The sequence below is a fragment of the Aquamicrobium defluvii genome, from assembly GCF_004363725.1.
In the GTDB taxonomy this organism is placed as follows: domain Bacteria; phylum Pseudomonadota; class Alphaproteobacteria; order Rhizobiales; family Rhizobiaceae; genus Mesorhizobium; species Mesorhizobium defluvii.
The window spans coordinates 112,099-169,633 of sequence record NZ_SNZF01000007.1 but is presented as its reverse complement, the minus strand read 5'-3'; the positions used below and the strand labels follow the sequence as shown (position 1 = coordinate 169,633).

49 protein-coding genes, 1 pseudogene and 1 CRISPR repeat array (2 of these 51 running past the window's edge) are annotated in these 57,535 nt (G+C 66.4%); of the genes and pseudogenes, 14 read left to right on the top strand and 36 right to left on the bottom strand.

Translation table 11 applies throughout. The features are described 5' to 3' along the window. A CRISPR array of direct repeats spans window positions 1-1,440; the repeat unit is 32 nt; unit sequence GTTTCGATCCACGCTCCCGCGAGGGGAGCGAC; it reaches 246 nt to the left of the window's first position. A gap of 190 nt (window positions 1,441-1,630) precedes the next feature. The 20 genes from cas2 to ccoN form a co-directional block, all read right to left on the bottom strand. Then, window positions 1,631-1,921 (bottom strand): CRISPR-associated endonuclease Cas2, encoded by a 291-nt coding sequence (gene cas2 / locus DES43_RS07640; protein ID WP_035026862.1) that lies wholly within the window; start codon window positions 1,919-1,921, stop codon window positions 1,631-1,633. Window positions 1,922-1,929: 8 nt separating this feature from the next. Beyond that, entirely contained in the window at window positions 1,930-2,964 is a 1,035-nt protein-coding gene (gene cas1c / locus DES43_RS07635) for a type I-C CRISPR-associated endonuclease Cas1c (RefSeq protein WP_035026864.1), read from the bottom strand. Further along, window positions 2,961-3,608 (bottom strand): CRISPR-associated protein Cas4, encoded by a 648-nt coding sequence (gene cas4, locus DES43_RS07630; protein ID WP_035026866.1) that lies wholly within the window; start codon window positions 3,606-3,608, stop codon window positions 2,961-2,963. Before cas4 ends, cas1c begins: the two co-directional genes overlap by 4 nt. A gap of 28 nt (window positions 3,609-3,636) precedes the next feature. Continuing rightward, entirely contained in the window at window positions 3,637-4,587 is a 951-nt protein-coding gene (gene cas7c, locus DES43_RS07625; protein ID WP_133674878.1) for a type I-C CRISPR-associated protein Cas7/Csd2, read from the bottom strand. After that, complete coding sequence (gene cas8c, locus DES43_RS07620) at window positions 4,584-6,350, bottom strand: type I-C CRISPR-associated protein Cas8c/Csd1 (RefSeq protein WP_035026870.1); 1,767 nt, start codon at window positions 6,348-6,350, stop codon at window positions 4,584-4,586. The genes cas7c and cas8c overlap by 4 nt, the downstream gene beginning before the upstream one ends. Next, window positions 6,347-7,015, bottom strand: a complete 669-nt coding sequence (gene cas5c / locus DES43_RS07615; protein WP_035026872.1) for a type I-C CRISPR-associated protein Cas5c — start codon at window positions 7,013-7,015, stop codon at window positions 6,347-6,349. Before cas5c ends, cas8c begins: the two co-directional genes overlap by 4 nt. A 277-nt stretch (window positions 7,016-7,292) precedes the next feature. Next, entirely contained in the window at window positions 7,293-9,533 is a 2,241-nt protein-coding gene (locus tag DES43_RS07610) for a CRISPR-associated helicase/endonuclease Cas3 (RefSeq protein WP_035026873.1), read from the bottom strand. A 358-nt stretch (window positions 9,534-9,891) separates the two neighbouring features. Further along, on the bottom strand, window positions 9,892-10,296 hold the full coding sequence (locus tag DES43_RS07605) for a type II toxin-antitoxin system VapC family toxin (RefSeq protein WP_035026875.1): 405 nt from the start codon (window positions 10,294-10,296) through the stop codon (window positions 9,892-9,894). After that, window positions 10,293-10,526, bottom strand: coding sequence for an AbrB/MazE/SpoVT family DNA-binding domain-containing protein (locus DES43_RS07600; protein ID WP_035026876.1), 234 nt, complete (start codon window positions 10,524-10,526; stop codon window positions 10,293-10,295). Before DES43_RS07600 ends, DES43_RS07605 begins: the two co-directional genes overlap by 4 nt. Window positions 10,527-10,750: 224 nt before the next feature. Further along, window positions 10,751-12,055, bottom strand: coding sequence for a plasmid replication protein RepC (gene repC / locus DES43_RS07595; protein ID WP_035026878.1), 1,305 nt, complete (start codon window positions 12,053-12,055; stop codon window positions 10,751-10,753). A gap of 214 nt (window positions 12,056-12,269) precedes the next feature. After that, window positions 12,270-13,364 (bottom strand): plasmid partitioning protein RepB, encoded by a 1,095-nt coding sequence (gene repB, locus DES43_RS07590; protein ID WP_035026879.1) that lies wholly within the window; start codon window positions 13,362-13,364, stop codon window positions 12,270-12,272. 126 nt (window positions 13,365-13,490) lie between these two features. Further along, window positions 13,491-14,726, bottom strand: a complete 1,236-nt coding sequence (gene repA / locus DES43_RS07585) for a plasmid partitioning protein RepA (RefSeq protein WP_051520568.1) — start codon at window positions 14,724-14,726, stop codon at window positions 13,491-13,493. Between the two features lie 804 nt (window positions 14,727-15,530). After that, entirely contained in the window at window positions 15,531-15,689 is a 159-nt protein-coding gene (gene ccoS / locus DES43_RS07580; protein WP_035026881.1) for a cbb3-type cytochrome oxidase assembly protein CcoS, read from the bottom strand. After that, complete coding sequence (locus DES43_RS07575; RefSeq protein ID WP_035026883.1) at window positions 15,686-17,935, bottom strand: cation-translocating P-type ATPase; 2,250 nt, start codon at window positions 17,933-17,935, stop codon at window positions 15,686-15,688. Before DES43_RS07575 ends, ccoS begins: the two co-directional genes overlap by 4 nt. Next, entirely contained in the window at window positions 17,932-18,411 is a 480-nt protein-coding gene (locus tag DES43_RS07570; RefSeq protein ID WP_035026885.1) for a FixH family protein, read from the bottom strand. Before DES43_RS07570 ends, DES43_RS07575 begins: the two co-directional genes overlap by 4 nt. A 5-nt stretch (window positions 18,412-18,416) precedes the next feature. Next, the gene (gene ccoG, locus DES43_RS07565) at window positions 18,417-19,973 is read right to left on the bottom strand and encodes a cytochrome c oxidase accessory protein CcoG (RefSeq protein WP_035026886.1); all 1,557 of its coding nucleotides are present in this window, start codon (window positions 19,971-19,973) and stop codon (window positions 18,417-18,419) included. Between the two features lie 195 nt (window positions 19,974-20,168). Beyond that, window positions 20,169-21,023: a cytochrome-c oxidase, cbb3-type subunit III gene (ccoP, locus tag DES43_RS07560; RefSeq protein ID WP_035026887.1), complete on the bottom strand. Its 855-nt coding sequence runs from the start codon at window positions 21,021-21,023 to the stop codon at window positions 20,169-20,171. Window position 21,024: 1 nt separating this feature from the next. Next, window positions 21,025-21,177: a CcoQ/FixQ family Cbb3-type cytochrome c oxidase assembly chaperone gene (locus DES43_RS07555; RefSeq protein ID WP_035026889.1), complete on the bottom strand. Its 153-nt coding sequence runs from the start codon at window positions 21,175-21,177 to the stop codon at window positions 21,025-21,027. A 9-nt stretch (window positions 21,178-21,186) separates the two neighbouring features. Continuing rightward, on the bottom strand, window positions 21,187-21,918 hold the full coding sequence (gene ccoO / locus DES43_RS07550) for a cytochrome-c oxidase, cbb3-type subunit II (protein ID WP_035026890.1): 732 nt from the start codon (window positions 21,916-21,918) through the stop codon (window positions 21,187-21,189). A gap of 12 nt (window positions 21,919-21,930) precedes the next feature. After that, window positions 21,931-23,553: a cytochrome-c oxidase, cbb3-type subunit I gene (gene ccoN / locus DES43_RS07545; RefSeq protein WP_035026891.1), complete on the bottom strand. Its 1,623-nt coding sequence runs from the start codon at window positions 23,551-23,553 to the stop codon at window positions 21,931-21,933. Between the two features lie 150 nt (window positions 23,554-23,703). Here ccoN and DES43_RS07540 point away from each other — a divergent pair, with 150 nt between their 5' ends. Then, window positions 23,704-24,198 carry a hemerythrin domain-containing protein gene (locus tag DES43_RS07540; RefSeq protein ID WP_084496495.1) on the top strand — a complete coding sequence of 165 codons (495 nt, stop codon included), beginning with the start codon at window positions 23,704-23,706 and terminating at the stop codon, window positions 24,196-24,198. Window positions 24,199-24,201: 3 nt separating this feature from the next. Here the strand turns inward: DES43_RS07540 and DES43_RS07535 are convergent, their stop codons facing one another. Continuing rightward, entirely contained in the window at window positions 24,202-24,924 is a 723-nt protein-coding gene (locus tag DES43_RS07535) for a Crp/Fnr family transcriptional regulator (protein ID WP_342585386.1), read from the bottom strand. Between the two features lie 145 nt (window positions 24,925-25,069). On the opposite strand from DES43_RS07535, the gene hemN reads away from it, so the two are divergent. Then, window positions 25,070-26,416: an oxygen-independent coproporphyrinogen III oxidase gene (gene hemN / locus DES43_RS07530; protein WP_035026894.1), complete on the top strand. Its 1,347-nt coding sequence runs from the start codon at window positions 25,070-25,072 to the stop codon at window positions 26,414-26,416. A gap of 44 nt (window positions 26,417-26,460) precedes the next feature. Continuing rightward, entirely contained in the window at window positions 26,461-27,804 is a 1,344-nt protein-coding gene (locus DES43_RS07525; protein WP_051520569.1) for a glucoamylase family protein, read from the top strand. Here the strand turns inward: DES43_RS07525 and DES43_RS07520 are convergent. From DES43_RS07520 to pdxR, 7 genes are all read right to left on the bottom strand, one after another. After that, entirely contained in the window at window positions 27,792-28,892 is a 1,101-nt protein-coding gene (locus tag DES43_RS07520) for a pyridoxal-phosphate-dependent aminotransferase family protein (protein WP_035026896.1), read from the bottom strand. The two genes, DES43_RS07525 and DES43_RS07520, sit on opposite strands and share 13 nt — an antisense overlap. Continuing rightward, window positions 28,885-29,691: an ATP-binding cassette domain-containing protein gene (locus DES43_RS07515; RefSeq protein WP_035026897.1), complete on the bottom strand. Its 807-nt coding sequence runs from the start codon at window positions 29,689-29,691 to the stop codon at window positions 28,885-28,887. Before DES43_RS07515 ends, DES43_RS07520 begins: the two co-directional genes overlap by 8 nt. Beyond that, window positions 29,688-30,482 carry an ATP-binding cassette domain-containing protein gene (locus DES43_RS07510; protein ID WP_035026899.1) on the bottom strand — a complete coding sequence of 265 codons (795 nt, stop codon included), beginning with the start codon at window positions 30,480-30,482 and terminating at the stop codon, window positions 29,688-29,690. The genes DES43_RS07515 and DES43_RS07510 overlap by 4 nt, the downstream gene beginning before the upstream one ends. Then, a complete protein-coding gene (locus DES43_RS07505; RefSeq protein WP_425352087.1) occupies window positions 30,479-31,333 on the bottom strand; it encodes an ABC transporter permease in 855 nt (284 codons plus the stop codon). The genes DES43_RS07510 and DES43_RS07505 overlap by 4 nt, the downstream gene beginning before the upstream one ends. Then, a complete protein-coding gene (locus DES43_RS07500; protein WP_035026901.1) occupies window positions 31,330-32,319 on the bottom strand; it encodes an ABC transporter permease in 990 nt (329 codons plus the stop codon). Before DES43_RS07500 ends, DES43_RS07505 begins: the two co-directional genes overlap by 4 nt. A gap of 35 nt (window positions 32,320-32,354) precedes the next feature. After that, window positions 32,355-33,953 carry an ABC transporter substrate-binding protein gene (locus tag DES43_RS07495; protein WP_035027073.1) on the bottom strand — a complete coding sequence of 533 codons (1,599 nt, stop codon included), beginning with the start codon at window positions 33,951-33,953 and terminating at the stop codon, window positions 32,355-32,357. 210 nt (window positions 33,954-34,163) lie between these two features. Then, window positions 34,164-35,660, bottom strand: coding sequence for a MocR-like pyridoxine biosynthesis transcription factor PdxR (gene pdxR, locus DES43_RS07490; RefSeq protein ID WP_035026902.1), 1,497 nt, complete (start codon window positions 35,658-35,660; stop codon window positions 34,164-34,166). Window positions 35,661-35,921: 261 nt separating this feature from the next. On the opposite strand from pdxR, the gene DES43_RS07485 reads away from it, so the two are divergent. Genes DES43_RS07485 through pta form a run of 4 tightly spaced genes read left to right on the top strand, consistent with a single transcriptional unit; the run spans window position 35,922 to window position 40,618 of the window. After that, window positions 35,922-36,296, top strand: coding sequence for a nuclear transport factor 2 family protein (locus DES43_RS07485; RefSeq protein ID WP_084496497.1), 375 nt, complete (start codon window positions 35,922-35,924; stop codon window positions 36,294-36,296). A gap of 33 nt (window positions 36,297-36,329) precedes the next feature. Then, entirely contained in the window at window positions 36,330-37,730 is a 1,401-nt protein-coding gene (locus DES43_RS07480) for an NAD(P)/FAD-dependent oxidoreductase (RefSeq protein WP_035026906.1), read from the top strand. Between the two features lie 49 nt (window positions 37,731-37,779). Beyond that, the gene (xsc, locus tag DES43_RS07475) at window positions 37,780-39,555 is read left to right on the top strand and encodes a sulfoacetaldehyde acetyltransferase (protein WP_035026907.1); all 1,776 of its coding nucleotides are present in this window, start codon (window positions 37,780-37,782) and stop codon (window positions 39,553-39,555) included. A gap of 19 nt (window positions 39,556-39,574) precedes the next feature. Beyond that, window positions 39,575-40,618, top strand: a complete 1,044-nt coding sequence (pta, locus tag DES43_RS07470; RefSeq protein WP_035026909.1) for a phosphate acetyltransferase — start codon at window positions 39,575-39,577, stop codon at window positions 40,616-40,618. 125 nt (window positions 40,619-40,743) lie between these two features. Here pta and DES43_RS07465 read toward each other — a convergent pair whose 3' ends face one another. The 4 genes from DES43_RS07465 to DES43_RS07450 all read right to left on the bottom strand — a co-directional run bounded on the left by DES43_RS07465 (window position 40,744) and on the right by DES43_RS07450 (window position 46,021). After that, window positions 40,744-42,129 carry a formimidoylglutamate deiminase gene (locus tag DES43_RS07465; protein ID WP_035026911.1) on the bottom strand — a complete coding sequence of 462 codons (1,386 nt, stop codon included), beginning with the start codon at window positions 42,127-42,129 and terminating at the stop codon, window positions 40,744-40,746. Further along, entirely contained in the window at window positions 42,126-42,947 is an 822-nt protein-coding gene (gene hutG, locus DES43_RS07460; protein WP_035026912.1) for an N-formylglutamate deformylase, read from the bottom strand. Before hutG ends, DES43_RS07465 begins: the two co-directional genes overlap by 4 nt. Next, complete coding sequence (hutI, locus tag DES43_RS07455; RefSeq protein WP_035026914.1) at window positions 42,944-44,194, bottom strand: imidazolonepropionase; 1,251 nt, start codon at window positions 44,192-44,194, stop codon at window positions 42,944-42,946. The genes hutG and hutI overlap by 4 nt, the downstream gene beginning before the upstream one ends. Window positions 44,195-44,320: 126 nt before the next feature. Further along, entirely contained in the window at window positions 44,321-46,021 is a 1,701-nt protein-coding gene (locus DES43_RS07450) for a urocanate hydratase (protein WP_035026916.1), read from the bottom strand. 173 nt (window positions 46,022-46,194) lie between these two features. Between DES43_RS07450 and hutC the strand changes: the two genes are divergently transcribed. The 7 genes from hutC to DES43_RS07415 all read left to right on the top strand — a co-directional run bounded on the left by hutC (window position 46,195) and on the right by DES43_RS07415 (window position 54,263). Continuing rightward, window positions 46,195-46,956, top strand: coding sequence for a histidine utilization transcriptional repressor HutC (gene hutC / locus DES43_RS07445; RefSeq protein WP_051520570.1), 762 nt, complete (start codon window positions 46,195-46,197; stop codon window positions 46,954-46,956). A 236-nt stretch (window positions 46,957-47,192) separates the two neighbouring features. Continuing rightward, the gene (locus DES43_RS07440; protein ID WP_245514537.1) at window positions 47,193-48,185 is read left to right on the top strand and encodes a TRAP transporter substrate-binding protein; all 993 of its coding nucleotides are present in this window, start codon (window positions 47,193-47,195) and stop codon (window positions 48,183-48,185) included. Between the two features lie 13 nt (window positions 48,186-48,198). Continuing rightward, complete coding sequence (locus DES43_RS07435; protein WP_035026918.1) at window positions 48,199-48,741, top strand: TRAP transporter small permease subunit; 543 nt, start codon at window positions 48,199-48,201, stop codon at window positions 48,739-48,741. A 1-nt stretch (window position 48,742) separates the two neighbouring features. Continuing rightward, a complete protein-coding gene (locus tag DES43_RS07430; RefSeq protein ID WP_035026919.1) occupies window positions 48,743-50,323 on the top strand; it encodes a TRAP transporter large permease in 1,581 nt (526 codons plus the stop codon). A gap of 9 nt (window positions 50,324-50,332) precedes the next feature. After that, window positions 50,333-51,433 carry a pyridoxal phosphate-dependent aminotransferase gene (locus DES43_RS07425; RefSeq protein ID WP_051520571.1) on the top strand — a complete coding sequence of 367 codons (1,101 nt, stop codon included), beginning with the start codon at window positions 50,333-50,335 and terminating at the stop codon, window positions 51,431-51,433. Between the two features lie 2 nt (window positions 51,434-51,435). Beyond that, a complete protein-coding gene (locus tag DES43_RS07420; protein ID WP_035026921.1) occupies window positions 51,436-53,085 on the top strand; it encodes an HAL/PAL/TAL family ammonia-lyase in 1,650 nt (549 codons plus the stop codon). Continuing rightward, complete coding sequence (locus DES43_RS07415; RefSeq protein ID WP_245264708.1) at window positions 53,082-54,263, top strand: alpha-hydroxy acid oxidase; 1,182 nt, start codon at window positions 53,082-53,084, stop codon at window positions 54,261-54,263. The genes DES43_RS07420 and DES43_RS07415 overlap by 4 nt, the downstream gene beginning before the upstream one ends. Window positions 54,264-54,269: 6 nt before the next feature. Here the strand turns inward: DES43_RS07415 and DES43_RS07410 are convergent. The 4 genes and pseudogenes from DES43_RS07410 to DES43_RS07395 all read right to left on the bottom strand — a co-directional run. Beyond that, window positions 54,270-54,413: pseudogene (locus DES43_RS07410) on the bottom strand (IS481 family transposase); the annotation flags it as partial. Window positions 54,414-54,500: 87 nt separating this feature from the next. After that, window positions 54,501-55,619: an alcohol dehydrogenase family protein gene (locus tag DES43_RS07405; protein ID WP_035026922.1), complete on the bottom strand. Its 1,119-nt coding sequence runs from the start codon at window positions 55,617-55,619 to the stop codon at window positions 54,501-54,503. 38 nt (window positions 55,620-55,657) lie between these two features. Further along, window positions 55,658-57,031, bottom strand: a complete 1,374-nt coding sequence (locus tag DES43_RS07400; protein ID WP_035027077.1) for an aspartate aminotransferase family protein — start codon at window positions 57,029-57,031, stop codon at window positions 55,658-55,660. A 32-nt stretch (window positions 57,032-57,063) separates the two neighbouring features. Then, window positions 57,064-57,535, bottom strand: partial view of an NAD-dependent succinate-semialdehyde dehydrogenase gene (locus tag DES43_RS07395; protein ID WP_035026923.1) — the 3' portion only. It continues 1,022 nt past the right edge of the window; 472 of the gene's 1,494 nt are visible here — the last part of the coding sequence; its start codon lies off the right edge, out of view; it ends in the stop codon at window positions 57,064-57,066.

Genomic DNA, 57,535 nt, shown 5'->3' with positions numbered 1-57,535 from the left:
ACCACGACCGGGTCACGTCGTTTCGATCCACGCTCCCGCGAGGGGAGCGACGGCCCCACGATGGGGTCGCCCGGCCCTGCGGTTGTTTCGATCCACGCTCCCGCGAGGGGAGCGACCGTGTATATTGACCGCCAGCGTCATGAAAGCGTGTTTCGATCCACGCTCCCGCGAGGGGAGCGACTGTTCCGTATACGGGCGAGCTTCCGATATGGGCACGTTTCGATCCACGCTCCCGCGAGGGGAGCGACGGCAGCTCGAAGAGGTGTTTTCATGACCACAGGCGTTTCGATCCACGCTCCCGCGAGGGGAGCGACGATGGCAACGGCTTCGAGCCGTTCAACCGAGATAGTTTCGATCCACGCTCCCGCGAGGGGAGCGACCGCCACGCCATGGGGAAAGCGAGCGCTGTTTGCCGGTTTCGATCCACGCTCCCGCGAGGGGAGCGACGATAGCCGAGGCTGCATGACCGGGATGATGGAGGTTTCGATCCACGCTCCCGCGAGGGGAGCGACACAAGCGGCACCGCTTTTTCCGTTTCGTGAAACAGTTTCGATCCACGCTCCCGCGAGGGGAGCGACTGCGATCACGACCGTCACCGGGCTCGACCATCTGGTTTCGATCCACGCTCCCGCGAGGGGAGCGACGGCTTTGGAGGGGTCGCGCAAAGCGCTCCTGCGGGTTTCGATCCACGCTCCCGCGAGGGGAGCGACCTCACGATAGTGTTAAAACCGCTGGTGCCAAAAGGTTTCGATCCACGCTCCCGCGAGGGGAGCGACCATCAGACGCACAGCGCCTTGTGCAATCGATAGAGTTTCGATCCACGCTCCCGCGAGGGGAGCGACTCACGGCCCTGCAAAATAGCAGGCAACCACGAGTGTTTCGATCCACGCTCCCGCGAGGGGAGCGACGCCCGCATTGGCATGTTCTGTTTCACGAAACGGAAGTTTCGATCCACGCTCCCGCGAGGGGAGCGACATTGGGCCCAGCTTTGCCTTGAGCATGTCACGGCGGTTTCGATCCACGCTCCCGCGAGGGGAGCGACTTCTATAAGAGCCTCGCGAATACGAACGGCCGCGCGTTTCGATCCACGCTCCCGCGAGGGGAGCGACGCGAGTATATTGACCACCAGCGTCATGGAAGCGTGTTTCGATCCACGCTCCCGCGAGGGGAGCGACAGCATGTGACTGCCGAATACTTCCGCGATGAGGGGGTTTCGATCCACGCTCCCGCGAGGGGAGCGACCCACCGTATACGGTGTTCGTTCCGGTACGGTGCGGTTTCGATCCACGCTCCCGCGAGGGGAGCGACTCTCTGACCGGGATTGGCCCGGCAGAAAAGGAAAGGTTTCGATCCACGCTCCCGCGAGGGGAGCGACTGACGGCACGCTCTACATGGATGAGTTGCAAGAGTTTCGATCCACGCTCCCGCGAGGGGAGCGACGGGGTTCTTGTAAGACATGAATAATGAACAGATAACCCGGCGGACTGTGCGAACCGGGTAGCAGAGCTGCAAATTTCCGGAGCGAGGCAAAATGCGACGCTTGTTTTGATCAACGATTTCAAAGAGCGGGGTCCGGTGCGAACTTGCCGGGTTTTCGGCGCACGCTTGAGGTTCGCGCGCGGAAGGGAATTCAGACGATGAGCGGTCCATTCAGGTCGGCCGCAGGCTTTGCCCCGACATGTTCCACGCGCCGCTGCCAGTTTGCACCAAGATGATAGAAGCGCAAGCTGTCGGTTTCGGGATCGATCAGGCTTTCCAGCCTCGCCTTCAGGCGCGTCCACTGGGCCGGGTCGACCTCGATCTCGAAGACCGAAAACTGCACCCTCTGCCCGAAATCGCGGCAGGCTTTCGCGACCCTCCGCAGCCGCGCGGGACCGTTGCCCTGTGTGATGCTGACATCGTATGTCACCAGAACCAGCATGCGGTCTCCTATTTCCAGAACCAGGGCGGATAGGCATCGATGTCGCCGCGCAGATGGCGCGAGAGCATCTGGGCCTGCAAATAGGGCACCAGCCCCAGCGGCGCCTTTTCGCCCAGAAACGGGTGCGTGCGCTCCTCGCGTTTGCGCTCCTGCCATGTTGTCAGCACCAGGCGCCGCGCCTCGTCGTGCAGGATCACCGCACCGCCGTCCATCGCCTGAAAATCGCCGGCCCGCAACTGGCGGCGATTGATGAGCGACAGCGCCAGGCGGTCGGCAATGACCGGCCGCAATTCCTCCATCAGATCCAGCGCAAGACTGGGCCGTCCGGGCCTGTCGCGGTGAAGAAAGCCGGCGGCGGGGTCCAGCCCCACCGTCTCCAGCGCCGAGCGGCAGTCATGGACCAGCAGCGTATAGAGAAATGAAAGCAGCGCATTGACCGGGTCGAGCGGTGGCCGCCGCGAGCGCCCAAGCCAGCGCAGTTCGGCATCCGGCGAGCGGATGAGGTGATCGAAGACGGAAAAATAGAGATTGGCGGCCTCGCCTTCGCAACCGCGCAACCGCTCCAGGGGCTCGTCGGCCAGTTCCACCCGCCGCATGATCTGCGCAAGACGCCGGGTGACTGCCTCGATCGACTGGCGCACCGCGGCATCGTAGTCCTCGCCATAATCGCGCAATGCCCGCATCAGCACCGCACGCTGATTGGCCATCTTGCCGACCAGAAAGGAGCGCACGATGTCTTCCGGCGCCTCGCAGGCCCGGTACTGGGCGCGGCGCAGCAGCACATTGCCGGTGGTCGGCCCATCGACACGCGCCTGAAAGCGGCCGTTGCGGTCGAGGAGGGTAAGGGTGATTCCCGCGCCCGCAAGAGCGGCTATCAGCGCCGGCGAGACGAGAATGGCCCCAAACGCCACCACGCCGGAAAGCATGTGCAGCGGCACGCGGTTGCGCTCCACCCCCTCCACTTCGGCCACCAGATTTTCGCCATCCTTGCGCAGGGCCGCCCCTTCGGTGGTGACGTAAACGGTATTGAGCAGCTTTTTCATGGCGTCCGCTCCTCCCCGCAGCTTGCCTCCACCATGCGGCGGCGCCATGCCCGCACGGGCCTTGCAACCGTGTCCGGCCGGCACAGGGAGAGAAGCGAACAGGCACGGCATCTGCTGCGATGCGGGGTCGGCGGCAGGGTTTCACCGCCTGCGAACACGCTTGCCAGAGCGGCGACGGTGTCCCGTGTCAGCCGCCGCAATTCCTCATCGAAAGGCACGATCACCCGCCGGCGCGTTTCACCATAGAACAGCGCACCTTCCGGCACGCTCATGCCGGTCATTTCCTCCAGGCACAGCGCCTGCGCGCAGAGTTGCACCTCGTCCGCGCGATGCAGCTTCGGCTTGCCGCGCTTGTACTCGACAGGAAACGGAACCTCGCCAGCTGAAGACGGGATGAACTCAACCACATCCGCGACCCCGCTTATATTCAGATGGCGCGAGGCCAGCGGAAGCGACATGACACGGCGCGTGCCCCGCACCTTCCGGCCTCCGCCCTTGTCCGCCACGGCATGCATGACATGCCCTTCGGCGGTGAAGCGGTTGTCGGCCCACATGCGCTCGATGTGGATCAGCGCCGCCTGCCGCAAACAGTAAACGGCGTGCTGGAGAGCGGAGAGTGGCAGCGGCTCCGTTTCCGATGTCATCGCGCCGCCCTCCCCGCCCGATGCCCGGCTACAGCAGTTCGATGATTTCGACGCCGGCTGGAAGGTTGTCACGGTCGATCTCGACCACATAGTCGGCGAAGGATCGCGCCGGCGGCTGGTTGTCGAGACGGCTGTCGATCTCGCGGAACTCGCCGTCAATATTGCGCCCGATGCGCACGCGTTCGAACAGCGTGTGCGCCGGCGCGTTGCCCAGTTCATTCTCATGTTTGAACACAACCAGCTTGCGCGTCGCCATTTCACCGCGCGCCGCTGAACGGTCATGCTCGAACATGGTGGTCAGCGCTTCGAACAGCAGGTCGAGGTCGCTTTGAGAAAAGCCGGTGCGTTGCGCGAACTTGGCCGAAATGAAGCCATGGGCGACATAGAGCCCGTAGGGCACGATGTGCTTGCGGCCCATGGTGCGGTTGTCGCTGCGTCCGTCGCCATCATCGCCTTCGGCGCTCTTCTTCTTTTCCGCTTCGTTGGTGGCGGCCATGCGGGTGATGGAGATTTCCAGCGGCCAGATCGGCTCCACCGAGCGGGCGAAACCGAGTTGCACCGGGCCCTTTACCTGTCCCGCATTGATGCCGGTGGACATCACCGCGCCAAAGGTGCGCACGTCGAAGAAGTTCCGGCACATGAATGCTGTGAGCTCCTTCGCCTCGGCATCGTCGCGCGGGTTCAGCTTCGGATCCTTTGCCGCTTTCGCGTCGTCCGGACGCAGCGCCTTGTAAGCCTCTCGGTGCTTTTCGTTGAGGATCGCGCCTTCCTGCACATAGATGTGGAACCCGTCGACGCCCTCGCGCGCCAGCTCGACATAGTTCCTGATCTTGCGTTTCAGGCTGACATCGGTGACCAGCCCGTTGTTGGTCTCGGGATCGAGACGCGGCAGATTGCCGGCATCGGGGTCGCCGTTCGGATTGCCGTTCACCACCTCGAACACAAGGGCAAAGTCATAACGATTGGCAATTGCGGTCATGCATCTTCTCCGGAAGCGACGGCAGCATCCGTCCTGTTGAAAAATTCATTGCGCTGGTGGTAGTAGCCGAGCCCGAAGAGCGCCTGCTCATCGGCGCCAAGCGTGGTGGGGAAAGGATCGGAGCCGGGCGACATCAGGGCCATGATGGCCGCGACCTGCTTTTCCAGATTGACGCGTTGGCCGGGGCGCTGCTTGCCGATCTTGGAAAGATGATTGACCGCCCCGCTATCGAGCAGCGCGAACACCTTGCGCGGCTGCGCCGAGGCGGAGCCGTAATATTTGTCCCTGATGCCTGCGTTCAGGTTCCGGCCAAGCGCGGCGACCTGAATCTGCTCATAGACTGCGAACAGCCGTCCGAGCAGATAGCCCTTGTTTTCGTTCGCCGGGTCGAATGCCACCGGTACCTCCCTGTTGAAATTGCGAATGAGCAGGCCGCGAAGCATCGACGCCCGCAGCGCGTCGATGCGCCCGTCGGCGCGAATACGTGTCAGAACGGCTGAAAGCAGCGTGAGCGGAAAGCGGTTCCCGGAAAGAATGGCCCGCATCCACTCGCCGGCCAGATTGGGCGGAACGTTCTCCCGCTTGCCCAGAACCGCAGTCTCCTGAAGGTAGCGCCAGATCGCCGGATACCCCTCACGGGGAGGCGGCTCGATGCGCATGTCTTCGATGAACCTCTGGTAATTCGTCACCAGCGCACCGAAACTGTCGGCATAAAAGAAGCGCACCGAAATGCGCGCCGCATTGGGCGCCAGCCCCAATATGTAGAAGCGCACATCCTTCGTCAGGGCAGGATCGACCTGCGAAAGCGGCAGGCCCTGGCGGATGCGGGCCAGTTGCACGCTCACGCGCTCGCGAACCGCTTTTTCCTCATCTTCCTTCGCCGCCGTGTCGTTGCCGTCATAAAAACTGGCGAACAAGGCTTCCGAAAGCCGGGCTGCATCGAGGTCGGCCGCATCCGCCCAGAACACGGTCGAGGCATCGCCGATCTGCATACGATGCCCGCTGTCTTTTTCCAGAAAACGGTTGAGGGCCGTGGTGTAGGCAAAGGCTGCTGCGGTCGAGACTGGCGCGTTGTCGCCCTGTTCGTGGCCGTAGGAGGTGAACGCATCGAGGTTGAAGGACACCAGCGCCGCACCGGAGGATTGCGCCCCCCAGACCCCTTTGATCGAGGGATGCAGGCGCGCCATCGCGCTGTCATCGCCGCTGACGAGGCAGATCTCGCCACGCGCATCGCCGCCTGCCTCCGCCAGCCGCGCCCACAGCGCGCGCGCGGCCGAGCGATCATGCAGATATGTGCCGCTGCGGCGTTCGCTCTCCAGCGCGAAGACCACGTTCTGGTCCTTCATTTCTTCGGGCCAGAAGGGTGCGATGAAACTGTCCGGCTGCCAGCTTTCCAGAAATGCGCGCAGCGCGCGCAACCCGGCATCCTCGGTATCGCCAATTGCCTCCAGATGCCTCTCGACAAAGGCCCGGTGTTCTTCGGCGGTGCGCTTCCCCTCGCCCGCAGTCACGCCCAGAACATAGGATGTCTTGTCCCACAGGAAGTTTGGAGAGATTCCCGCCGTGCGCTTCACCGCCTGCGGCACGGCCATCAGCCTTGGCCGGGCCTTCCTGCCCTCGCCCTCGCGCCAGTCGATGACATTGGCAACTGTGCCATCCTCATTCAGCGAGATGATGAAGCCGATCTTCTCCGAGGAGAACCCGTAAGGCGGCGCATCCGGCAGCCGCTCATAGGCGCGGGCCAGCGAGGAAAGGATGGTCATCGGCGCACCTCCGCCGAGGCCGGATGCGGCACCCTCACCACGCCGTTCTCCATCCTTGCCCTGAAGAACATGGAGGGGCTGCCCCTGGCGCCGTGGTCGATGTCGAACAGCATGAAGCCGAGATCGCGGCTGTCTTCGATGGCAGCCGGCAGCGGCGATGCGGGATCGAGCAGTTCGAAGCGGGCTGCGAATTCCCGCGTTCCGAGACAAGGCTGATGAAAGCATTGCCCGCGCGCCGCGCGGCGGTTGAAAATGTCGAGATGCTTGCCCTCATTGTCGTCCGGCCCGGCCTTGCCGGTCATCTCGAAATGCGCCTCGATCACATAGGCCGGATTGACCAGAACGGTGGAAGCGCGCTGCTGCCGGTCCTCGTCCACCAGCTGGCCGAGGCCCGCCAGATCGCCGCGCTTCATCGCGGATCTGATCTTGCCGGCCGGCGCCTTGTGGCCCACTTCGTTGCGGCGGATCGACTGAAAGCGGATTGGCTCCAGCACATGGATGGCGTCGACGATCCAGCGAATCGCGGGCTTCCAGTGGATCGCCTCCAAGATGCCTCGCGCCGCCGAGGGCGTGATCACATCGTAGGTGACGCGCTCCACCTTCATTTCCGGCCTGGTGAACAGGCCGTAATCGCCGGAAACCTTCAGACGAATTCCATAGCTCAATTCTTCTGCCCCCTCACACGCATTCAATATGAGATGCGCGCCCCCGGCGTTCCGAACGCCGGAAACCTGTTGTAACCAATGTCCGGATCGTTCGCCCGCAGCGCCCGGATCCAGCATGTTTCTTCCCGCCTCATGTCGGCAGCGGTCGCGGTTTCGGATTCCCATACAATCGCCCGCGCGATCGTCTTGTGCCGTCGCTGCGGGCGACCGGGAAAATCCCGGCCGACCGTGGCCCGCGCAGGCTTCGAAGGATAATCGAAATATGCGATGCCGCCCGTCACAGGATCGATCCTTCCAGCGACAGATACTCCGCATCCTCCCAGATCAGGCCGACATCCGGGTGGTAAAGGCTGTCATTCATCAGAACGGCAAACTGGTCGCCGCGCCGCTCCGGCTCCACAAACGCGACGTGGCCATTGCGAATGAGAAGGTCGCGCGCCTTTGGCGGCACCAGAACCACGTGGGATTGCAGATCACGCGCCAGCCTGCCTGAAGAAATGTCTTCAACGCCAAGCTTCTCGACCGCCGCTCTGGCATCGTCGTCGATGGCGACGATCACCGGTTCCAGCCCGCTCTCGATCATGCGGAAATCGCGGGCGACACTGCGGTAGCGGAAATCCGTGCCATGAGCGTTGAAACCGAGCCGCTCCAGTATGCCTTTTTCATCCAGCCCCTTGTCGCCGACACGCCAGTAAACCTCACCGAAATAATCTTCGACCGCAGCCGGCGCGGTCAGATCGTCATGCGTGGCGATGATGCGCTTCATGTCGCCGATCAGCCCGGCGATCTCGTGCGGCGGCGTGTAATCGGGCGCACGGAACACGGTGACGATGCTGTCTTCCCGCGCGCGCCTGCCCTCGCGGTTGACGCGCCCCGACGCCTGGATGATCTGATCGAGCCCCGCTTCGGCGCGAAATCCGACAGGAAAATCCACATCGACACCGGCTTCGATCAGGCTGGTGGCAATGAGCCGGCATGGTTGCCCGCTGGCCAGACGCCTGCGCACATCGGCCAGAATGCGGCGACGGTGCGCTGCATATTGCCGTGTGGTGAGGTGAACCGGACCGTCGAGCCCGGCCGATTGTGCCTGCCGGAACAGGTCGAGCGCATGGCGGCGGCTGTTGACGATGACCAGCGCCTGCGGGTGAGGTTCGAGTGCTTGCACGAGCGCGTCATTGTCCATGTCGCCGGCATGGCGGATGTGGGTGCGCGCCAGCTTTGCCGCCAGCCCCGCCGGGTCCGGCGCCAGCTCGCGCCCTTCCAGCGGCAGTCCGTCCCTGAAATCGGGGCGCTTTGCAAGCGCAGGCTGGGTGGCCGTGCACAGCACGATCGTGCAACCGTAATTGCGCGCCAGCTCATCCAGAACCCGCATCACGGCCTTCAGGTAATGCCGGGGCAGCGTCTGCGCCTCGTCCAGAATGAGGATCGAGTTGGCGATGTTGTGGAGCTTGCGGGCCCGCGACGGCCGCGCGGCAAACAGGCTTTCGAACAGTTGCACATTGGTCGTCACGACGACGGGCGCGGCCCAGTCTTCCATCGCCAGCTTGAGCTTGTCGCGCTGCTGCCAGCGTTCGCCTTTCGCCTCCGGATCGATGGAGGAATGGTGCTCCAGAACATGCTCCGCCCCCAGCACGTCGCGCAGAACCTGCGCCGTCTGCTCGATGATGGAGGTGAAGGGAATTGCCAGTATGATGCGCCGATGGCCGTATCGTCTCGCGTGGTCGAGCGCGAAGCCGAGCGACGCCAGCGTCTTGCCGCCTCCGGTCGGCACCGTCAGCGTGAACAGGCCGGGCTTGCCGGACGCGCCTTGCCGCACATGGGAGAGCACGCGGGCACGCACCTGTCCAAGCTCACCCGAAGGAGGCCCGAATCCGGCCATATGCGCGTCGAAGCGGGCGAGAAATCCGTCGATCAGGTCCTGAAGCGCAGGCCACTCCCGATCAGCCTGCCGTTCCCCAAGCGAGATATAAAACTGCTCCGTATCGCGAAAATCGGCGTCGACCAGGCAGGAAAAGACCATGCGTCCCATGAACGACATGGCGAAGGCGCGTTCCACGCGGTCGGCCGGCAGCGTGCGCATCATCTGCGGCATCAGGTCCGGCAGTTCCGCCGAAATCTCCCGCCGCCATTCGTCCTCGATGGTCAGCGGCGCCTGCATGCGCAGATCGAGCGTGCCATCGCCATCTCCCTGCCGGTCCGGCAGACCGGCGTGATGGCCAAGAATCGCGTAGGCTAGAAAATCGGCCATGACGGCGTTATCGCCCCTGGCGATGGATTTCAGGACCTGCGCGCCGGCGGTCGAGTGTTCAACCGCGATGCCGGAACCTTCCAGCCTCTTCTGGAAGGCCGCGGAATATTTTCCGAGATCGTGAAAAAGTCCGGCAGTATAAGCCGCATTTTCCAGCCCGAACGGCTGGGCCATGCCAGCGGCCAGCTTCGCCACCCCCTCAAGATGCAATTTCAGGCTCTGCCAGTCCCCTTTATCAGGCTGGCTGCCGCTATGCCCGTACCAGTCCATTTCCACCCGCCTGGTGCAAATATAGGTAGATCGTCAGGCAAATTGCAACCGTTCACCACCGCGTCGGCCCTGCAACCATGATCTCTGCGCATTCTATACATTTTTTCGATATAAACCGCACAAGCCGAAGACTCGGCATCACGCCCGATAATGTTGCCTTATCGGTCGTTTGGAGGGTCGGTGCCAAAGGTGCTGCCGCACCGGTCAAAAACCCGAAACAAAGCGTTCTGTACTTCTTGGCGGCTGTGAGGAACAGTTGAAGGATCGCAACATGCGCGGAAACAAGGCGGAAGCGCCGGGGCAAAGGCTGAAAGGATTGTGCAGCCAAGGCTACCACGCCATGAGAAGCAAACTGCGGTCATCCGTCCGGCGCGATCAGGGTCAGCCCCGAAAAGTAGCTGCGATATCGGCCGACGTCGCGCGTCAGAAGCGGCAGGCCGGATATGGCCGCATGGGCGCCGATGAAGAAATCGGGCAAAACCCCGGTTCGCGTTCCGCCCGAGCGACGGTAGCGGGCAAACACCTTGCCGGCCAGGAACAGCGCGGCGCGCGGCATCGGGAGCAGCTCCAGCCCCGCGGCCTCCACGAAGTCCTCCAGATCCTCGATGCGCTCATAGCGAACCGAAAGCTCGGAATAGACGACATCGTTGATCAGGAGCGGCCCGCGCAGGCTCGCGGCCTCAAGCTGCGCGATCGACCAGTCCGCCCAGCGCCTGTCGTCCGTGACCAGATCGAGCAGCACATTGGTGTCGACCAGCGTCACTTTTCACCGCGCGTCAACGCCATGATCGCGTCGGTGTCGAGGCCGGCGCCGGCATGCCCGCGCAGACGGGCAAAGCGGTTTTTCGGCGGCTTGCCATCGGCGCGCGCGATCACCACGCTGCCATCGGCGGCCCGGCGAAAATCGACCTTGCTGCCCGGCTCGATGCCGAGAAGATCGCGAACCGGCTTGGGGATCGTGACCTGTCCCTTGGAGGTGACCGTGGTTGCCATGATAAGCGCCCTTTCAGGTAATGACTGTTTTCCGAAAGGTATTACTTCGACGCGGGAATTTCAACCGAAAGCCTCCGACGACAGTTTTCGGGCAAGCGTTCTCCCGAAACAGGCTGGCTGGCGTGGCCCCATTTCTGGCGGCACGCACCCTCCCCTCGGCAAGAGGGCAGTTTCACGAATGGACATGCACAACCGTCCAGCGAAGGCCCGTCTCATTGCCCCCATCATTGCCTGTCGCTCCCCTCCCCTGCCCTTTCGAGGGCCGAAAGCATGGGCAGCAGCGAGAACCTGCCTTGCTCCGCGCGCCCGGTCAGCGCCCGCAGATAACCGCCCGGCGCCCGGATCGCTTCGGACCGTTCGAGAATTGCCGCGATCACCACGCTGGCTGCCAGTTTGCCCATCGTCTCGCAAGCCCTGGCCCAGGCATCCGGCGAAATGCCCAGCATAGAGCGCACAAGCTGTGCGGTTTGCAGCACATCGGCCCAGTCCGCGATGCCTGAGCGCGAATAGCTGGCGAGCGTCGGGCAAACACGCAACAGATAGGCTAGCGGCACCGGCTGGCTCTTGGTTTCGGGGGCTCTTCCCATGGGCAGCCCGTCATCGCCCTCGTCGAGCTCATCCGGCGTTTCATCGAAGCTGCCGTCTTCCCTCGTCTTCAGGGGCTCCCCAGCGGCCTTCAGCTCTTTTTCTGAGCTATTATCAAATGATGGTTCTGTTTTTGTATTCTGATATTGCCGCTCGGAATCGAGGTCATTGCCGCTCATTTCTGTATCGGAAAGACATTCGAGATAGGCGTTTTCCACCTGTGCCCGAAGACGCAGAAGCGCATCGCGTCTCTGTTCGAGGAGATCACGCGTGGTCGTACGCGCCAGGCGGCGGCTCAGAGGCATCAGGGCCATGGCAAAGCCTTCCCAGTCGCCCTTGCGCTTCTCTTCCCTGCCAGCCTCGACGATCTTGGCGATGTCGCGCTGGTGAATGGTGATCTCGCCGCGCAGGCGCCGGCGCAGCCGTTCCTCGGCCCGGGCCGCTTCCGCAGCCTCGTGGATCGCTCCGGCGGCCAGCGCCAGAGGCGCGAGATCGAAGCCGAACGCGCTCTCCACCTCCCCCCGCTCGTCGCGGCGGCAGTATCGCTTGCCGTTGGCGCTGTCGCGCCGCAGGATCAGCCCCGCTTCCACCAGCGCCGCCAGATGCCGGCGCAGCGTCGCATCGGCCATGCCGCGGCTGCGCAGGGAAAGCTCCGCATTGGAAGGGAACACGATGATCGGCTGCGATCCGTCCAGCTCGCGCTCGGGATGGAAGCTCAAAAGCGCATCGAGCACGGCGATGGTCCGGTCGGAGAGACCGAAAGCGGCGCGCGCTTCGGTAAGCGCCCGCAGGAGCTGCCATTTCCCGGCGCGCCCGGTGTCGTTGCCGGCCTGGCTGCCCTCATTCAGTTCCGCCTGCCGCCGGTATATCGCCTCCCGGTGCCGGATTTGGGCAACACCAGTTCGCCCGCCGCCGAAAGGCGTCGTCGCAAAACGCTCCGTCATAAGAATCACCTCAATTCGAGGCACAAAAATGCCGGACCAGCACGCGCCAGCGTCTTGACAATACACTGCGGAAGTGATTCTTTCAGATTGCTGCATCGAAAGGGGCTTCCGGGATGGCGACGTTCTGGAGGCCTTTTTTCTTGCCTGCTTCTCCGCTCGTGGTTTCCGTTCTTCGCTCACATGCCGGACAGGATGCGACCCTGCCGGCAGGTCCTCATGTTTCGTCCTGCACGTTGTTGCCCTGTCCGGCCCGGAAGGCGGCATGCAGGCGCGGCAGCTCGGCCGCCACATAGTCGGCGAAGCCAGTGCCGGCACTGTCCGGGATCGTCAGCCGCGTGGCCTTGCCAGCAGCCGCCAGTTCGCCAAGCACCCTGCCCTCGCCATCGGCGATCCGGCGCGCCTGACGGCCAGCCTTCGCCGCCTCCTGCCCGCGCTTGTGTGCGGCCGCCTGAAGCCGGTCGAACAGGTGCTGGAACCGCGTGTCGCTGTCGGCGTCGCGGAAGTGGCGCATGCCGATCTCGTGGCGCGCCACGCCACGGTCGGCTGAAAGCAGTTCGCCAAGCTCCATCCAGCGCGGCCGGCCGGCCTTCGGCGCGGGGCCGATCGCCTGCACGATGTCGAGCGGCACCTTCTCGGTCACCTGCAACAGGCGCGACATTTCGGATTTGTGGACGGCAAGGGCGGCCTGGGCGGTGGCGCGGTCGAAGCCGTGGTCGAGCAGCGCCTTGGCGAAGAAGGCCCGCTCGATGAAGGAGAGCGCTCGTCTCTCCGCATTTTCCTTGCCCTGCGCCATAGCCAGCCCGGCATCGTCGAGCGTCCGCACCACGGCGCGCACCGGGCGGCCAAGCTCGCGCGCGGCCTGGGCGCGGCGGTGGCCATAGGCGATCTGGTAGATTCCCCGCGCGGCCCTTTCCGGATCGGGATGAGGGCGCACGAGAACCGGCACCTGCTGCCCGTGTTCGGCCATGCTGGCCTTCAGCGTCTCGAAATCCTCGTCGTTGCGTGCGCCGTCGCTCAGCCGGTCGAGGAAAGGCGAGCGCTCCAGAAGGTTCGGATCGAGCTCCACCACATGCTCGCCGGCCGCCAGAAGCTCGCGCAGCTTGCCGGCTTCCTCCGCCTCCTGCGACAGCGAGCCCAGCGTCAGCCCCATGGCCTTGACCGCGGCCGAGGTGGCGCGTCTCGGCGAAGGCGCGGCAATGGAGGCGGCGGGCGCCCCCTCCGGCGACGACGGTGCAGAAGCCTGCCCGCCGGGCTCCGGCGGCGTTGCGCCGGATAGAAACGAACGAAGCCTGTCCTTGCGTGTGCTCATCTCACATCACCTCCTGCCACGCATCATGCGGGTGATTCGGCATGTGGGGATAAATTGCGGCGCGGGCCTGCACCCTGCCCGACCCGATTCGGGGTCCGTGCATGAAGTTGACAGCTGTCAACCGCCTCATGGCTTGCGTCCCCACGATTGCAGCAGCAGCGCCTCGATTTCGGCGTTCACCGCGTTCAGCGCCTCGAAGGCGCGGTCATAGGTGGCGCGGTGAAAGTTCTCCCGGCCGACCTCGTAGAGCGTCTGCTTGGAAAGCCCCGCATCGGAAATGGCGGTCGACTTCACCATCGGCGCGGTCAGGACACGGTCCCCGAACTGCGTGCGCAGGAAACCCGCAATCTGGGCCTGCGGTCCGTCATTGGGTTCATAGCGGGTGACGAGATAGCGCAGGAAATCGAAGTTGAGCTCGCCCCCCGCCTCGCGCACCACCGCCAGCAGGTCGGAGGTCATGAACAGGAACTGGCTCATCGACGCCACGTCCAGCATCTGCGGATGCACGGTGACGATGACGGATGTGGCGGCGCAAAGCGCGCTCAGCGTCAGGTAGCCGAGTTGCGGCGGGCAGTCGATGACCACCACGTCGTATCTGTCCTCGACCGTTGCGATGGCCTGCTGCACGCGGGCGAAGAACAGGTCGCCGGGCTGCCCCTGCCCGCGCATGGCCAGATGCTGCGGCGTGGTGTGCTCGAACTCCTGAAGCTCGAGGTTGCCCGGCACCAGGTCGAGCCCGTCGAAATAGGTGGGGCGGATGACGCTGGCCAGCTCGACGCGTTCGTCGTCGTAGCGGATCGCGCCATAGAGCGTGTCGTTGCCGGTCAGGTCGAGCTCGGGCTGATAGCCGAACAGGGCCGAGAGCGAGGCCTGCGGATCGAGGTCGATGGCCAGCGTGCGGTAGCCTTGCAGGGCAAGATACTGCGCCAGATGGGCCGATGTCGTGGTCTTGCCGGAGCCGCCCTTGAAATTGGTGATCGCCACCACCTGCAGGTGCTCGCCGCCCTGACGATGACGCAGATAGTGACGCGCCCTGGCGCCACCCTGACCGGCAAGATGCGCGCGCAATGCGTTGACGTCGGCCAGCGTATAGAGACGGCGTCCGCCGGCGCCGACCTCGGGCGAGGGGCCCTCGCCGGAAATGGAGAGCTGCCGCAGATAGCCGTCGGTGACGCCGATGAGGCGCGCGGCCTCGCCGCTGGTGAAGGGGCGCAGCGTCTTCATCGCGCTTGGCGGAAACAGGCGCCCGCGCAGGCTGGCGAGCTCCGCCGACAGGCGTTCGGCATCCGCCGCGATCTGGCGGTCGGCCGGCTCCCGCATGTGTGTTTCCATCTGCCCCATGGCCTCGGCCTGGACTGTCATCGTCAAACCCGCCTGCACAAAATCAAAGCCGATCCCTGCCGGAAACGGCACGCTCCGACTCACCCGGCACGGGTGAAGTCTACGCAATTACGTCAGAGTTTACAGCGGCCAGCGCGAGTTACGGAAAAACACAATATTTACCCGGTGGCGGCGTAGATACGCTCGGGGAAATAACGATTCCTGTCAAGGAAAAGAGAGTTAACGGAAATTAACCTTTCTGCAACCGAATCAGGCGCTTGCGGTTGCCAGCTGTCAACCGGCCAGCCACGGGCGGCTTCCTGCAAAAGACCCGTGGATTCAAGGGATTGGCTGACTTCAACGATGGAACTGCATACCCGCACGCCCTTTCCGGCAATGCCAGGCCGGCACGAGCGGACCCGCCTGAAGCTGTCCGTGACGCACCCTTTCCGTAGCGGAGGCAGAAGAATCGCCCCTTCCGGCTTCGGCCGATGGGTCGGGCTTTCTCCGCCGCTTCCCTCAGCCAACCCCGGCGGCAACCGGGAAACCGCTCCCATGCCTGCCGACAGAAAGGGAGAGGAGGGGGGAAGAACAGGGGAGCGCCTCGCCATCCGGGCAGGAATGCCCGCCGCAGCATTGACCCGTGGGCACCGTCAAAATTGACGGGCGGCATCGACCGCGTCTTCACGTGTGACCGGGATGAGCTGCCGGGCACCGGAACCGGCGATGCTGGCGGTCGCCGCGATTCAAGGCAGGCGGCAAATCCATTCGCAGGGCATCGCGTGAGAAGCCTATCCCGACGGCGTGGTCGACACCGCAGGGACGCACCCGCGAATGCAGGCGCGCTCAATCGCGCGGATCGCCCTTGTCGTCGTCCAGCAGGATGCGCTGGGCCGCGCCGTCGAGGTCATCATACTGGCCGCTGCGCAGCGCCCACAGGAAGGCGATCAGGCTGATGGCGCCGAGGAACAGCGCCACCGGGATGAGATAGACGAGGATGCTCATGCCGCCACCGGCTCGGTTGCCGGCAGCGCCTTGGCTGCCGCCGCGCTGCGGCTCGCGCGCATCAGGCGCAGCGCATTGGTGATGACGAGGAGCGACGAGCCCGACATGGCGATGGCCGCGATCAGCGGCGTGACATAGCCCAGAATGGCGATCGGCACGGCGATGACGTTATAGACGATGGCGATGCCGATGTTCTGGCGGATGAGCTGCCCGGCGCGCTCCGCCACCTCGATCGCCGTGGTGACGGCGGACAGGCTTTCGCGCAGGAACACGAAATCGGCGGCGTTGCGGCCGATTTCGGCGGCCGTCGCGGGGGCCATGGAGACATGGGCGGCGCCGAGCGCCGGCGCGTCGTTCAGCCCGTCGCCCACCATCAGCACCTTGCGGCCTTCCTGCGCCAGTTCCTCTATGCGCGCCACCTTCTGCGCCGGCAGAAGCGCCGCGCGCCATGTGTCGATGCCGAGCTCCGCGGCGACGCGGCGGCAGGCGGCTTCCGTATCGCCGGACAGCATCTCGACGGGGCCGACATTCGCCGTGAGCGCGGCGATGGTGGCGCGGGCGCCGGCGCGGGTCTCGTCCTCGAACGCGAAGCGGGCGACGATCCCGCCATTGCGGGAAAGCACCGTGCCGCTCTCCTGCGAGGCATGCGCCGCCCAGTTCGCGCGGCCGAGCCGCCAGAGCGTGTCGCCCGCCCTCGCCTCCATGCCGAAGCCCGGCAGTTCCTTCACCTCGTCGAAGCCGGAGAGGAGGGCAGGGGAGGGGGCCGCGCCGGCCTGTGCGGCAATGGCCAGGGACAGCGGATGGCACGAATGGGCGGCAAGTGCCGATGCCACGCCCAGCAGGCGCGGTGCGATCTCATGCACATTGGTGAGGCGCGGATGGCCGAGCGTCAGCGTGCCGGTCTTGTCGAACACGACGGCATCGGCCTGCGCGAGACGCTCCATGGCGGCCCCGTCCCTGACCATGATGCCGTTCTCGAACAGCCGGCGCGCCGCCACCACCTGCACGATGGGAACGGCGAGGCCGAGCGCGCAGGGACAGGTGATGATGAGCACGGCGATGGCGATGGTGATCGCCTGATGCCAGTCCGCCCCGGCCAGCATCCAGCCGATGAAGGTGACGAGGGCGGTCAGGTGCACCACCGGCGCATACATGGCCGAGACGCGGTCGGCGATGCGGCGGTAACGGGCGCGGCCGCCTTCGGCGGCTTCCATGAGGCGCATCATTTCGGCAAGGAAGGAGGAGGAGGCGGGCCGCGTGGCTTCCAGCGTCAGCGGGCCGGTGAGGTTGAGCGTGCCGGCCTGGATTTCCGCGCCCGCGGCCACGGGCTGCGGCGCGCTCTCGCCATTGACCAGCGAGCAGTCGAGGTCGGACGCGCCCTGCACGACCTTCGCATCGACCGGGATGCGCTCGCCGGCGGCCACCAGCAGCCGCATGCCGGGCTCCACCTCGCCGATGGGGCGATAGTCGCGCGTGCCGTCGCCGAACAGCACCAGCGCCCCGCGCGGGCTGAGGCGGGCGAGGCCGGCCACGGCGGCGCGCGCCTTGTTGCGCATGACATGGTCGAGCGTGCGGCCGATGAGCAGGAAGAACAGCAGCGTCACCGAAGCGTCGAAATAGGCGTGGCTGCCCGAATGCCAGGTGTCGTAGATGCTCAGGGCGTAGGCCATGGTGATGCCGATGGCGATCGGCACGTCCATGTTCATGCGTCCGTGGCGCAGCGCGCCCCAGGCCGAGCGGTAGTAGATGCCGCCGGCCACCGCCAGCGCGGGCAGCGCGATCAGCGCCGAGACCCAGTGGAACAGGTCGCGCGTGGCGCCTTCAGCGCCCGACCATACCGAGACCGAGAGCAGCATGATGTTGCCGGCGGCGAAACCCGAAACGGCCAGCGCCCGCAGCAGTTCGGAAAGCACGGGGTCCTTGCCCTCCTGCGCATCGTCGAACAGGTGCGGCGTATAGCCGAGGCCGTCGAGCGTCTGCACGATGGGCGGCAGCGTGTTGCCGCGCCAGCGCACGCTGACGCGTTTCGTGGACAGGTTGACGCGCGCCCGCTCGACCGTATCGAGCTTTCCAAGCGCGGTCTCGACCGCATGGATGCAGGCGGCGCAATGCACGCCCGGCACCGAAAGCTCCACCTGCCGCGTGCCGTCGCCCATGTCGCGGGCGGCGAAGGCGACTTCCTCGTCCGAGGGCAGCGCGCCGAGCGCCGCGGCAAGGTCCTCGGTTCCGGGCGCGCAGCAGCTCATTCGATGGCCCCGCCCTTGACGACGATGCGATGGATCTCGTGCCAGGGCACGTCGCGCCCGGCATCCGCCTCGATCTCCACGATCCACGCGCCATCGCCGATGGCGAAGGGTGCGTCGAGCGCGCCGCCGGAGGCGGGTGCGAGGGCCAGCGTGGTGTCCTGCGCGTCGCTCACCGGGCGGCGGAAGGTGGCGGTGCCGGCCTTCAGGTCCACCGGCCTGCCTTCGGCATCGGCGAGCGCGAAGCGGAAGGAGCCGCCGGCACCGGTCAGGGTGGTGCTCCAGCCGAGCGCCACCTGCTCGCGGTGCTCGCGCGACTTCCTGTTGAAGTCGAGCCCGGCGACATAGGAGTTGCGCACCACGAAGCCGGTCCAGCTCGTATTGGCATAGACCGCCATGGTGAGGTTGGCGGCGACGATGACGCCGAAGAAGGCCACCATGATCAGGAGGAAGTGGCGACCGGTGAATTGCTGGCTCATCCCTGTCACTCCGGGGTTTCGAAGCTGGTCACGTAATCGGCGGAGTCGAGGCTCGACTTGTCCTCGACATGGAAGACCAGCCGCTGCGCCTTGCCCGGGCTCTTCGCGTCCTCGCGCGGCTGGCGCACATAGACCTTGAGCGAGCGTGCCCGGTCCGGCTCCAGCGTCACGGTGATGGCGCTGCCTTCCTCATGGTCGAGGCCCACGACATTCATGGTCGCACCAGGCAGCTCGCCGAGGCTGACGGTGACCGTGCGCTCCTCGGGAATCTTGTTGAGCAGCTTGACCGTATAGCCGTTGCGGATCGAACCGTCCGAAAGCACAACATATTGAGGATTTCGATCGTGCAGCACGTTCATCTCCAGCCGGTCGCGGGAAACCAGCCCGTAGATCAGCAGCAGGCCGACCAGCGCCCAGCCGCCAAAATAGATGAAGGTGCGGGGTCTGAACAGCTTCCTGAGGTGGAAGTGCGACACCGCGTCCGACATGCGCCCCGCAGCGTCGCGCACCAGCGAAGGGCGTATTTCGTGGGCGCCGTCGCCGGTCGCCAGCGCCATGTTGCTGTTGTAGTCGGCCAGCGTCGTATAGGAGATCAGGCCGCGCTCGCGGCCGAGCTTGTCCATCACGCCGTTGCACGCGTCGATGCACAGCGCGCAGGTGATGCACTCCAGCTGCTGGCCGTCGCGGATGTCGATGCCCATGGGGCAGACGACGACGCAGGCATTGCAATCGACGCAGTCGCCGGCGGCGACACCGGCGGCGGCCGCCTTCTTGGCGCCGCGCGTGCGCGGCTCCCCGCGCCAGTCGTTATAGGTGACGGTCAGCGAATGCTCGTCCAGCATCGCAGCCTGGATGCGGGGCCAGGGGCACATATAGGTGCAGACCTGCTCGCGCATCAGGCCGCCGAACACGTAGGTCGTGGCGGTCAGCACGGCAACGGTCATGTAGGCGACAGGCGCGGCCTGCCCGGTGACGAAATCCATCACCAGATAGGGCGCGTCGGAGAAATAGAAGATCCATGCGCCGCCGGTCGCCACCGCAATGGCGATCCAGATCGCATGCTTTGCGGTGCGCAGCGCAATCTTGCGCGCCGTCCACGGCGCCTGATCGAGGCGGATTCGGGCGTTGCGGTCGCCCTCTATGGCGCGCTCGACGACGAGGAAGAGATCGACCCACACGGTTTGCGGGCAGGTGTAGCCGCACCATGCGCGCCCGACCGTGGAGGTGATGAGGAACAGGCCGAGCCCGGCCATCACCAGAAGGCCGGCGACCAGAAAAAACTCCTGCGGCCAGATCTCGATGAAGAAGAAGTAGAAGCGGCGGTTGGCGATATCGACCAGAACCGCCTGATCCGGCGCATGCGGCCCGCGGTCCCAGCGAATCCACGGCGTCAGATAGTAGATGCCGAGGGTGATGGCCATGACCAGCCACTTGAAGTTGCGAAATGAGCCGTTGGCGCGCTTGGGAAATATCTTCTTGCGCGCGGCATAGAGCGGCTGACGCAGCTTCGCTGAGTTGACCGCCTCCGCATCGTGGCGCTCGAACTCGACTGTGCCGGACATGCTGTTCTCCTGACCGCGTGGTACCACGGACGAAAACATGCCTCCTATAACCCCGAAGCGGCTTGATTTAGGTCAAGCCCGGGGTGCGGCACAGTGACCGCGCCGTCCGCGGCCAGAAGGCCCGGCATCGCTGCCGGGCCCTCCGGCCCCCCGGCTATTCGCCCGGCCCTTCTCAGGTGGGGCCGATGGTTGGGGTCAGCGGCCCCCGCCGAGCGAATGGACGTAAACGGTCAGTTCCTTCACGGTGGTCTCGCCCAGCCGCGCCTGCCAGGCCGGCATCACGCCGTGACGCGGCTGGCGCACCTGCGCGGTAATCTCGGCGGGGCTCGAACCGTAGAGCCAGATTGCATCGGTCAGGTCCGGCGCCCCGAACTCGGCGCCGCCCTTGCCGGCCTCGCCATGGCAGGCCGCGCAGTTGTTGGCGAAGACCTCGGCGCCCGGCCCGGTGAGATCGCCGCCGCTCGACAGGGCCACGACGTGCTTCACGACGTCGCCGGTCTCCTCGCGGCTGAGAATGTCGCCATAGGCGGGCATTTCGGAAATGCGCGTGTCCTCGTCGCCGGCGAAGCGGATGCCGTGGGCGATGGTGGTGCGGATGTCCTCGGGCGCGCCGCCCCACAGCCATTCGTCGTCGTTGAGGTTGGGATAGCCGGGCGAGCCCGCGGCGCCGGAGCCGTGGCACTGCACGCAGTTCACCTTGAAGGCAGCCGAGCCGGCCGAAATGGCGAACTGGCGCAGGGTGTCGTCGGCCAGGATCTCTTCGACCGAAGCCTTTTCGATGGCGGCCACGTAATCGCCCTTGGCAGCTTCCGCAGCGGTCAGTTCAGTGCGCAGGTCGGCGCGGCTCGACCAGCCGAGCATGCCGGAGGTGGCGGAACTGACCAGCGGCCAGGCCGGGTAGGCGATGGTGTAGACGAGCGCCCACACGATGGTGGCGTAGAAGGTCCACAGCCACCAGCGCGGCATGGGATTGTCGAGTTCCCTGATGCCGTCCCATTCATGGCCGGTCGTGGCGACGCCACTGATTTCGTCGATTTCCTTGTGGCTCATGTCAGTCGTCCTTGAGCGGGATGCGGGCGGCTTCGTCGGCCTGTTCGCGGCTGCCGGGGCGGAAGGCGAAGATCACGACGCCGATGAAGAACAGCGTCATGAACAGCAGCCCCCACGAATCGGCGAACTGGCGCAGCCAGGTGTAGGTTTCCATCGAAGCCTCCTAGCGCGAGCCGTCAGGCTCGTCGTAGGTCGTGAAATCGACCAGCGTGCCGAGCATCTGGAGATAGGCGACCAGCGCATCCATTTCGGTCAGGCGGTTGGGATTGCCGTCGAAATCGCCGAGCTTGGCCTTGGGGTAGCGGGCCTCGACGCCGGAAGTGTCGGCGTTGGGGTCGGCCTGCGCCTCGATGTCGGCCACGGCGTTCCCGATCATCTCGTCGGTGTAGGGCACGCCGACGCGCCGGTTGGCGACCAGATGCGTCTCGAAATTGCGGATGTCGAGATCCTTGTCCTTCAGGAAGGCATAGCTCGGCATCACCGATTCCGGCACCACCGAGCGCGGCTCGATCAGGTGCTGCACGTGCCATTCGTTGGAATAGCGGTCGCCGACGCGGGCAAGGTCCGGCCCGGTGCGCTTCGACCCCCACTGGAAGGGATGGTCGTACATCGATTCCGCCGCCAGGCTGTAATGGCCGTAGCGCTCGACCTCGTCGCGGAACGGGCGGATCATCTGCGAGTGGCAGACATAGCAGCCCTCGCGGACATAGATGTTGCGCCCGGCCAGCTCCAGCGGCGAATAGGGCCGCATGCCGTCCACCTTCTCGATGGTGTTCTCGAGGTAGAACAGCGGCGCGATCTCGACGATGCCGCCGATGGAGACCACGAAAAGCGAGCCGACCAGCAGAAGGGTGGCGTTCTTTTCGATGGTCCTGTGCTTGTCCAGAAGTGCCATTCGGTCAAACTCCTATTCGGCCGGCACGGCGGCGGGGCGGGGAGCGGCGGACTTGCCGCCGATCGGCTCTTCCTCGCGCTCATGGCCCAGAATGGTCATGGTGAGGTTGTAGGCCATGATGATCGCGCCGGCGAGGTAGAGGGCGCCGCCGAGTGCGCGCATCAGGTAGTAGGGGAACATGGCCTGCACGGTTTCCGCGAAGGAATAGACCAGGAAGCCCTGCTCGTCGTATTCGCGCCACATCAGGCCCTGCATGATGCCCGACACCCACATCACGGCCGCGTAGACCACGATGCCGATCATGGCGAGCCAGAAGTGCCACACCACGAGGCGCTCGGAGTAGAGCCGCGCGCGGCCCCACAGCCTCGGCACCATGAAGTAGAGGGCGGCGAAGGTGATCAGCCCGTTCCAGCCGAGTGCGCCGGAGTGGACGTGCCCGATGGTCCAGTCGGTGTAGTGCGACAGCGAGTTGACCGCCTTGATCGACATCATCGGACCCTCGAAGGTGGCCATGCCGTAGAAGGCGATGGCCGCGACCATCATGCGGATGACGGGGTCGGTGCGGATCTTGTCCCAGGCGCCCGAGAGCGTCATCAGGCCGTTGATCATGCCGCCCCAGGAGGGCATCCACAGCATGATGGAGAACACCATGCCCAGCGTCTGCGCCCAGTCGGGCAGGGCGGTGTAGTGCAGGTGGTGGGGACCTGCCCAGATGTAGAGGAAGATCAGCGCCCAGAAGTGGATGATCGACAGCCGGTAGGAATAGACCGGGCGGCCGGCCTGCTTCGGCACGAAGTAGTACATCATGCCGAGGAACCCGGCGGTGAGGAAGAAGCCGACCGCGTTATGGCCGTACCACCACTGCGTCAGCGCATCCTGCACGCCGGCGAACAGCGAATAGGAGCGCGAGCCCACGAAGGATGCCGGCACCGCCAGATTGTTGACGATGTGCAGCATGGCGATGGTGACGATGAAGGCGAGGTAGAACCAGTTGGCGACGTAGATGTGCGGTTCCTTGCGCTTCAGGATGGTGCCGAGGAACACCAGCAGGTAAGCGACCCACACGATGGTCAGCCAGATGTCGACATACCACTCGGGCTCTGCGTATTCGCGGCTCTGGGTGATGCCCAGCAGGTAGCCGGTGGCGGCCATGACGATGAAGAGCTGGTAGCCCCAGAACACGAACCAGGCGAGGTCGCCGCCGAACATGCGCGCGCGCGAGGTGCGCTGGACGACATAGAAGGACGTCGCGATCAGCGCGTTGCCGCCGAAGGCGAAGATCACGGCCGAGGTGTGCAGCGGCCGCATCCGGCCGAAATTGAACCAGGGCTCGATGTTGAGATCGGGGAAGGCGAGTTGCAGGGCGGCGACGACGCCGACGGTCAGGCCGATCACGCCCCAGAAGATGGTGGCGATGGCCCCGTAGCGGATCGGTCCGTCCATATAGGCGTCCGGATCGGGCGCCTGCACGGGCGCGAACTGCGCGCGGCGTATCAGCACGAAGGTCGCGCCGACGAGTACGAAGAACAGCACCCACATGTGCTGGGCGAAGAGCTGATCTGCCGCGAAGCCCGCCCCCATGAGGGCGACGAACGCGAACAGGCCCAGGCCGACGATATATGATCCGTTGGTCATCCAGAGTCCCCGATCCTTGCCCGGCCGGGCTCATGACACCCGCCGGCGTACCTCTCATTGAGTGGTTCGGGTGCACTGCGCATTGATCCATGTCAACGCCGTGACGCGTCGTCGCATCCATTGTTGGCGCGGTCGATCGGGTCATGAAAAATGAAAACCATACAGATAACGGCCCTTCCGGGAGATGAGACGTCGCGCCAGCGCTGCCAGACGAGCGTGCTGGCCATCGTGGAACTGGCCCATGCCCAGATGCTGCGGCTTTGCGCCCTGCTGGAAGAGGTGGCCGATTCGCTTCCCGCCAGCATCGACCGCCGCAAATGCATGATGATCGCCTGCGAGCTGGAACCGCTGGTGCGGGGCATCCACCGATTCGAGGAGGAAACGCTGCTGCCGGCCTATGAGCGCGTTCTGGAGCAGCGGGGAAGGGGGCGCGGCTCGGTGGAGAGGCTGCGCGCCGAACATATCGAGGACGAATGCTTCGCCGGCGAGCTGACGGAAGCGCTGCTGGTGCTCGGGCGCGACGGGTCGGTCGACAATCCGGAAGCGCTGGGCTTCATGCTGCGCGGCTTCTTCGAGGCGCAGCGCCGCCATGTCGCCTTCGAGCGCGAGCATGTGCTGCCGGAAATCGGCTGCGTCGAAGCCTGAGGGTCAGTTGCCCGCCCGCGCTTCCAGGCGGCTGAGGCTGGGGACGACGATATGGCGGTTGTTCTCGATGCTGATGACCTTGTCGGCACGCAGGCGGGTGAGCTGCCGGCTCACCGTCTCGATGGTCAGCCCGAGGAAATCGGCGATGTCGGCGCGCGTCAGGGGCAGGTCGAAGGCCGCCGCATCCCCGTCCGGATTGTCCGTCGGATCGATATGGCGCGCGATCATCAGCAGGAAGGAGGCGATCTTCTCGGCTGCCGTCTTGCGCCCCAGCGTCACCATCCAGTCGCGCGCCTCGTCCAGCTCGTCCAGCGCCTGGCGGTACAGCCGGCGCTCCAGTTCAGGCGACGCCTGCATCATGCGCTCGACGGCTGCCTTGGGGAAGGCGCACAGCGACACGTCGGTCGCCGCTTCCGCGTTGAGATCGCTCTCGGTCTTGAACGGGCGGCCGAGGAAATCCGGTGCGAATTGCAGGCCGACGATCTGCTGGCGCCCGTCCGAAAGGGTCTTGGTCAGCTTCACGACGCCCGACAGCACATTGGCATAGGTGTCGATCCGCTCGGCATCGCCCAGAAGCTCGGTGCCGCTTTGCGCCTGCTGCTTGTGCGAGCTTTTGGCCAGCGAAACGAGCTGTTCCGGCTCGAGCGCCCCGCAAACGCCCCTGTGGCGCGCCTCGCAGGACACGCACAGCACGGGTATACCGTCGGTATGAATGTCCTTGCGCACGATTCAGCCACCTTTCGGTTCTCCGATAGCACCTTAGCGCAATTGACGCGCCGCGTCAGTTTGTCTTGCTCTCATGACGTTTGATCGAGGTCAACGCGGCCTTGCCCGCAAAACGGCAGAGCTTTTGCGCAAACAAGGAGGCATCATGTCCGCGCAGGCAGCTTTCAGGTTCGCCGACACCGCTCCGCGCTATACGAGCTACCCCACGGCCCCGCATTTCCACGAGGGCGTGAAAGACGCCACCGTGCGCGGCTGGATGGCGGCCGTGAAGGACGGCGAGGCCGTATCGCTCTACATCCACATCCCGTTCTGCGACCGGCTGTGCTGGTTCTGCGCCTGCCATACGCGCCACACGCTGCGTTACGAGCCGGTGGCGGCCTATCTGGAAACGCTGTATCGCGAGATCGCGCTGGCGGCGGCCTCCCTGCCGGATTCGGTGCAGGTGGGCGCGGTGCATCTCGGCGGCGGCTCGCCCACGCTGCTCACGCCGCAGGATTTCCGGCACCTGATGGATACGCTGCGGGCAACCTTCCGCTTCACGGCCAATGCCTCCGTCAGCGTCGAGATCGACCCGACCGACATGGACGAGGCGCGCCTCGACGCCATCGCCGCCGCCGGCGTCACCCGAGCCAGCCTCGGCGTGCAGGATTTCCGCATCGAGGTGCAGAAGGCCATCAACCGCGAACAGAGCTTCGAAGACACGAAGGCCGTCGTGGAGGGCCTGCGGGCGCGTGGCGTTTCGGCCATCAATCTCGACCTCGTCTACGGCCTGCCGCACCAGAGCGTCGCCTCCATCGCCGATACGGTCGCCCTGTCGCTGTCGCTCAGGCCGAGCCGTCTGGCGCTGTTCGGCTACGCCCATGTGCCGTGGTTCAAGAAGCACCAGAAGCTGATCGACGAGGCCGCCCTTCCGGACCGCGAGGCGCGCATGGCCCAGTCGGCGCGGGCCGCCGCCCTCATCCGCGAAGCCGGCTACGAGGCGATCGGCCTCGACCACTTCGCCCTGCCGGACGACAGCCTGGCGCTGGCAGCACGGCGCGGCGCGCTGCGCCGCAATTTCCAGGGCTACACCGACGACGGATGCGAAACGCTGATCGGCCTCGGCCCGTCCTCGATCAGCGGTTTTCGCGAAGGCTATGCCCAGAACGCGCCGGCCATGGGCATCTACCGGCGCGCCATCGAGAAGGGCATGCTGCCGGTGGCGCGCGGCTTCGAGCTGTCGGGCGAGGATCGCGTTCGCGCCTGGGTGATCGAGCGGCTGATGTGCGATTTCGGCTTCTCCGCGGACGAGGCGTCGGGACGTTTCGGGGAAGATGCCGAGGCCGTCGTCGACGAGGCGCGCCAGATGTGCGACCGCTTCCCCGACGTCCTGTCGCGGCAGGGCGACAGCTTCACGGTCCAGCCGCAGGCGCGCGCCCATGTGCGGTCCGTGGCGGCCGGCTTCGACAGCTACATCGGGCGCGGCACCGCCCGCCACTCCATAGCGGTCTGAGGAACGGGCTGTTCCCGGCCTCGTGAGCGTCTATATGCATCGTCATGGACGCACTTCCGGTGGCCAGCCTGGCCCGCAACATCCCCGATGAAACGCTGCTGGACGACATCCAGCGGCGGTCGTCCGGTTTTTTCCTGAATGCGGTGAACCGGGCCAACGGCCTTGTCGCGGACAGCACGCGGCCGGGCGCGCCATGCTCCATCGCGGCGCTGGGGCTGGCGCTCAGCCTGTGGCCGGCGGGCGTGGAGCGCGGCTGGATGAGCCGCGGGGAGGCACAGGCGCTGACGCTTGCGGCGCTGCGCTGCCTGTGGCGCGCGCCGCAGGGGCCGCAGCCGGATGCGGCCGGCCACAAGGGCTTCTTCTATCATTTCCTCGACATGCATACGGGCCGCCGCGCGTGGAAAAGCGAGCTTTCCACCATCGACACGGCCCTGCTGATGGCGGGCGTGCTGGCCGCCGCCCAATATTTCGCCCATGACGATGCGGCGGAGGCCGAAATCCGCAGTCTTGCCCATGCGCTCTACACCCGCGTCGACTGGCGCTGGGCGCTGAACGGCGGGGCGACCTTCAGCCATGGCTGGCGGTCGGGGCGCGGCTTCCTGCGCTTTCGCTGGGAAGGCTACAACGAGGCGCTGATCCTCTATATTCTGGGCCTCGGCTCGCCGAGCTTCCCGGTCCCGCCGGAAAGCTATAAGGCGTGGCTTTCCACCCTGCGCTGGCGGCGGGTCTACGGGCGCGAGATGCTCCATGCCGGCCCGCTGTTCGTGCATCAGCTTTCGCACATCTGGATCGATTTCCGCGACATACGCGACGGTTTCATGCGCGCAAGGGGCTTCGACTATTTCGGCAACAGCCGTGCCGCCACCCGGCTCCAGCGCGACTACGCCATCCGCAACCCGAAGGGATTGCGGGCCTATGGCGAAAACTGCTGGGGCTTTTCCGCAGGCGACGGGCCGGGACCGGCACGCCGGACCATCGGCGGCGTCGAGCGCCGTTTCCATGGCTATGCCGCGCGCGGCGTGCCCCACGGCCCCGACGACGGCACGCTGTCGCCATGGGCGGCGATGGCCTCGCTGCCCTTCGCACCGGAGATCGTGATGCCGCTGGCGCGCCATGTCCACCGCGCGGGGGCGGGTGCGGGGGCAGGGGCGGACGAAGGAGCCCGCTGCCGCTTCACCGCCAGCTATAACCCGACATGGGCCGGGACCGACGATCTGGACGGCGGCTGGGTGTCGCCCGCCCTCATCGGCATCAATCAGGGGCCGGTGGTGCTGATGATCGAGAACCACCGCAGCGGTTTTCTGTGGCGCCTGATGCGCGACTGCGCGCCAATCGTCACCGGCCTGCGCCGCGCCGGCTTCAGCGGCGGCTGGCTTCAGGGTCCATAGACGCCGGCGACGGCTTCTTCGGCGGCGCGTTCGTCCGTGGCAAATCCGGCACGGTTCAGAATGTGCCCGACGGCGCGCACTCCTTGCAGAACCGTCTCGCGGCCGGCGCGGGGGCCGGTGTGATCGAGGCGCAGCAGCTTCGAGGCCACAGCGCCGACGCCGGCCGTCAGGCCCGCCGCAATCGCCGCCTCATCCTGCGCGAGCCGGTGCGCGTCGAGCCCTTCCGGTAGCAGGATGGTGGTGACGAGGCGCGAAGCCTCGCGTTCGTCGCCGATCCACAGGCGCGCACCGAGCGCTTCCAGTCCGGCGCGGGTGGCGCGCTGCGCGCGGACATGACGGGCGATGGTGCCGGCCATCCCTTCGGCCTCCACCCGGTCGAGCGCGGCTTCCAGCGCGTGGAACTCCAGCGCCGAAGGCATGCCGGAAAGCGCGCCGCGCCCGGCATCCAGCCAGTTGCGCTTTATGTCGATGAGCGACAGCACCGAACGCTGCGGCGCGTCCGGCCGGTCGATGGCCTGCCATGCCCGCTGGCTGACGCAGAGCGCGGAAATGCCGGCCGGACCGCCCAGCCCCTTCTGCGGGCCGATGACGGCGATGTCGATGCCAAGCGCATCCACGTCCAGTTCGTGCCCGCCGGCCGACGCCACCGCATCGACCAGCAGCAATGCACCCTTTTCGCGCGCCAGCCTGGCGATTGCGGGCAGCGGGTTGAGGATGCCGGACGCCGATTCCGCATGGACCAGCGCCACCAGATCAACACCGCCCGCGCCGGCCAGCGCCTGCGCCACGGCTTCGACGGTGACCGGCAGGCCGGGTTCGGCCCTGAGTTCGACGACGTCCACGCCGGCACGCGTCAGCCATCCGCCGAACAATTCGCCATAGGGGCTGGTGACGATGTTGAGCGCGCGCATGCCCGCCGTGCCGAGGCTTGTGGCTGCCGCCTCCAGCGCCACGACCGCTTCCGCCTGCACGAACACCACATCGTTGCCGGTAGCGATGAGGGTGGCGATGCGGTCGGCAAGCCTTGCGTAGCCCGCTGCCGGGTAGGGCGGCAGGTCGAGCAGCGAATGGCGGGCGAAATCAGGCATTTTGGGATGCTTCCCGGTTAAGGTGGGAAATATGAAGGCGGGGAATGGCCGCGACCAGCGCGCGCCCGGTTTCCGATTGGGGATCGGCGACGACCGTGCCCGCCGGCCCCGTCTCGACGATGCGGCCGCGATCCATGATGGCGATGCGGTGCGAGACGGCGCGCACCACCGCCAGATCGTGCGAGACGAACAGATAGGCAAGGCCGCGCTCGCGTTGCAGGCGAACAAGCAGGTCGAGGACCTGGCCGCGCACGGTGACGTCGAGCGCCGACACCGCCTCGTCCAGCACGATCAGCTCCGGCTCGGTGGCCAGCGCGCGGGCAATGGCCACGCGCTGGCGCTGGCCGCCGGAAACGGCATGGACGGGCCGCGCGGCGAGATTTGCGGAAAGGCCGACGCTGTCCAGCAATTGCGCGATCCGGCGGGGACGTTCTGCGGGGGAGGCCAGCCCGTGGATGCGTAGCGGATCGGCCAGCACATCGGCCACCGTGGCGCGCGGGTTGAAGGCGGCGGAGGGGTCCTGGAACACCATCTGGATGCGCTTGCGGACGGTGCGCAGCGCCTTGCCGTTCAGCGCGCCGAGATTCTCGCCTCCAAAGGCTATGGTGCCGGCATCCGGCTCGATCAGCCGCATCACCACCCGCGCCAGCGTGGACTTGCCGCTGCCCGAAGGCCCGACGAGGCCGATGGTTTCGCCGGCTGCCACCGACAGCGACACGTCATCGAGCCCCTTCACCTCGCGGCCGCCCGAACGGTAGGTCTTGGTGAGGCCCTGAACCGCCAGCAGCGGCGCCCTCATGGCTGCTCCTCCGCGATCAGCGGCGGGGTGTCGAGCCCGATATGGCTGGCAAGCAGCCTTGCCGTATAGGCTTGCCCGGGCGCGCCGAGCAGTTCGGCGGCCGGGCGGGCCTCCACCAGCCGTGCATCGTGCAGCACGGCGATGCGGTCGGCGAAGCCGGAGGCAAGCGCAATGTCGTGGGTGATGAAGATGAGCGTCATGCCTTCGGCGTGAACCAGCTCATCGAGCAGCGCCACAATTTCCGCCTGAACGATGGTGTCGAGGGCGCTTGTCGCCTCGTCGGCGATCAGCAGCGACGGCTCGCCCGCGATGGCCGCCGCAATCGCCACACGCTGGCGCTGGCCGCCGGAAAGCTGGTGCGGATAGGCGGCAAGCGCGCTGTCCGGGTCGGGAATGCGCACCCTTGCAAGCAGAGCGCGGGCGCGGTCACGCGCCTCGGGGCGCGACAGGCCAAGATGCAGGCGCGCGACTTCCGCGATCTGCCTGCCGACGGGGATGACCGGATTGAGGCTTGCGCCCGCATCCTGAAACACGAAGCCGATGTCGCGGCCCGCGCGCGGCGGCGCGGCAAAGCCGGGCCAGTCGATGCGGCCATCGATGCGCGCTTCCGGGGGCAGCAGCCCGCCCAGCGCCAGCGCCAGCGTCGACTTGCCCGAGCCGCTTTCGCCGATGACGGCCAGCCGCTCGCCTTTGAGAATGTCGAGGTCGAGGCCCTGAAGGGCCATATGCGCGGCTTCTCCGCTGCCATAGGTGACGGTCAGGCCGCGCAGGCTGGTCAGAACACCACTCATGGCCGCGCCTTTCTGCTCGCCAGCGCATCGGAAAGCCCTTCGGCCAGCAGATAGACGCCGAGCACGGTGACGACGAGGCCGATGCCCGGCACGATGGACAGGAACGGCGCCGAGCGCAGCACGTTGCGCCCTTCGGCGATCATCGAGCCCCATGTGACGATGTTGGGGTCGCCGAGGCCGAGGAAGGAAAGCGCGGATTCGATCAGCACCGCATTGCCGACGATCACCGCCGCCAGCGCCAGCACCGGCGGCAGCGCATTGGGCAGCACTTCGCGCAGCGCGATTTCGGCCGGATGCATGCCGATGACGCGCGCCGCCGCCACATAGTCGCGCTCGCGGATCGACAGCACCTCGGCGCGCGCCAGCCGCGCCGGGCCGGTCCATGCGCCGAGCGCGATGGCGAGGATGACGACCGGCAGCGATGCGCCCGCGACGCTGACGAAAGCCAGCGCCAGAAGGAAACCGGGCACGGTCTGGAAGGCGTCCACCACGCGCATCAGCGCCTCGTCGGCCAGCCCGCCGGCGAAGCCGGCTATGGTGCCGACCAGCGCGCCGGCGACGATGGAAACCGCCGCCGCCGCCAGCCCCACCGCAAGCGACGCCTGCGCGCCATGGAACAGGCCGGCCAGCACGTTGCGGCCGAGCCGGTCGGTGCCGAGCGGAAAGGCGGGATCGGTGAAGGGCGGCGTCAGCGGCGCGCCGGCAATGGCCAGCGGGTCGCCGGGAAACAGCAAGGGCGCGCTGAGCGCGGCCAGCGCCAGCAGGGCCAGCAGCGCCAGACCTGCAACGCCGGCGGGCGAGCGCAGCAGCCGCCCCAAGATATTTATGGGGGCATTTATGGGGGCATTCATGCCGCAACCTCGTTCGCGCCGACGCGCGGGTCGAGCAGCGCATAGGCCATGTCGACGGCGAGATTGACGAGGATGACCAGCACGGCGCTGACCAGGATGATGCCGGTGAGCAGCGGCGCGTCGCGCCCCGCCACGGCCTCTTGCGCCAGCCGCCCGAAGCCGGGAATGGCGAACACGCTTTCGATGACGACGCTGCCGCCCAGCATGGAGGCGGCCTGAAGGCCGAGCATGGTGACGAGCGGCAACAGCGCGTTGCGGGCAATGTGGAACACCGCGATGCGGCGGTGGCCGAGCCCGCGCGCGCGGGCCGCAAGCGCATAGTCCTGCCGCCATGCCTCGGCCATGCCGGTGCGCATCATGCGCAGGAACAGCGCCAGATAGATGAGGCCCAGTGCCGCCACCGGCAGGGCCAGATGCCAGGCGATGTCGCGCGCCCGCGCCAGACCGTGCCTGCCCGAGGCGATGGTTTCGATGCCGGCGGTGGGGAACCAGCGCAACTGCACCGAGAAGACGACGATCAGCACCAGCCCGAGCCAGAAGCTCGGCACCGCATAGAGCGCCAGCGAGCCGGTGGAGAGCATCCGGTCGCGCCAGCTTCCCGGTTTCGAGCCGGCGACGATGCCGAGCGCCGACCCCACGGTGAAGGAAAGCGCGACGGCGCTGCCCATCAGCCACAGCGTGTTGGGCAGGCGCTCAAGGATGAGGCCGGAAATCGGCCGGTTGAAGATGACGGACCAGCCGAGATCGAGCCGGACAAGCGACGTCAGGTAGAGCCACAGCCGCGACAGGGCGGAGCCTTCGAGGCCGTAGCTCTGGCGCAGCGCCTGCACCAGCGCCGGATCGCCGCCGCCGATGGAAAGCAGATAGGCGTCCGCCGCGTCGCCGGGGGCCAGCTCCAGCAGGAAGAACGACCCGACGATGACGATCAGCAGCACCGGAATGCTGCTGACCAGCCTGCGCCGGAGAAGGCGAAGCGCACGGTTCATGCCTGAAACTCTGCTGTGGCGCCCGCCTCAGTCTCTCACGATTCCAGTTCGGTGTCGGCCCAGTTCGAAACCGCCCAGCGCGGATTGTTGGAAACGTTCTTCACCTGCGAGCTGGCCACGGTGATGAAGCCCCAGTCGGCCACGTTGATGATCGGCAGGTCCTGCGCCACCAGCACCTGAAGCTGCTTGTAGAGTTCCGTGCGCTGTTTGGTGTCCACCGTCTCGCCGGCCTTGTCGATCAGCGCGTCGATGTCCTTGTTCTCATAGCCGCCCTGATTGGAGAAGGGCACGCCGGCCGGCGTGCCGGAGCGCACGAGGATGGTGGTGGAGATGGCCGGGTCGCCGCGGAACACGGTGGGCGCGACGGCGAGGTCGAACTCGTGATCGGTGTAGACCGCCTTCTGGTGCGCGGCGGCATCGTTGTTCACCACCGTGGCGTCGATGCCGACGGCGGCCAGCGCCTGCCGCAGATAGTCGCCGAACTGGCGCGTCTCGGTGAAGTAGGGCGCGGGCAGCAGCCGCAGCCTGAAACGGGTGCCGCCGTCCTGCCTCGGATAGCCGGCCTCGTCGAGCAGCGCGTTGGCCTTGTCCACGTCGAAGGGATAGGCCGGAACGTCGCCATTGTAGAACTCGGGCGCGTTCTTCGGCACGATGCCGGTGGCCGTTTCCGCATAGCCGAGGAAGATGGTGCGCACCACGAAATCGCGGTCGATGGCGTGCGCGATGGCCTGCCGCACCTTGACGTTGGCCAGCTCCGCGCGGCGGTGGTTGATCTCGACCGCGAGCTGGTAGGTCAGCGCCTCGTAGCCCTTCGAATAGACCTCGATGCCCGGCACCTTCGAGATGCGGTCGAGGTCGGTGAGCGGCACCTGGCTGAAGGCGGCAAGCTGGATCTCGCCGGCTTCCAGCGCACCCGCCGCCGCCGCGCGGTCTGGCAGCACGCGGAAGATGATCTCGTCGAGCTTCGGCTCGCCTTCGCCCCAATAGTCCGGGTTGCGTTCCAGCCGGTAATATTCGCCCGGACGGTGCTCGGCGAAGCGGAACGGGCCGGTGCCGACCAGATTCGCCGTGCTTGCCGCAATGTCGGCCTCGCCCTCGTAGATGTGCTTCGCCACCACGCTCGACACCACCGGCAGCGCGTTGCGGACAAGCTGGAACGGCGTCGGTCTGGCGAAGCGGAACACGGCGGTGTGGTCGTCGGGCGTGTCGACGGCTTCGAGATTGGCGAACACCAGCCGGCCGAGATTTTGCAGCGGCTTCCACACCTGAAGGGCCGAGAAGGCGACGTCTGCCGAGGTGAAGGGCTGGCCGTCGTGCCATTTCACGCCCTCGCGCAGTTTGAAGGTGGCCGAAAGCCCGTCGTCCGAGCCTTCCCATGCGATGGCGAGGCGGGGCGCCAGCCCGCCCTCTCCGTCGAACGAGGCTTCCGCCAGAGGCTCGATCACCTTGGAGGCGATGAAGAAGACGCCGTTCGAGGCGACGATGGCCGGGTTGAGGTTGCGCGGTTCGGAATCGGCGGCGACGACGAGGCGGCCGCCGCTCTGGCCAAACGCAACCGGCGGCAGGGCCGTAGAGGCCAGCAGAAGCGCCGAGCCCCTGATGAGGGTGCGCCGGGAAAGGGATATGGTGTTCATCTTCTGCTCCGCCAGACTTGCGTGGAAGGGTGGATCGAATGTCCGGATTCTTCCGGAATTGGCGGCATTCTCCTGCAAGGCCAATGGCGCTTACAGGGATGGATTCCTGCCGGTCGCCCGAAGATTAGAATTATCTCTTCGATATCCCGCGTCAACGGGAACAACATGCTCTGGCCCCAGAGGAAATGCCTTGTGGCCTTCTGTAAGCGTTCAGCCGGCCGGGGACAGCGTCTGCACGATCCGGTCGATGCGCGCGGCCGTGCGCGCCACGCCTTCCTCGATGCGCGAGGCGGGGATCGACGAATAGCCCATGCGGAAGAAGCGGCACGGCCCGTCCAGGTCGGGGAAAAAGGGCGAGCCGGTCTCGATCAGCACGCCGTCCTGCCGCAGCTCGCCCATCAGCCGGTCGGCGTCGAGCCCTTCCGGCCCCTCGATCCAGAACGCGGTGCCGCCAAAGTCGGATGCGCCGGCGATCTTCAGGCCGTTTCGCTCCAGCGCCGCCGCCATCACCTCATGGCGCTTGCGGTATTCCAGGCGCATGCGGCGGATCACCGCGTCATAATGGCCGAGCGCGAGGAAATAGGAGACGGTGCGTTGCAGATGGCCGGGCGGATGCCGCAGCATGAGGGCGCGCAGGGCGCGCGCCTCGCGGATGACAGGGGCCGGGGCGGCGAGGTAGCCGAGTCGCAGGCCGGGAAACAGCGACTTGGAGAAGGAGCCGACATAGAGCACGCGCCCATTGCGGTCGAGCGACTTGAGCGCCGGCGAAGGCGGCTTCAGGAAGCTCATCTCGAACTCGTAGTCGTCTTCCACGATGATGAAGTCGCGCTTCTCCGCCTCGGCCAGAAGGTCGAGGCGGCGCTCCATCGGCATGGTGGCGGCGGTCGGCGAATGGTGGCTCGGGGTGACGAACACCACGTCCGGCTTTGCCGGCAAAAGGTCCAGCCGCAACCCGCCCTCATCGACATCGACGGCGGTGACCTCCGCCCCGCTCAGATGCAGCGAGGCGCTGAGATCGGGATGGCAGGGGTTTTCGCACACCGCGCTCGCGCCCTGCCTGAGCATGAGCTGGATGATCAGCCACAGCGCATTCTGCGCCCCCACCGTCACCAGAATCTCGTCGGGGCTGGCCTTGATGCCACGGCTGGGCAGGGACCTGCTGCATATGTAGTTGACGAGCTGCACATCGTCGGCCGCGGCGAAATCGCCCGCCATCAGCTCGAAATCCTCGCGCGCCAGCGCACGCCGCGCGCAGTCGCGCCAGGCCGAGAGATCGAACAGGGTCGGGTCCATCTGGCCGTAGAGGAAGGGAAAGGGAAAGCGGTGCCAGTCCAGCGGCTTGCGGATGGGCTTGGCGATGGAGAAGCTCGCCCTGATCTTGCTCTGCCAGTTCACCGTGCCGCAGCCGGCAGGGGCGGCGTCCGCCGAAAGCCCCGCCTGCGGCTGGCTGTCGGAGACGAAATAGGCGCTGCGCCCCCGCGCCTCCAGATAGCCCTGCGAGGCGAGCTCCTGATAGGCCAGCGTCACCGTGATGCGCGAGATGTTGAGGTAATCGGCCAGCTTGCGCGTCGATGGAAGCCGCGCGCCCGGCACCAGACGCCCCGACAGTATGGCCGAGACCAGCGTCTCGCGAAGCTGGTTCTGCAAGCCCGTCCGGCTGTCGCGGTCGATGAAGAAGATGGTCTCCGAAACGGTATGCTGGCTCACGCGTCCCGCCTTGTCAAAACTGGACTCATTGAAGTTCCCATTTGGATATAAGGCAAGAGCCCTTCCTCCCATAGCATCGCCTCATTCGCAAAAGTGAACATCGGAAGCTGGCGCGACGGCTCCCGCCCTGGCGGGACGCATCCGGCAACTTCCGCCGACATGAGCGACGGACGCGCTGCGTCCGGCCGATGACGCACGACTTCAAGGCAGGCCGCCGGCCCGCCGGCCTGAACGGGAGGACATGGCATGACGACGGGGCAAATGACCGCGGAGGATCTGGCGGCGCTGTTCGACGCCTTCAACCGGCATGACATCGAAGGGATCATGGCCTGGTTCGCGCCCGACTGCGTGTTCGACACCGTCGGCGGCGCGCAGGCATGGGGTACGCGCATCGAGGGCGCGCCGGCCATCGCGGCGGCGTTTTCGGGCGTATGGGCGGCGATGAAGGATGCGCGCTGGGACCATCACAGCCACTTCGTCCATGGCGACCGCGCCGTTTCGGAATGGACCTTCACCGGCACCAGCGAAGATGGCAGCCGGGTCGAGGCCGAGGGCTGCGACCTGTTCACGCTGCGCGGCGGCAGGATCGTGAAGAAACAGGCATTCCGCAAGCAGCGGCCGCTTATCGCCGCGTGAAAGCAAGCCCGTCCGGGCGCAGGATTTCCAGCCATGCAGCATCAGGCAATCGAAAGCGGGCAAGCCCGCAAGCCCTACGATCCCACTTACGATCCGGTGGTGGCGCCCGATCCCGGCCACGGCCGCGACTATGCACCGACCTACTGGATCGGCACGGCAGGCGGGCCGCCGGCCGACGACGGGCCGGTGCGGGCCGACATCGATGCCGATGTGGTGGTGGTGGGCTCTGGCTATACGGGGCTTTCCTGCGCCATTCATCTGGCCCGCGAGCACGGCATCAAGGCCGCCGTTCTGGAGGCGAACGGCGTGGCCTGGGGCTGTTCCACCCGCAATGGCGGGCAGGCGCAGATTTCGGCCGGCCGCCTCAAGCGCTCGCAATGGATCGAGCGCTGGGGCGTCGAGGTCGCGAAGAAGCTGCACCGGGAGATCGCCGAGGGTTTCGACCTGTTCCGCGCGCTGATCGCCGAGCCGGAGATCGACTGCCAGCCGCAGGATGGCGGCCATCTCTACATCGCCCATCGCGACAAGATGATGCCGGGGCTGGAGAAGGAATCGAGGCTGCTCAACGAAGTGTTCGGCTATCCCACCCGCATTCTCGGCCGCGACGAGATCCACCGCGATTTCGTGCGCGACGCGGAAGCGCGGGGCGCGATGTACGAGCCGGACGGCATGGGTGTCCATGCCGGCAGGCTCGCCTTCGGCTACCTGAAGCTGGCGCGCAGGCTGGGCGCGAAAGTCCACACCGACAGCCCGGTGATCGGCTACAGCCGGCGGGATGGCTTCCATTATCTGGCGACGCCCGGCGGCACGGTGCGCGCCCGCGCCGTTGCCTTCGCCACAGCCGGCTACACCTCGCCCGGCCTGCATCCGCTGACGAGGCACCGGCTGATGCCGGTCCTGTCCAACTCCATCGTCACAAGGCCGCTGAGCGAGCAGCAAGTCGCCGCGCTGAACTTCCGCACGAAGATCCCGCTCACCGACACGCGCACGCTGCGCCATTATTACCGGCTGATGCCCGACAACCGCTTCCAGATCGGCTCGCGCAGCGCCATCACCGGGGCGGATGCGACCAACCAAAAACACCTCGACCTGCTGCTGGCCGGCATGGCGCGAAAATTCCCGTCGCTGAAGGGCATCGAGGTCGATTATTCGTGGTGGGGCTGGGTCGACGTCAGCCACGACATGATGCCGCGCATCGCGCAGCCCGACCCGGCGCAAAGCCTGTTCTACGCCATGGGCTATGGCGGCAACGGCGTGATGTATTCCGCGCAGGCCGGCCGCCGGCTCGCGCAGATGGTCGCCGGCAAGGGGAAGGGGCTGGACCTGCCGATCTTCACCTCGGCGCTGCCCCATCACGGGCTGCTGACGCCGTTCCGGCGCATCGGCCAGCGCGCCCTCTACCGCTGGTATCACCTCCGCGACGAATTGCTGTGAGTGCGGGATTTCAACCCGCGTCACCAATGACATGAAAGGGAACACGACAATGAAGATGACGACCGAGGAAGCCTTCGTGAAGGTTTTGCAGATGCATGGGATCGAACATGCGTTCGGCATCATCGGCTCCGCCATGATGCCTGTATCGGACCTGTTTCCGAAGGCCGGCATCAGCTTCTGGGACTGCGCGCACGAGACCAATGCGGGCCTGATCGCGGACGGCTATGCGCGCGCCACCGGCAGGATGGCGATGGCCATCGCCCAGAACGGGCCGGGCGTGACCGGCTTCGTCACGGCGGTCAAGACGGCTTACTGGAACCACACGCCCATGCTTCTGGTGACGCCGCAGGCGGCCAACCGCACCATGGGCCAGGGCGGCTTTCAGGAAGTGCCGCAGATGGCGCTGTTCGAGGACATGGTGTGCTACCAGGAGGAGGTGCGCGATCCCGCCCGCATCCCCGAAGTGCTCAACCGGGTGATCGAGAAGGCGTGGCGCGGCTCCGCGCCGGCCCAGATCAACATCCCGCGCGACTACTGGACCCATGTCATCGACGTGGAGCTGCCGCAGATCGTGCGGCTGGAGCGCCCGGCCGGCGGCCGGGAGGCGATCGCGGCTGCGGCGAAGCTTCTGTCGGAAGCGAAGTTCCCGGTCATCCTCAACGGGGCCGGCGTGGTCATCGGCGGGGCGATCGGGGAGTCGGTGGCGCTGGCCGAGCGGCTCGACGCGCCGGTGTGCTGCGGCTACCAGCACAACGACGCCTTCCCCGGCGACCATCGCCTCGCCGTCGGCCCGCTCGGCTACAACGGCTCCAAGGCGGCGATGGAGCTGATCTCGAAGGCCGATGTGGTGCTGGCGCTCGGCACCCGCCTCAACCCGTTCTCGACGCTGCCCGGCTACGGCATCGACTACTGGCCGAAGGATGCGCAGATCATCCAGGTCGACATCAACCCCGACCGCATCGGCCTGACCAGGAAGATCGGCGTCGGCATCTGCGGCGATGCCAGACAGGTGGCGCGCCAGATCCTCGAACAGCTTTCGGCCACGGCCGGCGACGAGGGCCGCGAGGCGCGCAAGGCGGCCATCCACCAGACCCGCTCGGCCTGGCTCCAGCTGCTGTCGTCCATGGACCATGAGGACGACGATCCGGGCACCAGCTGGAACGAGGAAGCGCGGGCGCGCGATGCGGGGCTGATGTCGCCGCGCCAGGCATGGCGGGCCATTCAGGCGGGCATGCCGAAGAACGCGATCATGTCCACCGACATCGGCAACAACTGCGCCATCGGCAATGCCTATCCCTCCTTCGGGGAGGGGCGCAAATATCTGGCGCCGGGCATGTTCGGCCCGTGCGGCTACGCCTTCCCGTCGATCATCGGGGCCAAGATCGGCTGTCCGGACGTGCCGGTGGTGGGCTTTGCCGGCGACGGCGCCTTCGGCATCTCCATGAACGAGATGACCTCCATCGGGCGCGAGGAATGGCCGGCCATCACCATGGTGGTGTTCCGCAACTACCAGTGGGGCGCGGAGAAGCGCAACACCACGCTGTGGTACGACAACAATTTCGTCGGCACCGAGCTGAACCGCAACTTCAGCTACGCGAAGGTGGCGGAAGCCTGCGGCTTCAGGGGCGTGGTGGCCGATACGCCGCAGAAGCTGACCGACGCCATCCGCGCCGCCTGCGCGGCGCAGGCGCAGGGCGCGACCACCTTCATCGAAGTGGTGCTCAACCAGGAGCTGGGCGAACCCTTCCGCCGCGACGCCATGAAGAAGCCGGCGCCTGTCGCCGGCGTCGACAAGGCCGACATGCAGCGCCAGAACCCGCTCTGAGGGGCGGGGAGCCGGGACGATGAAGCCGCTCGAACGCATCATCGAGGCCGCGAAGCGGGCGCGCAGGCGCATCGTGCTGTCCGAGGGCGAGGACCCGCGCATCGCCGAGGCCGCCGTCCGTGCCGCGAATGACGGCATCGCCGACATCGTGCTCGTCGGCAACCGCGCGGCGGTGGAGGCGCAGCTCGCCGCCTGCGGGGCCGATCCCGCCCGCCTGCGCATCGAGGACCCGCTCACCTCGGCGCTCACGCCGCGCCTTGCCGCCGGCTGGCATGAATTGCGCAGGGACAAGGGCGTCGACGCGCAGGCGGCGATGCAGGCGCTGCGCTCGCCGCTGCTGTTCGCCGCCATGATGGTGCGCGAGGGCGAGGCCGACGGCACGGTGGGCGGGGCGGTGGCCACCACCGCCGACACGGTGCGCGCCGCCTTGCAGGCCATCGGCCGCGCGCCGGGCGTCGCCATCGTCTCCTCGTTCTTCCTGATGATGCTGTGCCAGCCGCACCATCAGAAGAAGGGCGCCTTCGTGTTCGCCGATTGCGGGCTGGTCGTCGATCCGGATGCCGCAGCACTCGCCGGCATCGCGCTGGCGTCCGCCCGTTCCTGCGCGGCGCTGACCGGCGAGGAGGCGCGCGTGGCCATGCTGTCCTTCTCCACCGGTGGCAGTGCAGCGCATGAGCGGGTGTCGAAGGTGGTGGAGGCCACAAGGCTGGCCCGCGCCGCCGCGCCCGATCTGCTCATCGACGGCGAATTGCAGTTCGATGCCGCCTTCGTGGAAGCGGTCAGCGCCGCCAAGGCGCCCCACTCCGCCCTGCACGGGCAGGCCAACGTCTTCGTCTTCCCCAATCTGGACGCCGCCAATATCGGCTACAAGATCGCCCAGCGCATCGGCGGCGCCGAGGCCATCGGCCCCATCCTCCAGGGGCTGGCCAAGCCCGCCAACGACCTCTCGCGGGGATGCAGCGCGACCGACGCCTATCACATGATCGCCATCACGGCGTTGCAGGCGGCGCACGGGGAAGCGGGGCAGGCCGCGGCTCACTCCCCGTCAGGGCTGGCGCGGTAGCAGTTCTTGCCGATGACCGCCGCCGAACGGCCCTGCGACCGGCATCGGGGTGCGGCACGAACTGTCCGCTGCCTTGCCGCTCTGCCTGCCAGGGGGCAGACGGGAATGGCGGCGAGCGGCAGCTCCTACAGCTTCGCCATCACCCTGCGATAGTCGGCCATGATCTTCTCCTCGCCGGCATGGCGGCCTTCACGGATGACCCATTGCCCGGCGACCATGACGTCGCGCACCGGATTGCGGGTGCCGCCCAGTATCCATGCATCGAGCGCGGTGCGCGGGCCATGGCCGAGCAGGACCGGGCTGTCGGCGTCCAGCATGACCAGATCGGCGCGGCGGCCGGCCAGCAGCGCGCCGCCGCCCTGCGCCGAGCACTGCTCGCCGCCGGCCAGCGCCGTGTCGAACAGCAGGCGGCCGGTGTGGACCTCGCCGCCGTCTTCCCGGGGCCGGGCGATCACATTGCGCCGGCGCAGCTCCAGACGCTTTCCGCATTCGAGGATCCGCAGCTCCTCCGCCGTCGAGGTGGAGTAGTGGCTGTCCGTGCCGATGCCCCAGGCGCCGCCGGCCTCGTGCCACTCGACCAGCGGAAAGAAGCCGTCGCCCATGGTCGCCTCGGTCAGCGGGCAGATGCCGGCCACCGCCCCGCTGGCGGCCGCGCCGGCAATCTCGGCGGCGTCGAGATGCGTCGCATGGACAAGGCACCACTGCGGCCCGAGGCCGACATTGTCCAGCAGCCACTGCACCGGCCGCGCGCCGAGCCCGGCCTCCACTTCCCGCACTTCATGTGTGGTCTCGGAGACATGGATGTGAAGCCGCGCCTGCGGGTCGATGGCGCGCATGCCCGCCAGCGCGGCCTTCGCTTCATCGGGCGTGACCGCGCGCAGGGAATGGAGGGCGAGGCCGACCTCCAGATTGCGATGCGCGCCGCGCCGGCTGCGCAGGGTTTCGATCAGCGACAAATAATCGTCGACGGAATGGACGAAGCGCTTCTGCGTTTCCTCCACCGGCTTGCCGATGCCGCCATGGGCGTAGAGCACCGGCAGCAGGGTCAGGCCGAGCCCCGTCGCCGAAGCCGCGGCGATGAGCCTGTCCGACATTTCGGCGGGATTGGCATAGGGCCGGCCTCCCGGCTGGTGGTGGACATAGTGGAACTCGCACACCGCCGTCATGCCGAAATGCAGCATTTCCAGATAGACCAGCGCCGCGATGGCCTCATAGTCTTCCGGCGTCAGCCGGTCGACCATGCGATACATTTCCTTGCGCCAGGTCCACAAATTGTCCTCGGCGCGCGCGCCGGTCACGAACTCTGTGCGGCCCGCCAGCGCCCGCTGGAAGGTGTGCGAATGCAGGTTGGACAGGCCCGGCACCCCATATCCCGCAAGGCGCTCGACCTCTCCTTCCGGCCGGTCGGCGGATATGGACAGGATGATGCCGTCGTCACCGACCTCGACGTAGCCGGGGGAGAGCCAGCCATCGGGCCGATGCAGGTGCTCGACTTCATAGATCGTCGTCATTGCGGGTTCCTCCGGTCGGCGAGCACGCCCGAACGGGCAATGCGGTCCAGTTCGACAAGAATGGGTTGAAGCGCGTTGCGCAGCCGCCCGGCGCGGCCGGCGTCATATGTCCACGGTGCGGCCTCGGCGGCGAGATAGGCGCGCTGGGCAAGTTCCATCTGGATTGCGTGGACGCCTTCCCCGGGGCGGCCATAGTGACGCGTCGTCCAGCCGCCGCGAAAACGGCCGTTGAGGACGGTGTCGAAGCCGGGCGCGCGCAGGCAGGCATCGTGCGCGGCGCCCTCGATTGCAGGAGAGCACGAGGCGCCGCCGTTGGTGCCGATGGAGAAAACCGGCAGGGTTCCCGGAAACAGGAACGGAATCCGCGAACGGATCGAATGGCAGTCATAGAGGATGGCGACGCCGTGGCGGGCGCGCACGCGATCGATTTCGGCAGCCAGCGTCTCGTGGTAGGGACGGTGGAACGCTCCGCAGCGCGCGGCCACCTCATCCTGCGACGGTTCCTGACCGGGGTTCCAGATCGCCTCGCCGTCGAAGTCGGTCAGCGGGCACAGGTCCGTGGTGTTCTGCCCCGGATAGAGGGAGGTTCCTTCCGGGCTGCGATTGGCGTCGATGACATAGCGGTGGAAGGTGGCGCGCACCACCGTCGCCCCGGGCAGGAGCCCGTCATAGAGCTGTCCGATATGCCAGTCGGTGTCGGCGAGCGCGCGGCCCGTGGAGTTCAGCCGCCCAAGAAGGGCGTCCGGCACATGGGTGCCGCCATGCGGCTGGCCGAGGATGACCGGGCTGTCGCCCGAAAGGACCTCGACGGGGCTCATGCGGTTTCCCGGTCGTCGGCGAACACGATCCGCCCGGCCTTGAGCACCGTGCGCGCCCGGCCGCGCCCGAGACGGTAGGCCATGTCCTCGTAGCGCTCATAGGGGAAGATGGCGATGTCGGCCTGCTTGCCGGCTTCGAGCGAGCCGATGCGGTCGGCGCGATCGAGCGCCCTTGCCGCATGCAGCGTTCCCGCCCGGATCGCCTCCGCCGGACCGAAGCGATAGAGCCGGCAGGCGAGCTGAACCACGAAAGGCATGGATTCCAGCCAGCAGCCCGGACACATGTCGGTCGCCAGCGCGAGCGTCAGGCCCGCATCCATCATGGCGCGCGCATCGAAGGGGCGCGAATGCCCGACCGCGAAGTCGAGCGCGGGCATGACCACGCACACCACGCCGGCCTTGCGCAGCGCCTCATATTCCTCCGGCGCGGTGTAGTTCATGTGGTCGGCGGAAACTGCCTGGAGGTCGGCCGCAAGGGTCGAGCCGCCGATATGGGAATAGGCGTCGGTGTGGATCTTCACCTTGAGCCCGTATTCGAGACCGCGTTCGAGGATCGCGCGGGATTCGGCGACCGTATAATAGCCGTCGTCGCAATAGACGTCGTTGAACTCGGCCAGTCCGCGCCGGGCGACCTCGGGTATCATCTCGTCGAGAATCTCGGCGATGTACGCCTCGCGGCTGCGGTCCTCGGGAAATTCATGGGCGCCGAGGAAGGTGGAAACGACCTCGATCGGCTGGCGCATGTTCAGCGCACGGTTGACCTCGAGCATCTTGATCTCGGTCGCGGTGTTGAGGCCGTAGCCGCTCTTGCTTTCGACCGTGGTGGTGCCGAAGGAGAGCATATGCGCCAGCCGCTCGGCGGCGCTTTCGGCAAGCTGCTCCTCGCTGGCCTCGCGCATCATCCGCGCGGTGGCCGATATGCCCATGGGAATGCCCATGGCGCGGATTTCGGCAGGGCTGCGGCCCTGCACGCGCTGCGCATATTCCTCCACCCGCGAGCGGTGGAAGACGAGATGGGTGTGGCAATCGACGAAACCGGGCATGACCAGCCCGCCGCCCGCGTCGATGCGCTGCGCGTCGCCCAGATCGTGGGCGGCGGCGATCTCGGCCGGGGTGCCGACGGCGGCGATGACGTCATCGCTGATCGCCACCGCCGCATCGGTCCGGACGCCGACAAGGTCCGGGGCATCGGCCGCGCAGGTCAGAACCTGCCCTGCGTTTTCGATAAGCGCCGTGATCCGTGCCATGTCGGTGTCCTCCCGTCTTTTGCCTTTGGAGCAGCGGGCGTTCTGACGAACGCTGCTTCCGCTGCTCCATTTTTACCTGGCCGCATTTCTGCGACGTCAGACGATTCCCTCTGACTGCAAAATGCTCTAGCGCTTCAGGTCGTCGGGCCCGAAGGTCGCCGTCGGGGTCCACCACAGCGGAACCTGGACGCCATCCTTGGCAAAGCGCTCGGAAGCGGCCTTGCGGGCGATGTCGTAGCCGGCCTGCGCATGGCGAACCACGCCGATGCCGGAGTCCGTGGTGAGGCAGGCGGCGAGCCGCACGTCTGCCTCGTCGGAGCCGTCGGCGATCATGGTCACGCCGGTGTGGACGGCCTCGCCCATCGAGTAGTTCTCCTGAATGGCGACCAGATCGGCACCCGCCGCGACGTTGAGCAGCGCGTTGAGATAGGGCCAGTCGGAGATCAGGTCGCTGCCATCCTTCATCCGCTCGGATTCGAAGGTCGGGTTGACGATCGAGCCGGAGTCGAGATTGTCGCGGGAGAAGGCCACCGGGCCCTTGAGCTCGCCCGAACGCACCAGCTCGTTGACGCGCATGCCGAACGCCTTGCGCTGGCCGAAGCCCAGATAGCAGATGCGCGCCGGCAGACCCTCGATCGGGATATGCTTGCGGGCAAGGCGGATCCAGCCGGTGACCAGCTCGTCATCCGCGAACATTTCCTCGACCAGATCGTCGAGACGGGCGAGATCCTGCGGATCGCGCGACAGGCAGATCCAGCGGAACGGTCCGCGACCCTCGCAGAACAGCGGACGGATATAGGCCGCCACGAAGCCGGGGATCTTCATGGCCTCGTCCACCGGCATGCCCGCGTCGCGGCTTTCCTTGCGCAGCGAGTTGCCGTACTCGAACACCTGCACGCCACGGTCGTAGAACTCGTTCATGATCGAAAGCTGCTCGATCATCGAAGCGCCGGCGCGGCGGAAATATTCGTCGCGGTCGGCCTTGCGCAGCTCTCTCGCCTCTTCGACGGTCAGGCCCTCGGGGATGTAGGACAGCGGATCGTGCGCCGGGGTCATGTCGGTGATGATGTCGGGGGCGAAACCGGTGTCGCGCGCCTTGCGCAGAACCTCGGCCGCGTTGCCCATCAGGGCGATGCCCAGCGGGCGCTTTTCCGCCGCCGCTTCCTTCGCCATGCGCACGGCTTCGTCGAAGTCGTGGACGATCACGTCGCAATAGCCGACCTCCAGCCGGTGCTTGACGACCTTCTCGTCGACGTCGGCGCAGATGCACACGCCGCCCAGCATCGTCATGGCGCGCGGCTGGTTGCCGCCCATGCCGCCCATGCCGGCGGTGAGCAGGATGCGGCCGCGCATGTCGCCGCCGAACTTCTGGTCGCGGATCGCGACGAGGGTCTGGAAGGTGCCCTGGATCACGCCCTGCGTGCCGATATATTCCCACGGCGCCGCCGTGTACTGGGCGTAGATCGTCAGGTTCTTGTCCTGGAGGTCGTAGAAGACCGGCCAGGTGGCCTTCATGATGTTGGTGGTGGCCATGACCACGCGCGGGGCGAGCGTATTGGTGCGGAACACCGCCACCGGCATGCCCGACTGCACGACCAGCGTTTCGTCGTTTTCAAGCTCCTGCAACGACTTTACGATGGCGTGATAGCTTTCCCAGTTGCGGGCGCATTTTCCGATGCCGCCGTAGATCACCAGCTCCTCCGGGTGCTCGGCGTTCTCCATGTTGTTTTCAAGCATCCGCAGGATGCCTTCCTGCTTCCAGCCCTTGCAGCGCAGATTGTTCCCACCCATGGCGCGGACGGAATACAGAATTTCAGGCTTTCCCATCGAGGTCTCCTCTCTTGGTTATCATATATTGGTATATACAAGTTTGTATAATTGGAACCGCCAACCCTTGTCAAGACGAGGGGCAGGGTCTTTTTTATGCAACTTCTGGATTATCGGGCCAGTCGGCTTTAACGTGTTATGACAAGTCGCAGACAGCCACAGGCGAGTGAGACATGAACAAACGGACTAGAGCAGTCGGATTTGGCAACGCCACGGATGCGGACGGCATTGCGCTGTCGCTGGGCCAGCAGGTCCGCAACTATGTGCTGCAGAAGATCGATTCGGGCGAATGGCCGGAAGGCACCCGGATCCCGTCGGAGGCGCAGCTTGTGGAGCAGCTCGGCGCGTCGCGCATGACGATCCACATCGCCCTGCGCGACCTCTCGGCGGCCGGCGTGCTGATGCGCAAGCAGGGCGCGGGCACCTTCGTCGCCCCCAGGAGCAGCCAGTCGACCTTTCTGGAGCTGCGCAATATCCATGCCGAGATCGAGGCCCGCGGCAATCGCCACACCACCGATGTGCATGTCATGGAGGCTATAAATTGCGATCTTTCGCTGGCAACGGAGATGAATGTCGTGCCGGGATCGACCGTTTTCCACTCGCTCCTCGTGCACCGGGAGAACGGGCGGCCGCTGCAGATCGAGGATCGCTACGTCAATCCGCTGTTTGCGCCGGACTATCTGGAACAGGATTTCACCCGCATCACCCCCAACGAGCACCTGATGGCCATGGGCCCGCTTAAAGAGGTCGAGCACGTGATCCAGGCCGTGACCGCCGACGAGCAGTCGCGTGCCCTGCTCGAGATGCAGCCCGGCGAACCGCTGCTGCTCCTGCGCCGCCGCACATGGTCGCGCGGCCTGATCGCCACCAGCGCGCGGCTGCTCCACCCCGGAACCCGGTTCAGCCTTGCCGGACGCATGACCGTTCCGCACTGAGCGCCGCCAAAAAAATCATACAGGATAATCCGGCTTTACAAACTTGCTCCTTGCGCACGTCATTTTTGTCTTGACACATTCGCAAATCGCGATTGATACTGATTGATATATACAACTAAACATAAATGGGAGAACGCACTGTGCACAGGAGAAATTTCCTTAGCGGAGCGGCTGTTGCCGCGACTGGAGCGGGCCTGGCTGCGCCAGCGATCGCGCAGAGCCGGATCGAGTGGGACATGGTCACGTCCTGGCCGACCGGGGCCCCCGGCCTCGACGACAGCGCAAGGCGCATCGCCAAGCGCATCACCGACCTTTCGGGCGGAAGGCTGGTCATCAACGTGCATGGCGCGGGCGAGATCGTTCCGGCCTTCGGCGTCTTCGATGCCGTCTCGCAGGGCGTGGCGCAGATCTACCATTCGGTTCCGGCCTACTGGATTTCCAAGAACAAGGCGATCGGCCTGTTCGGCTCCTTCCCCTTCGGCCTCACCATGTTCGAGCAGCTGGGCTGGATGTACTGGGGCGGCGGCCAGGAGCTCTACGACAACATCTATGACGGCTTCGGCCTCAAGGGCTTCCTCGCCGGCGGCACGGGCCCGCAGTGGTTCGGCTGGTTCCGCAACGAGATCCACACGCTCGATGACCTGCGCGGCCTGCGCATCCGCACCACCGGCTTCGCGGGCGAGATGCTGCGCCGTGTCGGCGTCGCGGTGGTCACGCTGCCGGGCGGCGAGGTATTCCAGGCGCTTCAGTCCGGCACCATCGACGCGGGAGAGTTCGTGGGCCCGTGGAACGACTTCTCCTTCGGCTTCCATCAGATCGCCAAGAACTATTACGGCCCCGGCCCCGGCGAGCCCTCCTCCACGGAGGAGATCGTGATGAACGCTTCCGCCTACAATGCGCTGCCGGACGATCTGAAACTCATCGTCAAGACAGTGGCGATGTCGGCGGCGGACGAGACCACCATGGACTACGAGATCAACAACGCCAAGACGGTGCGCATCCTCAAGGCCGAGCATGGCGTCAATGTCCGCCTCGTGCCGCAACCCATCGTCGAGGGTCTGGCCGTCGCCGCCAACGAGATGGTCGAGGAACTGCTGGCCGATCCCGATCCGGTGGTGCGCGAGGTCATGGGAAGCTATGCCAAGTTCCGCAACCTGATGGCGGAATACGCACCCTATGCCTTCGCCGGCGAGATGAACGCGCGCACCCTTCCTTTCGCCGAAGGCTGAGGATGGCGCGATCATGAACCGACTTGTCGCCATCAGCCGTGTGCTGGACTGGCCGTCTCGCGTACTGGGGCAAACGCTCCCGTGGCTGGTGGCGGCGGTCGTCCTGCTGAAATTCTCGACGGTGGGACTGCGCTACGTGTTCCACTCCACCAACAGCATGCTCCAGGATTCGGTAACCTACGCCCACGCCACGCTGTTCATGCTCATGGTGGGCTATTCCTATCTCTGCGACGATCATGTGCGTGTAGACATGTTCTACGCGAAGGCATCGGCCCGGGCCAGAGCCTGGGTCGACCTTGGCTGCGTGCTGTTCGGCATCATGCCGTTGTGCATCATACTGGGCTGGTTCGGCTGGCCTTACGTTCGCGCCGCCTGGGCCATCCGCGAGGGTGCGCTCTTCTTCGGCGGTTTGCCCGCCATCTATCTGCTCAAGACGGTTATCCTGGCCTTCGTCGCGCTGCTGGTGATCCAGTCGCTGGCCATATTGCTGCGCGCCATCGCCGTGATCGGCGGCAGCGACGTCGCCGTCTTCGACAACCGGACCGGAAGCGCCTGACATGGAAAGCCTGCCGCTTGATCTTCTCATGTTCGCGGCGCTGTGCGTCGCGGTAATGACCGGAGCCCCGATCGCCTTCGTGCTGGCCGGCACCGCCGCCGTCTTCGCCGTCATCGGCTGGTATCTGGGCGTTCTCAACTTCAACCTGATCGGCGCCCTGCCGACACGCGTCTTCAACACGATGATCTCCGAGACGCTCATCGCCATTCCGCTCTTCATCTTCATGGGAATGGTGCTCGAACGCTCGCGCATAGCCGAGGATCTTCTGCGCACCATGGGCGCGCTGTTCGGCGGCGTGCGCGGAGGGCTGGGAATCTCGGTGACGCTGGTTGGCGCGCTTCTGGCCGCCTCGACCGGAATCGTCGGAGCCACCACCGTGACGATGGGGCTCATGGCGCTTCCCGTGATGCTGCGCTATGGCTACGGCCCCGCCTATTCGAGCGGCGTCATCTGCTCGGCCGGCACGCTCGGCCAGATCATCCCGCCCTCGACGGTGATCATCATCATGGGTGAGGTTCTCGCCTCGGCCTATCAGCAGGCACAGCACAAGATGGGCAATTTCGCCGCCAAGACAGTCAGTGTCGGCGAACTGTTCTCCGGTGCGCTGTTGCCGGGCCTGATGCTCGTCGGCATCTATATCCTCTATCAGCTCTTCATCGGCTACATCCGCCCCGAGCTCTGCCCTGCCCTGCCGCGCGAGGCGGCGGCGGTGGACGAGCGGGACGGGAATGGCAGGCTGGGCGCAAAAGACGTGTTCAAAGTGCTGTTTCCGCCGCTGGCCCTAATCATCGCCGTGCTGGGCTCCATCCTCGGCGGCGTGGCCACCGCGACCGAAGGGGCGGCTGTAGGCGCCGTGGGCGCGACCATCCTTGCGGGAATGCGCAGCGGGCGCAACCGCTGGGCAACCTGGGTGGCGGTCGCCGGCGTGGCGCTGCTGTTCTTTCTGGCGGCGCGCTACGATCTGCGCCTCGGACGTCCCAATGCCAGCGCCTTTGACCAGAACATGCTGAAGTTCGCCGGTGTCGTGGCCCTCATCTCATTCCTTTCGCTTGCGGTGATCTGGGTCGAACTGTTCCGTGACCGCATCCTGTGGGCTTCCATGAGCTCGACGGCACGCACCACCGCGATGATCTTCACCATCGTGATCGGAGCCACGCTGTTTTCCCTGGTATTCCGGGGGCTGGGCGGCGACGTGCGCATCGAGCGGATGCTGGACGCCGTTCCCGGCGGCCCGAACGGCGCGCTGATCGCGGTTCTGGTTCTGATGTTCTTCCTCGGCATGTTCCTCGATTATGTCGAGATCACCATCATTGCCATTCCGGTGGTGGGACCTCCGATCCTCGCAGGTGGCGTGGACCCGATCTGGTTCGGCACGCTGGTGGCCATGGTGATGCAGACCTCATTCCTCACCCCGCCCGTAGGCTACACGCTGGCCTATCTTCGCTCCGTCGCTCCCGCTTCCGTGACGACGCAGGCGATCTGGCTGGGCGCGGTACCTTTCGTGGGTCTGCAACTGCTGGCCGTCATGATCGTCTACTTCATGCCGGGCATCGCCACCTGGCTGCCTTCCAGGCTCTTCTGAGATCCGGCGATGACAGATGTCGATACACGGGTGCCGCCTGCCAGCGGCAGGCTCGACGGCCTGCCGGGCTACGGCAGGGGGCGGGCGGGGCAGGGGCAGGCGTTCCGCCACCGTCTCGGCTCCAACGAGGCCCCGGAAGGGCCGTCGCCCGCCGTGGTGGAGGCAGCGATGGCCGCATTGTCGGGAGGCAACCGCTATCCCGACCTGCGCGGCGAGGCGCTGGCCGAAGCTCTGGCGCGCCGCCATGGCGTCGGCGCGGACATGGTCGCGGTCGCCGCCGGCTCGATCGTCCTGCTCGACCAGATCGTGCGCGCATGGTGCGATCCGGGCGACGAGATCGTCGTGCCGTGGCGCTCCTACGAAGCCTATCCGATCATTGCCGGCCTGGCCGGCGCGCGACTGGTCGAGGTGCCGCTCGACAACGAGCACCGCGCCGATCCGGCGGCGATATGCAACGCCGTGGGGGCCGGCTGCCGGGTGGCGATCCTGTGCAACCCCAACAATCCGACCGGCACGGCGCTCGATGCCGACGAACTGGACGCCCTGATCGCGGCCTTGCCGGCCCATGTGCTCGTGGTGCTCGACGAAGCCTATGCCGACTATGCCGATGACGCCGGCACCGTCGCGGTCTCGCCGGCCCGGCGTCTCACGCGCCATGGCAATCTCGTGATCCTGCGCACCTTCTCCAAGGCGTGGGGCCTTGCCGGGTTGCGTGCAGGCTACTGTCTGGCCGACCCGCGGATCGTCAACGCCCTGCATGCCGTGGCCCCGCCGTTCCCGCTGCCCGCCCCGGTGGTTGCCGCGGCACTGGCCGCCCTGGAGGCTCCCGAAGCGGTGGAGGCGCGGGCGCAGAACAACGCCAGTCAGCGCGGGCGCATGGCGTCCGGCCTGTGCGCGCTGGGTTTCCCGGTCGCGCAATCGCGGGCCAATTTCCTGTGGCTTGCCGTTGGCGGGCAGGCCGCGGCGCTCACCGCGCATTTCAGGGATGCGGGCATCGCGGTGCGCTGCTTCGCCGACGAAGGCGTGCGCATCACCACCGGCAACGATGCCGATACGGCCGCCGTTCTCGCCGCAGCGGCGGCATGGCGTGAAATTCAGGAGAGGACATAGAAATGGGCAAGGCGCTGCAACTCGGCCCGGAAGCCGTAACCCTCGACGACCTCATGGCGGTGGCGCGTCACGGCCGGCCTGTGGACCTCTCCGACGCGGCGCGCGCCGCGATGCGGCCGAGCGCGGACTGGGTGGCGGAGCTGTCGGCCCGGATGGACCGGGGCGAGCCGGCGCAGGCGATCTATTCCATCAATACCGGGTTCGGCTCGCTTTCCGGCCGGCAGGCGTTCAGGACCTCGGCGCAGGCGCGCGACCTGTCGCGGCGGCTGGTGATCTCGAACGCCGCCGGCGTCGGCCGGCATCTCGATGACGAGGTGGTGCGCGCGGCCATGCTGATCCGCGCCGCCAGCCTCACGCGCGGCTATTCCGCCGTGCGCGACGTGGTGGTCGAGACCATTCTCGACATGCTGGCGCGTGACGTGATCCCCGCTGTGCCCGAATATGGCTCGCTCGGCGCCAGCGGCGATCTCATCCCGCTTGCCCATGTGGCGCTGGTCATGTCCCGTGACGAGGCCGGCGAGGAAGTGCTCGACAGCGGCATGGCGCGCCATCGCGGCGAACTGATGTCCGGCGTCGCCGCGATGGAAGCGGCCGGCATCGGGCGCATCGTGCTCGGCGCCAAGGAAGGGCTGGCGCTGCTCAACGGCACGTCCTTCTCCACCGCGCAGACGGCGCTGGCGCTGGCCGATGCCGAGAACCTGCTGGCCACGGCCGAGGTTGCGGCAGCCATGTCGATCGAGGCGCTGATGGGCTTCGGCGACGCCTTCATTCCCGAACTGCACGAGGCGCGCGGCCATGCCGGCCAGATCGAAAGTGCTGCCAACATCCGCGCGCTGCTCGACGGCAGCACCCTCATCGACGGCGGCATCGGCCGCGATCCCGAACGCCAGCCGCCGCAGGATGCCTATTCGCTGCGCTGCACGCCGCAGGTGCTGGGTCCGGTGCGCGACACGCTGCGTTTCGTGCGCGGGATAGTGGAAACGGAGATCAACGCCGCGACCGACAACCCGCTCATCTTCGCCGACAAGCTGCCCGGACGAAGCCTGAAAGCCGTTTCCGGCGGCAATTTCCATGCCGAGTACATCGCCTTCGCCGCCGACTTCCTGTCCATCGTCGTCACCGAGATCGGCAACATCGCCGAACGGCGGCTGTTCCGCCTGAACGACGGCACGCTGAACCGGGGGCTGCCGGACATGCTGGTTGCAAGCGAGCATGTGGGCATGGATTGCGGCTACATGCTGCCGCAATATCTGGCGGCCGCGCTCGTCTCGGACTGCAAGACGCTGGCGCATCCCGACAGCGTCGATTCCATCCCCACCTGTTCCAACCAGGAAGACCACGTGTCGATGGCCAACAATGCCGGCAGGCACGCCAGGCAGGTGGTGAAGAACATCGAGAACGTCGTGGCCATCGAGGTGCTGATGGCGGCGCAGGCCCTGGAGCTGCGGCTGGCTGAACGCAAGCTGGGCGCCGACGCGCTCGCCCCCGCCAGCCGCGCGGTGCTGGAGCTGCTGCGCGCCAGCGCAGCCACCGACGGCCGCCCGATCGATCACCTCGAGCGCGACAAGGTGCTTTATCCGCGCCTGCATGCGGTGACGGATCTGCTGCACTCCGGCGCGGTTCTGAAGGCGGCGCGGGAAGCCATGCGGTGACGGCGGGCAACCGGCTGGCGCGGTTCGCGTCCTGCGAGGATTTTCGCCGCGCCGCCCAACGACGCCTGCCGCGCATCCTCTTCGACTATCTGGATGGGGGTGCCAGCGGCGAAACCACCATGGCCGCCAATATCGCCGATCTGGCGCAAACCGGCCTCGAACCGCGCGCGCTGCGCGACGTCTCCTCCCGCTCGCTTGACGCCACTTTTCTCGGCGTCCGCCATGCCATGCCGGTCATGCTCGGCCCCGTCGGCTCGCTCGGCCTGTTCCGCGCCGGCAGCGAAGCGGCCGCCTTTCGCGCCGGCGTTTCCGCATGCCTCTCTTCCTTTGCCGTGACCCGGCCGGAAGACCTTCCGCACGGATCGGGCAGCGACGCCTTCCAGCTTTACGTGCTGAAGGACAGGGGACGCACCGGGGCGATACTGGAGCGCGTTGCAGGCGCCGGCTTCGGCACGCTGTTCGTGACCGTGGACACCGCCGTTTCCGGCATCCGCGAGCGCGACCTGCGCAACGGGCTGCGGCGCATCACCCGGCCGGACCTGCGCATCCTGGCCGATCTCGCCAGCCATCCGCACTGGTGCGTGGAACGGCTGCGCCACGGCCTGCCGGCCATGATGCTGGCCGAGGGCTGGCCCGAGGCCGGCGGCACCTATCTCGAGCAGGCCGCCTTCCTCGCCGGGCAGATCGACCCGGCCTTCGACCGCAGCGGCCTCGGCTGGCTGCGCGCCCGCTGGCGCGGGCGGCTGGTGGTGAAGGGCATACTGTGTGCGCAGGACGCCCGCATCGCCGTGGATTGCGGCGCGGATGCCGTGGTCGTGTCGAACCACGGCGGCCGCCAGCTCGACGGCGCCCGCTCCACGATCCGCGCGCTGCCCGAAGTCGCGGAAGCCGTTTCCGGCAGGGCCGACATCCTGTTCGACGGCGGCATCCGGCGCGGCGGCGACGTGCTGAAGGCGCTGCAGAACGGCGCGGATGCCTGCCTGCTCGGGCGCGCCTACGCCTATGCCCTGGCCGCAGACGGGGAGGAAGGGCTGGCCGTCTTCCTGCGGCTGCTCGCTGCCGAGCTGGATGCCGCCGCGGCGCTGTGCGGCATCACCAGCCTCGACGGCATCGCGAAGGACAGAGGCAACGGCCTGAAGCCGCCCGTTGCCGGGACGACCGGCAGCGTCGGCGCCTGATCCGCGCTAGTTGCTCAGTCCCGGCATTTGGTGGGTTGGATCGATGCTGAACCGATCCGGCTCCGAAGTCCATCGCTTGCAGATGAATTCATAAAGTGTGAGGCCCTTCAGCGCCTTGAGCCTGCGGCCGAAGTTGCAGGCTGCGATAAATCAGTCCATCGGTGGCGTGATCATCACCGGCATGCCACAGCCGAAGAATCCTGCTGGCAACAATCAGGTGTTGCGCCAGTATCCCTTTCAATCTTTGGCAATTCCGTCAGGAGTGTGGACGGCATCGGGAACGACGACCAGCTTGCCGACGAATGCCTTCTTCATGAAATCCGATTGGGCGCGGTGGAAATCCGACAGCCGGTAAACACCGCCCACCAGAGGCCGGATCTTGCCTTCCTCGATATAGCGCACCAGACGCCGGAAATCCTTGCGCGTCCCTTGAGAGGAGCCATGAAGCTGCAACTGCTTCAGATACATGGTTCGCAGGTCGAGCTGCACGACCGGCCCGGCGATGGCGCCGGCGGTGGTGTAGCGCCCTTCCGGGCGCAGGATGCGCAACAGGTCGTTGAACATCGGCCCGCCGACCAGATCGGCCACCACGTCGATCGGCCGCCCCCCGGTGGCTTCGGCAACCGCTTCCGGCAGGTCGGCAACGCCGCGCGTGACGACCTTTTCCGCGCCGATGTCGAGAATGGCCTGTTCCTTTCCCTTGCCGGCCACGGCATAGGGAATGGCGCCACGGGCGCGGGCAAGCTGCACGATGCCCGAGCCGACACCGCCGGACGCGCCCGTCACCAGCACGCGCTCGCCCTGCTTCAGCCCGGCACGCTCCAGCATGTGCTCGCCGGTAAGGTAGGCGCAGCAGAAGGTGGCCAGTTCGATGTCGGTCAGATCGGTGTCGACGGCATGGGCGTTCTCGGCCGGCACCGCCTGATACTCTGCATAGCCGCCGTCGCGGCCATGGCCCATATAGTCGATGTCGGCCAGAGAATCGTCGTCGCGGTTGTAGATGGAGAAGTCCACCATCACCCGCTCTCCGATGCGGTGCGAAGGAACGCCTTCGCCTGTGGCGACGATGGTCCCCACGGTGTCGGCGCCCTGTATGCGCGGGAAGGTCAGCGTGTTGCCCTGCCGGCGCCATGTGGAGACGGCGGCGGCATCCTCCTCCGTGCCATAGGCGCCTTCACGCACCCACACGTCGGTGTTGTTCATGCCGCAGGCGGTGACTTTCACCAGCACCTCGCCGGGCGCGGGTTTCGGCACGGGAACATCGGTGCGGTAGACGAGCTTGCCGAGCCCGCCATGGCCGGTCAGCAGGACGGCCGCCATGGTCTGGGGGAGGGGAGGTTTTGTCATTTCGGTCATGCCCGTTTGCCGCAAGGGATATTGTCGGAGTCGGAAACTCAGCCCAGCACGCTCTTCACCGCATCCGCTGTCTTTGCGACGATGGTGTCGGCCTCCTCCTTCGTCAGGCAGAGCGGCGGGGCGAAGCCAAGGATGTCGCCCTGCGGCATCGCCCGGCCGAGGACGCCGCGCTCGGCCAAGGCCGCCGCCACCTGCGGGCCGATCTTGTCGGCGGCATCGAAGAAGGTACGGTCGTCACGATCCTTGACGAATTCGACCGCCGCCAGCAGACCTTCGCCGCGTACCTCGCCGACATTCGGGTGCCCGCCGAGAGCCTGTTGCAGCGCATCCCTGAACCAGTGGCCGACTTCGCCGGCGTTGGTCACCAGATCGAGTTCGTCGATCAGTTCCAGATTGGCGACGCCGGCCGCGGCACAGATCGGATGGGCGGAATAGGTCCAGCCATGGCCGATGGGGCCGAGCGCGTCGGAACCCTTGACCAGTCCTTCCCACATCTTCTCGCCGACGACGACGCCGGAGAGCGGCGCATAGGCCGAGGTCAGCCCCTTGGCGATGGTGATGAGGTCGGGCCTCATGCCGTAATGGTCGGACCCGAACATCGAGCCCAGCCGCCCGAAGCCGGTCACCACCTCGTCGGCGACGAGCAGGATGTCGTATTTGTCGAGCACCGCCTGAATCTTCGGCCAGTAGCCGGCAGGCGGCGGCACGATGCCGCCGGTGCCCAGAACCGGCTCGCCGATGAAGGCGGCGACGGTGTCCGGCCCTTCGGCGAGGATCAGCTCTTCCAGCCTGTCGGCGCAATATTGCGAGAATTGTTCTTGCGACAGCGAGCGATCCTCACGGCGGAAATAATAGGGCGCTTCGGTATGCAGGATCGGGGCGCGCGGCAGGTCGAAGGCGTTGTGGAATGCGGCGAGACCGGTCAGCGAGCCGGTCATGACGCCCGAGCCGTGATAGCCGCGCCAGCGCGAGATGATCTTCTTCTTCTCGGGCCGGCCGAGCACATTGTTGTAGTACCAGATCAGCTTGATGTTGGTTTCGTTGGCGTCCGAGCCCGACAGGCCGAAATAGACGCGGCTCATGCCTTGCGGCGCACGGTCGATGATCATCTTGGCCAGCCGTATCGAGGCATCGGTGCCGTGGCCGACATAGGCGTGATAATAGGCGAGCTCCTTGGCCTGCCCGGCAATGGCGTCGGCGATCTTCTGGCGGCCATAGCCGACATTGACGCAATAGAGCCCGGCAAAGGCATCGATGCTCTTCCTGCCGTCGGTGTCCCACACCGTCACGCCCTCGCCGCCGGCCATGATGCGGTTCGGCGTCTCGCCGCGCGCGTGCATGCCCATATGGGTGGACGGGTGGAAGAAGTGGTCGCGATCCCAGGCGGCGAGTTCGTTGGACTTGTCGAGCATCATGTTCTCCTTTGCAGATTGCGCCGGCCGGCTCATGCCAGGTCGAGGCAGATATATTTGAGGTCCGTGAAGACCTCGATCCCGTGGCGGGAGCCTTCACGGCCGAGCCCGGATTGCTTGACGCCGCCGAAGGGAACCGGCGCGCCGGTGATCCTGACGCGGTTGATGGCGACCATGCCATAGTCCAGCGCATTGGCCATGCGGCGCTGCCGGGCGCCGTTCTCCGTCACCACATAGGCAACGAGGCCATATTCGGTGTCATTGGCGCGCGCGACGACCTCGTCCTCGTGATCGAAAGCGGTGACGGCGGCGACCGGCCCGAAGGTTTCCTCGCGCATGATGAGCGCATCGTCGGGCACGCCGGCCAGCAGCGTCGGCTGGAAGAACAGCGGCCCGGCCTCATGGCGTGATCCGCCGCAGACAAGCTGCGCCCCGCGCGCCAGTGCGTCGGCGACCTGCTCCTCGACCTTGGCGATGGCCCGCTCATGCATCAGCGGGCCGATG

Bases quoted from the DNA above. Each gene is read 5' to 3' on its own strand.
- DES43_RS07480 (WP_035026906.1), top strand. From the start codon at position 36,330: ATGCAGCATCAGGCAATCGAAAGCGGGCAAGCCCGCAAGCCCTACGAT.
- ccoN (WP_035026891.1), bottom strand. From the start codon at position 23,553: ATGACCAACGGATCATATATCGTCGGCCTGGGCCTGTTCGCGTTCGTC.
- DES43_RS07540 (WP_084496495.1), top strand. From the start codon at position 23,704: ATGAAAACCATACAGATAACGGCCCTTCCGGGAGATGAGACGTCGCGC.
- DES43_RS07425 (WP_051520571.1), top strand. From the start codon at position 50,333: ATGACAGATGTCGATACACGGGTGCCGCCTGCCAGCGGCAGGCTCGAC.
- DES43_RS07485 (WP_084496497.1), top strand. From the start codon at position 35,922: ATGACCGCGGAGGATCTGGCGGCGCTGTTCGACGCCTTCAACCGGCAT.
- cas8c (WP_035026870.1), bottom strand. From the start codon at position 6,350: ATGACCATCCTTTCCTCGCTGGCCCGCGCCTATGAGCGGCTGCCGGAT.
- cas4 (WP_035026866.1), bottom strand. From the start codon at position 3,608: ATGACATCGGAAACGGAGCCGCTGCCACTCTCCGCTCTCCAGCACGCC.
- DES43_RS07495 (WP_035027073.1), bottom strand. From the start codon at position 33,953: ATGAACACCATATCCCTTTCCCGGCGCACCCTCATCAGGGGCTCGGCG.
- xsc (WP_035026907.1), top strand. From the start codon at position 37,780: ATGAAGATGACGACCGAGGAAGCCTTCGTGAAGGTTTTGCAGATGCAT.
- DES43_RS07525 (WP_051520569.1), top strand. From the start codon at position 26,461: ATGGACGCACTTCCGGTGGCCAGCCTGGCCCGCAACATCCCCGATGAA.
- DES43_RS07570 (WP_035026885.1), bottom strand. From the start codon at position 18,411: ATGAGCCAGCAATTCACCGGTCGCCACTTCCTCCTGATCATGGTGGCC.
- ccoG (WP_035026886.1), bottom strand. From the start codon at position 19,973: ATGTCCGGCACAGTCGAGTTCGAGCGCCACGATGCGGAGGCGGTCAAC.
- cas7c (WP_133674878.1), bottom strand. From the start codon at position 4,587: ATGACCGCAATTGCCAATCGTTATGACTTTGCCCTTGTGTTCGAGGTG.
- DES43_RS07465 (WP_035026911.1), bottom strand. From the start codon at position 42,129: ATGACGACGATCTATGAAGTCGAGCACCTGCATCGGCCCGATGGCTGG.
- hemN (WP_035026894.1), top strand. From the start codon at position 25,070: ATGTCCGCGCAGGCAGCTTTCAGGTTCGCCGACACCGCTCCGCGCTAT.
- DES43_RS07515 (WP_035026897.1), bottom strand. From the start codon at position 29,691: ATGAGGGCGCCGCTGCTGGCGGTTCAGGGCCTCACCAAGACCTACCGT.
- DES43_RS07575 (WP_035026883.1), bottom strand. From the start codon at position 17,935: ATGAGCTGCTGCGCGCCCGGAACCGAGGACCTTGCCGCGGCGCTCGGC.
- DES43_RS07610 (WP_035026873.1), bottom strand. From the start codon at position 9,533: ATGGACTGGTACGGGCATAGCGGCAGCCAGCCTGATAAAGGGGACTGG.
- DES43_RS07420 (WP_035026921.1), top strand. From the start codon at position 51,436: ATGGGCAAGGCGCTGCAACTCGGCCCGGAAGCCGTAACCCTCGACGAC.
- DES43_RS07600 (WP_035026876.1), bottom strand. From the start codon at position 10,526: ATGGCAACCACGGTCACCTCCAAGGGACAGGTCACGATCCCCAAGCCG.
- hutG (WP_035026912.1), bottom strand. From the start codon at position 42,947: ATGAGCCCCGTCGAGGTCCTTTCGGGCGACAGCCCGGTCATCCTCGGC.
- cas2 (WP_035026862.1), bottom strand. From the start codon at position 1,921: ATGCTGGTTCTGGTGACATACGATGTCAGCATCACACAGGGCAACGGT.
- DES43_RS07430 (WP_035026919.1), top strand. From the start codon at position 48,743: ATGGAAAGCCTGCCGCTTGATCTTCTCATGTTCGCGGCGCTGTGCGTC.
- DES43_RS07510 (WP_035026899.1), bottom strand. From the start codon at position 30,482: ATGAGTGGTGTTCTGACCAGCCTGCGCGGCCTGACCGTCACCTATGGC.
- repB (WP_035026879.1), bottom strand. From the start codon at position 13,364: ATGAGCACACGCAAGGACAGGCTTCGTTCGTTTCTATCCGGCGCAACG.
- DES43_RS07405 (WP_035026922.1), bottom strand. From the start codon at position 55,619: ATGACCGAAATGACAAAACCTCCCCTCCCCCAGACCATGGCGGCCGTC.
- cas1c (WP_035026864.1), bottom strand. From the start codon at position 2,964: ATGAAAAAGCTGCTCAATACCGTTTACGTCACCACCGAAGGGGCGGCC.
- DES43_RS07500 (WP_035026901.1), bottom strand. From the start codon at position 32,319: ATGAACCGTGCGCTTCGCCTTCTCCGGCGCAGGCTGGTCAGCAGCATT.
- DES43_RS07505 (WP_425352087.1), bottom strand. From the start codon at position 31,333: ATGAATGCCCCCATAAATGCCCCCATAAATATCTTGGGGCGGCTGCTG.
- pta (WP_035026909.1), top strand. From the start codon at position 39,575: ATGAAGCCGCTCGAACGCATCATCGAGGCCGCGAAGCGGGCGCGCAGG.
- DES43_RS07555 (WP_035026889.1), bottom strand. From the start codon at position 21,177: ATGGAAACCTACACCTGGCTGCGCCAGTTCGCCGATTCGTGGGGGCTG.
- hutC (WP_051520570.1), top strand. From the start codon at position 46,195: ATGAACAAACGGACTAGAGCAGTCGGATTTGGCAACGCCACGGATGCG.
- DES43_RS07400 (WP_035027077.1), bottom strand. From the start codon at position 57,031: ATGCTCGACAAGTCCAACGAACTCGCCGCCTGGGATCGCGACCACTTC.
- ccoO (WP_035026890.1), bottom strand. From the start codon at position 21,918: ATGGCACTTCTGGACAAGCACAGGACCATCGAAAAGAACGCCACCCTT.
- repC (WP_035026878.1), bottom strand. From the start codon at position 12,055: ATGACGGAGCGTTTTGCGACGACGCCTTTCGGCGGCGGGCGAACTGGT.
- ccoS (WP_035026881.1), bottom strand. From the start codon at position 15,689: ATGAGCATCCTCGTCTATCTCATCCCGGTGGCGCTGTTCCTCGGCGCC.
- hutI (WP_035026914.1), bottom strand. From the start codon at position 44,194: ATGGCACGGATCACGGCGCTTATCGAAAACGCAGGGCAGGTTCTGACC.
- ccoP (WP_035026887.1), bottom strand. From the start codon at position 21,023: ATGAGCCACAAGGAAATCGACGAAATCAGTGGCGTCGCCACGACCGGC.
- DES43_RS07450 (WP_035026916.1), bottom strand. From the start codon at position 46,021: ATGGGAAAGCCTGAAATTCTGTATTCCGTCCGCGCCATGGGTGGGAAC.
- repA (WP_051520568.1), bottom strand. From the start codon at position 14,726: ATGACAGTCCAGGCCGAGGCCATGGGGCAGATGGAAACACACATGCGG.
- DES43_RS07435 (WP_035026918.1), top strand. From the start codon at position 48,199: ATGAACCGACTTGTCGCCATCAGCCGTGTGCTGGACTGGCCGTCTCGC.
- DES43_RS07440 (WP_245514537.1), top strand. From the start codon at position 47,193: ATGGTCACGTCCTGGCCGACCGGGGCCCCCGGCCTCGACGACAGCGCA.
- DES43_RS07520 (WP_035026896.1), bottom strand. From the start codon at position 28,892: ATGCCTGATTTCGCCCGCCATTCGCTGCTCGACCTGCCGCCCTACCCG.